This window comes from Streptomyces sp. NPDC048664, from assembly GCF_040650555.1.
Classification (GTDB): domain Bacteria; phylum Actinomycetota; class Actinomycetes; order Streptomycetales; family Streptomycetaceae; genus Streptomyces.
Genome location: NZ_JBEZHK010000021.1, coordinates 1 through 57,671 on the forward strand (window position 1 = coordinate 1; position 57,671 = coordinate 57,671).

42 protein-coding genes (1 of these 42 running past the window's edge) are annotated in these 57,671 nt (G+C 72.4%); 18 read left to right on the forward strand and 24 right to left on the reverse strand.

What is annotated here, in order from left to right; translation table 11 throughout:
* Nucleotides 1-151 precede the first annotated feature (151 nt).
* Genes AB0C59_RS22310 through AB0C59_RS22330 form a run of 5 tightly spaced genes read right to left on the reverse strand, consistent with a single transcriptional unit; the run spans nt 152 to nt 5,696 of the window.
* Nucleotides 152-1,462 (reverse strand): DUF58 domain-containing protein, encoded by a 1,311-nt coding sequence (locus AB0C59_RS22310; protein WP_363007161.1) that lies wholly within the window; start codon nt 1,460-1,462, stop codon nt 152-154.
* Entirely contained in the window at nt 1,462-2,451 is a 990-nt protein-coding gene (locus AB0C59_RS22315; protein WP_363007370.1) for a MoxR family ATPase, read from the reverse strand. Before AB0C59_RS22315 ends, AB0C59_RS22310 begins: the two co-directional genes overlap by 1 nt.
* Nucleotides 2,451-3,641: a DUF4350 domain-containing protein gene (locus tag AB0C59_RS22320; RefSeq protein WP_363007163.1), complete on the reverse strand. Its 1,191-nt coding sequence runs from the start codon at nt 3,639-3,641 to the stop codon at nt 2,451-2,453. Before AB0C59_RS22320 ends, AB0C59_RS22315 begins: the two co-directional genes overlap by 1 nt.
* Nucleotides 3,638-4,336 carry a DUF4129 domain-containing protein gene (locus AB0C59_RS22325; protein ID WP_363007372.1) on the reverse strand — a complete coding sequence of 233 codons (699 nt, stop codon included), beginning with the start codon at nt 4,334-4,336 and terminating at the stop codon, nt 3,638-3,640. The genes AB0C59_RS22320 and AB0C59_RS22325 overlap by 4 nt, the downstream gene beginning before the upstream one ends.
* A 22-nt stretch (nt 4,337-4,358) precedes the next feature.
* Complete coding sequence (locus AB0C59_RS22330) at nt 4,359-5,696, reverse strand: hypothetical protein (RefSeq protein ID WP_363007165.1); 1,338 nt, start codon at nt 5,694-5,696, stop codon at nt 4,359-4,361.
* Between the two features lie 138 nt (nt 5,697-5,834).
* On the opposite strand from AB0C59_RS22330, the gene mtnA reads away from it, so the two are divergent.
* The 7 genes from mtnA (at nt 5,835) to AB0C59_RS22365 (ending at nt 14,468) form a co-directional block, all read left to right on the forward strand.
* Nucleotides 5,835-6,980, forward strand: a complete 1,146-nt coding sequence (gene mtnA / locus AB0C59_RS22335) for an S-methyl-5-thioribose-1-phosphate isomerase (RefSeq protein WP_363007167.1) — start codon at nt 5,835-5,837, stop codon at nt 6,978-6,980.
* Between the two features lie 8 nt (nt 6,981-6,988).
* Nucleotides 6,989-7,678, forward strand: a complete 690-nt coding sequence (gene mtrA / locus AB0C59_RS22340; protein ID WP_363007169.1) for a two-component system response regulator MtrA — start codon at nt 6,989-6,991, stop codon at nt 7,676-7,678.
* A gap of 1 nt (nt 7,679) precedes the next feature.
* Nucleotides 7,680-9,728 carry an MtrAB system histidine kinase MtrB gene (mtrB, locus tag AB0C59_RS22345; RefSeq protein WP_363007171.1) on the forward strand — a complete coding sequence of 683 codons (2,049 nt, stop codon included), beginning with the start codon at nt 7,680-7,682 and terminating at the stop codon, nt 9,726-9,728.
* 79 nt (nt 9,729-9,807) lie between these two features.
* On the forward strand, nt 9,808-11,553 hold the full coding sequence (locus AB0C59_RS22350; RefSeq protein WP_363007374.1) for an LpqB family beta-propeller domain-containing protein: 1,746 nt from the start codon (nt 9,808-9,810) through the stop codon (nt 11,551-11,553).
* Between the two features lie 96 nt (nt 11,554-11,649).
* Nucleotides 11,650-12,504 (forward strand): ComF family protein, encoded by an 855-nt coding sequence (locus AB0C59_RS22355; RefSeq protein ID WP_363007173.1) that lies wholly within the window; start codon nt 11,650-11,652, stop codon nt 12,502-12,504.
* A gap of 272 nt (nt 12,505-12,776) precedes the next feature.
* On the forward strand, nt 12,777-13,514 hold the full coding sequence (raiA, locus tag AB0C59_RS22360) for a ribosome-associated translation inhibitor RaiA (protein WP_363007175.1): 738 nt from the start codon (nt 12,777-12,779) through the stop codon (nt 13,512-13,514).
* Nucleotides 13,515-13,721: 207 nt separating this feature from the next.
* Entirely contained in the window at nt 13,722-14,468 is a 747-nt protein-coding gene (locus AB0C59_RS22365) for a response regulator transcription factor (protein WP_363007177.1), read from the forward strand.
* Nucleotides 14,469-14,481: 13 nt separating this feature from the next.
* Here AB0C59_RS22365 and AB0C59_RS22370 read toward each other — a convergent pair whose 3' ends face one another.
* Nucleotides 14,482-15,684 (reverse strand): crosslink repair DNA glycosylase YcaQ family protein, encoded by a 1,203-nt coding sequence (locus tag AB0C59_RS22370; RefSeq protein WP_363007179.1) that lies wholly within the window; start codon nt 15,682-15,684, stop codon nt 14,482-14,484.
* A 56-nt stretch (nt 15,685-15,740) separates the two neighbouring features.
* Nucleotides 15,741-16,322 carry a GNAT family N-acetyltransferase gene (locus AB0C59_RS22375; protein ID WP_363007181.1) on the reverse strand — a complete coding sequence of 194 codons (582 nt, stop codon included), beginning with the start codon at nt 16,320-16,322 and terminating at the stop codon, nt 15,741-15,743.
* 390 nt (nt 16,323-16,712) lie between these two features.
* Between AB0C59_RS22375 and secA the strand changes: the two genes are divergently transcribed.
* A complete protein-coding gene (gene secA / locus AB0C59_RS22380) occupies nt 16,713-19,526 on the forward strand; it encodes a preprotein translocase subunit SecA (protein ID WP_363007183.1) in 2,814 nt (937 codons plus the stop codon).
* Between the two features lie 796 nt (nt 19,527-20,322).
* Here the strand turns inward: secA and AB0C59_RS22385 are convergent.
* The gene (locus AB0C59_RS22385; RefSeq protein WP_363007185.1) at nt 20,323-20,814 is read right to left on the reverse strand and encodes an Rv3235 family protein; all 492 of its coding nucleotides are present in this window, start codon (nt 20,812-20,814) and stop codon (nt 20,323-20,325) included.
* Between the two features lie 317 nt (nt 20,815-21,131).
* Here AB0C59_RS22385 and AB0C59_RS22390 point away from each other — a divergent pair, with 317 nt between their 5' ends.
* On the forward strand, nt 21,132-21,647 hold the full coding sequence (locus tag AB0C59_RS22390) for a hypothetical protein (protein ID WP_363007187.1): 516 nt from the start codon (nt 21,132-21,134) through the stop codon (nt 21,645-21,647).
* A 42-nt stretch (nt 21,648-21,689) separates the two neighbouring features.
* Nucleotides 21,690-22,355, forward strand: coding sequence for an HAD family hydrolase (locus tag AB0C59_RS22395; RefSeq protein WP_363007189.1), 666 nt, complete (start codon nt 21,690-21,692; stop codon nt 22,353-22,355).
* Nucleotides 22,356-22,371: 16 nt separating this feature from the next.
* On the opposite strand, the gene AB0C59_RS22400 is transcribed toward AB0C59_RS22395, so the two are convergent.
* A complete protein-coding gene (locus AB0C59_RS22400) occupies nt 22,372-22,938 on the reverse strand; it encodes a DJ-1/PfpI family protein (RefSeq protein ID WP_363007191.1) in 567 nt (188 codons plus the stop codon).
* A 755-nt stretch (nt 22,939-23,693) separates the two neighbouring features.
* Here AB0C59_RS22400 and AB0C59_RS22405 point away from each other — a divergent pair.
* The 3 genes from AB0C59_RS22405 (at nt 23,694) to AB0C59_RS22415 (ending at nt 30,889) form a co-directional block, all read left to right on the forward strand.
* On the forward strand, nt 23,694-28,634 hold the full coding sequence (locus tag AB0C59_RS22405) for an NAD-glutamate dehydrogenase (protein ID WP_363007193.1): 4,941 nt from the start codon (nt 23,694-23,696) through the stop codon (nt 28,632-28,634).
* Between the two features lie 180 nt (nt 28,635-28,814).
* Complete coding sequence (locus AB0C59_RS22410) at nt 28,815-29,327, forward strand: GtrA family protein (protein ID WP_363007195.1); 513 nt, start codon at nt 28,815-28,817, stop codon at nt 29,325-29,327.
* Nucleotides 29,328-29,476: 149 nt separating this feature from the next.
* Complete coding sequence (locus tag AB0C59_RS22415; protein ID WP_363007376.1) at nt 29,477-30,889, forward strand: hypothetical protein; 1,413 nt, start codon at nt 29,477-29,479, stop codon at nt 30,887-30,889.
* Between the two features lie 85 nt (nt 30,890-30,974).
* On the opposite strand, the gene AB0C59_RS22420 is transcribed toward AB0C59_RS22415, so the two are convergent.
* The 4 genes from AB0C59_RS22420 to AB0C59_RS22435 all read right to left on the reverse strand — a co-directional run bounded on the left by AB0C59_RS22420 (nt 30,975) and on the right by AB0C59_RS22435 (nt 36,746).
* Nucleotides 30,975-32,636, reverse strand: a complete 1,662-nt coding sequence (locus AB0C59_RS22420; protein ID WP_363007197.1) for a glycosyltransferase family 2 protein — start codon at nt 32,634-32,636, stop codon at nt 30,975-30,977.
* Nucleotides 32,633-34,870 carry a CDP-glycerol glycerophosphotransferase family protein gene (locus AB0C59_RS22425; protein WP_363007199.1) on the reverse strand — a complete coding sequence of 746 codons (2,238 nt, stop codon included), beginning with the start codon at nt 34,868-34,870 and terminating at the stop codon, nt 32,633-32,635. Before AB0C59_RS22425 ends, AB0C59_RS22420 begins: the two co-directional genes overlap by 4 nt.
* Nucleotides 34,871-34,996: 126 nt before the next feature.
* Nucleotides 34,997-35,839: an ABC transporter ATP-binding protein gene (locus AB0C59_RS22430; protein WP_363007201.1), complete on the reverse strand. Its 843-nt coding sequence runs from the start codon at nt 35,837-35,839 to the stop codon at nt 34,997-34,999.
* On the reverse strand, nt 35,832-36,746 hold the full coding sequence (locus AB0C59_RS22435) for an ABC transporter permease (RefSeq protein WP_363007203.1): 915 nt from the start codon (nt 36,744-36,746) through the stop codon (nt 35,832-35,834). The genes AB0C59_RS22430 and AB0C59_RS22435 overlap by 8 nt, the downstream gene beginning before the upstream one ends.
* A 283-nt stretch (nt 36,747-37,029) precedes the next feature.
* Between AB0C59_RS22435 and AB0C59_RS22440 the strand changes: the two genes are divergently transcribed.
* Nucleotides 37,030-37,656: a TetR/AcrR family transcriptional regulator gene (locus AB0C59_RS22440; protein ID WP_363007205.1), complete on the forward strand. Its 627-nt coding sequence runs from the start codon at nt 37,030-37,032 to the stop codon at nt 37,654-37,656.
* A gap of 359 nt (nt 37,657-38,015) precedes the next feature.
* Here AB0C59_RS22440 and AB0C59_RS22445 read toward each other — a convergent pair whose 3' ends face one another.
* Together AB0C59_RS22445 and AB0C59_RS22450 are read right to left on the reverse strand one after the other, a co-directional pair.
* Nucleotides 38,016-39,623 carry a glycosyltransferase family 2 protein gene (locus AB0C59_RS22445; RefSeq protein ID WP_363007207.1) on the reverse strand — a complete coding sequence of 536 codons (1,608 nt, stop codon included), beginning with the start codon at nt 39,621-39,623 and terminating at the stop codon, nt 38,016-38,018.
* A gap of 28 nt (nt 39,624-39,651) precedes the next feature.
* On the reverse strand, nt 39,652-40,833 hold the full coding sequence (locus AB0C59_RS22450; protein ID WP_363007378.1) for a glycosyltransferase 87 family protein: 1,182 nt from the start codon (nt 40,831-40,833) through the stop codon (nt 39,652-39,654).
* 253 nt (nt 40,834-41,086) lie between these two features.
* Here AB0C59_RS22450 and AB0C59_RS22455 point away from each other — a divergent pair, with 253 nt between their 5' ends.
* Both AB0C59_RS22455 and AB0C59_RS22460 read left to right on the forward strand, forming a co-directional pair.
* Nucleotides 41,087-42,835, forward strand: a complete 1,749-nt coding sequence (locus AB0C59_RS22455) for a glycosyltransferase family 39 protein (protein ID WP_363007209.1) — start codon at nt 41,087-41,089, stop codon at nt 42,833-42,835.
* 135 nt (nt 42,836-42,970) lie between these two features.
* Nucleotides 42,971-43,999, forward strand: a complete 1,029-nt coding sequence (locus AB0C59_RS22460; RefSeq protein ID WP_363007211.1) for a YHYH protein — start codon at nt 42,971-42,973, stop codon at nt 43,997-43,999.
* Between the two features lie 31 nt (nt 44,000-44,030).
* Here the strand turns inward: AB0C59_RS22460 and AB0C59_RS22465 are convergent, their stop codons facing one another.
* Nucleotides 44,031-44,546 (reverse strand): MarR family transcriptional regulator, encoded by a 516-nt coding sequence (locus AB0C59_RS22465; RefSeq protein WP_363007213.1) that lies wholly within the window; start codon nt 44,544-44,546, stop codon nt 44,031-44,033.
* 131 nt (nt 44,547-44,677) lie between these two features.
* Here AB0C59_RS22465 and AB0C59_RS22470 point away from each other — a divergent pair, with 131 nt between their 5' ends.
* A complete protein-coding gene (locus tag AB0C59_RS22470) occupies nt 44,678-45,091 on the forward strand; it encodes an organic hydroperoxide resistance protein (protein ID WP_363007215.1) in 414 nt (137 codons plus the stop codon).
* A 110-nt stretch (nt 45,092-45,201) separates the two neighbouring features.
* Here the strand turns inward: AB0C59_RS22470 and AB0C59_RS22475 are convergent, their stop codons facing one another.
* On the reverse strand, nt 45,202-45,915 hold the full coding sequence (locus AB0C59_RS22475) for an alpha/beta fold hydrolase (RefSeq protein WP_363007217.1): 714 nt from the start codon (nt 45,913-45,915) through the stop codon (nt 45,202-45,204).
* A complete protein-coding gene (locus AB0C59_RS22480; RefSeq protein WP_363007219.1) occupies nt 45,908-46,819 on the reverse strand; it encodes a winged helix-turn-helix transcriptional regulator in 912 nt (303 codons plus the stop codon). The genes AB0C59_RS22475 and AB0C59_RS22480 overlap by 8 nt, the downstream gene beginning before the upstream one ends.
* A 61-nt stretch (nt 46,820-46,880) precedes the next feature.
* Here AB0C59_RS22480 and AB0C59_RS22485 point away from each other — a divergent pair, with 61 nt between their 5' ends.
* Entirely contained in the window at nt 46,881-48,143 is a 1,263-nt protein-coding gene (locus AB0C59_RS22485; RefSeq protein WP_363007221.1) for an MFS transporter, read from the forward strand.
* Between the two features lie 36 nt (nt 48,144-48,179).
* Here the strand turns inward: AB0C59_RS22485 and AB0C59_RS22490 are convergent, their stop codons facing one another.
* The 6 genes from AB0C59_RS22490 to AB0C59_RS22515 all read right to left on the reverse strand — a co-directional run.
* Nucleotides 48,180-50,384 (reverse strand): CDP-glycerol glycerophosphotransferase family protein, encoded by a 2,205-nt coding sequence (locus tag AB0C59_RS22490; RefSeq protein WP_363007223.1) that lies wholly within the window; start codon nt 50,382-50,384, stop codon nt 48,180-48,182.
* A gap of 5 nt (nt 50,385-50,389) precedes the next feature.
* Nucleotides 50,390-52,585, reverse strand: coding sequence for a CDP-glycerol glycerophosphotransferase family protein (locus AB0C59_RS22495; protein ID WP_363007225.1), 2,196 nt, complete (start codon nt 52,583-52,585; stop codon nt 50,390-50,392).
* A 214-nt stretch (nt 52,586-52,799) separates the two neighbouring features.
* Nucleotides 52,800-55,061, reverse strand: coding sequence for a bifunctional glycosyltransferase family 2 protein/CDP-glycerol:glycerophosphate glycerophosphotransferase (locus AB0C59_RS22500; protein ID WP_363007227.1), 2,262 nt, complete (start codon nt 55,059-55,061; stop codon nt 52,800-52,802).
* Between the two features lie 164 nt (nt 55,062-55,225).
* The gene (locus tag AB0C59_RS22505; RefSeq protein ID WP_363007229.1) at nt 55,226-56,161 is read right to left on the reverse strand and encodes a carbohydrate ABC transporter permease; all 936 of its coding nucleotides are present in this window, start codon (nt 56,159-56,161) and stop codon (nt 55,226-55,228) included.
* Nucleotides 56,158-57,510, reverse strand: coding sequence for a sugar ABC transporter permease (locus tag AB0C59_RS22510; RefSeq protein ID WP_363007231.1), 1,353 nt, complete (start codon nt 57,508-57,510; stop codon nt 56,158-56,160). The genes AB0C59_RS22505 and AB0C59_RS22510 overlap by 4 nt, the downstream gene beginning before the upstream one ends.
* A 6-nt stretch (nt 57,511-57,516) precedes the next feature.
* Nucleotides 57,517-57,671, reverse strand: the 3' end of a protein-coding gene (locus AB0C59_RS22515; protein WP_363007233.1) for an extracellular solute-binding protein. 1,255 nt of this gene lie beyond the right edge of the window; 155 of the gene's 1,410 nt are visible here — the last part of the coding sequence; the start codon falls outside the window, past its right edge; its stop codon occupies nt 57,517-57,519.

Below are 57,671 nucleotides of genomic sequence, written 5' to 3' on the forward strand. Positions count from 1 at the left end.
TGGTACTGCAGGGGGGACCCTGTGGGAGAGTAGGACGCCGCCGAACAAATTGTGGGAAGACCCCGCACCTCATGGTGCGGGGTCTTCTGCGTTTACGGGCTCTTTTGAAGAGTTCGGGGGACCTCTGCGGCCCCCCCGAAGTCGATTCACCTCACAGTCGGCCGGCTGCCTTGAGCGCCAGATAGGCGTCCGCCAGCGCCGGCGCGAGATCGTCCGGCGTCGCGTCCACCACGGTGACACCTCGGCGGCGCAGTTGATCCGCCGTGCGCGTGCGTTCCGCCTGCGCCTGCGCGGCAGCCGCCGCCGCGTAGACCGCGTCCACATCTCCTCGGGCCGCCGCCATACCCGCGATGTGCGGATCCGCCACCGAGGCGACCAGCACGGTATGGCGCTGGGTGAGACGGGCCAGCACCGGCAGGAGGCCCTCCTCGACGGGGGCCGCGTCCAGAGTGGTCAACAGGACGATCAGAGCCCGCCGGGGCGCCGTACGCAGGATGGTTCCGGCCAGGCCCCGCGCGTCCGTCTCCGTGAGTTCCGGCTCCAGCGTCGCCATGGCGTTGACCAGCGACGGCAGCAGCTCGCGCGCGCCCCGTCCCTGGACCAGGGCACGCACCGTGCGGTCGAAGGCGAGCAGATCCACCCGGTCGCCGGCCCGGGAGGCCAGCGCCCCCAACAGCAGTGCCGCGTCCATGGAAGCGTCCAGGCGCGGTGCGTCACCGACCCGGCCCGCCGAGGTGCGGCCCGTGTCCAGGACCAGCAGGATGTTCCGGTCGCGCTCGGGGCGCCAGGTCCGCACCGCGACCGTGGTCTGACGTGCCGTCGCCCGCCAGTCGATGGAACGCGTGTCGTCGCCGGGCACGTACTCCCGCAGACTGTCGAACTCGGTCCCCTCACCCCGTGTCAGCACGCTGGTCCGGCCGTCGAGTTCACGCAGCCTGGCCAGCTTCGAGGGCAGATGCTTGCGGCTGGTGAACGGCGGCATGACCCGCACCGTCCACGGCACCTGGTGGCTGCCCTGACGGGCGAACAGACCGAGCGGCCCGTAGGAGCGGACCGTGACACGGTCGGCGGTGCGGTCACCCCGGCGGGTGGGACGCAGACGGGTGGTCACCCGGCGGCGCTCTCCGGCCGGAACGGACAGACGGTGCCGTGAGGCCTCCACCTCGGTGCCGGGCTGCCAGCTGCTGGGCGGCCAGGCGTCACGGAGGCGGGCACGCAGCGGCCGGTTCGAAGGGTTGGTGACGGTGAGCGTCACGTCCGCGGCCTCGCCCAGGCGTACCGATGTGTCCCCGGAACGGTCCAGGCGCAGCCGCCGTACGGGAGCGGCCAGCGCGTAGTCGCAGGCGCACGCCAGCGCGAGGGAGCCGTTGACGGCGAGGACGCCCGTCCAGCCGGGTTCCCAGATCCCGACCGGGAGGGTGCCGAGTGCCGCCAGCAGCGCGGCGCGTCCGGTGAGAGCCATCAGCGGGGGACAGGGACGTGGGAGAGGATCGCGGTGATGACGGAGTCGGGAGTCACGCCCTCCATCTCCGCTTCGGGGCGGAGCTGGATCCGGTGCCTGAGCGTCGGGAGGGCCAGCGCCTTCACATCGTCCGGGATGACGTAGTCACGACCCGTCAGCCATGCCCAGGCCCTGGAGGTGGCCAGGAGGGCCGTGGCACCTCGCGGTGACACGCCGAGGGTGAGCGACGGAGACTCACGGGTGGCGCGGCAGAGGTCCACGACATAGCCGGCGATCTCGGGAGAGACCGTCGTCTTGGCGACCGCCGCGCGTGCGGCTTCGAGGTGGGCGGCGGTCGCCACCGGGCGCAGTCCGGCCGCGTGCAGATCACGCGGGTTGAAGCCCGCGGCGTGGCGGGTCAGGACGTCGATCTCGTCCTGGCGCGAGGGCAGAGGGATCGTCAACTTGAGCAGGAAGCGGTCGAGCTGGGCCTCCGGCAGGGGATAGGTGCCCTCGTACTCGACCGGGTTCTGGGTCGCCGCGACCAGGAACGGGTCGGGCAGGAGACGCGGGGTTCCGTCGACGGTGACCTGGCGTTCCTCCATCGCCTCGAGGAGGGAGGACTGGGTCTTGGGCGGCGTGCGGTTGATCTCGTCCGCGAGGAGCAGGTTGGTGAAGACCGGGCCGGGCTGGAAGGAGAACTCCGCGCTCCGCGCGTCGTAGACGAGGGAGCCCGTCACATCGCTCGGCATCAGATCGGGCGTGAACTGGACCCGCTTGGTGTCGAGTTCCAGCGCGGACGCCAGAGCCCGCACGAGCAGGGTCTTGGCGACACCGGGCACACCCTCGAGAAGGACGTGGCCGCGGCACAGGAGGGCGACGACGAGGCCGGTGACGGCGGGGTCCTGGCCGACCACGGCCTTGGCGATCTCCGCGCGCAGGGCCTCCAGCGAGGCGCGGGCGTCGCCCGCTTCTCCGGTGTGCCCGGCGTTGTCAGTGGTCGGGTCCATCATGGACGTCGTACCTCTCCTTCGAGAGCGTCGAGTTGGTCGGCGAGCGCGGTCAGGGCCGCGTCGTCGTGCGGTGGCGGGCCGAAGAGCAGGGAATGCAGGGACTGTTCGCGGCCGTGCAGGTGCGCGGACAGGGCCGGGAGCAGCGCCTCGGGCGTGTGCGCCTGGGCGAGAGGGGCGCCCACGAGGGGTGCGAGGCGGGCGCGGGTGGCGGAGCGCAGGGCGCCGGCCGCGCGGTCGCGGGCGGCCGCCTTGCGGTAGAGGCGGGCGCGGCCTTCGGCGGTCTCGGAGGCGCGGATCGCGACAGGGAGTTTTTCGGGGACGAGCGGGCCGAGCCGGCGGGCCCGCCACAGGGCGGCGAGTGCCGCGGCGATGAAGAGTTGCAGAGTGCCCCAGAGCCAGCTCGAGGGGAGCAGGTCGAAGAAGCTCTTGCGGTCCGTGTCGAGAGCTGAGGTGTCGGACAGTGAGGGGAGGTACCAGACCAGATGAGGCCGGGAACCGAGCAGTTGCAGGGCGAGCGAGGCGTTGCCCTGCTCGTCGAGGCTGTCGTTGTAAAGGATGGCGGCCGAGCCGAGGACGACGGTGTCGCCGCCGTGCGAGGCGGCCGGGAGGCGCACCAGGCTGGGCAGTCCGTCGCTGGGGTAGCAGGTGTCGGCGCCGGCGGTGCTCGTCTCGTAGCGGAGACCGGCGGTGTCGGCGCTGCCCGCGCGCCGGGCGGCGGCCAGGGTGCACTGGGGGTCCAGCGTCGAGTCGATGCTGGTGGGCGGGTTGGCCTGGAGGCCGGGGACGAGGGTGGCGGCCGAGATCTCGGGGGCGATCAGAACGGTCCGGCCGCCGGAGTCCTCCGTCGCCTGGCGCATCAGCTTCTGCTGGCGTCGCGTCAGCAGGTCGGGTGCCGCGACCAGCAGCGTGGTGTCGGGTCCGGTCGCGGCGCGCGCCTCGCGAAGGGTGGTGACGACACGTGTGGACACGCCTCGGTCGCCGAGGAGCGCGGCGACGGCACGGCTGCCGTAGGGGTCGGCGGAGCGGGGGTCCAGCCGGCCGTGGTGGGTGTCCGAGCGGATGACCGCCATAGTGACGGCGCCGATCGCGAGAAGGACGACGGCGAGCAGGATCCCGCGTGTCCGCGTCCAGACATGGCGCACGGTGGGCGAGACCGAGGTGGAGGTGAGCGTGGCCTCGGTGGTCATCGGGCGCCTCCCCGGCCGGTGCTGTCGGCCGTGGCGAGGGCGGTGTCGGTGAGCTGGGGCCTGGTGCCCTTCAGATCGTCGTCCAGGGCGGTGAGTCGGCGGTACGAGGGTTCATCCGCGGACCGGCCGCCGTACGTGACGTCGTCGAAGTCCCGGGCGGCGGCGCGCAGCCGTTCCGCGTGGCCGGGCAGGGCGCGGCCGGCTTCGGAGGCGGTCTCGTCGGCGGTGCGGCCGGGGCGGACGTCGAGCAGGGCGCGTTCCTCCAGGGAGCGGACGATCGCGCGCATGCGTTCCTGGACGGCCTGGCTCCAGTGGCCCTGGGCGGCGTGCGCCTCCGCGGCCGCGCGGTGTTCGGCGGCACTTCGAGGGCGGTCGTCGAAGAGCGCCGCGGACGTGGTGGGCGTGCGCCGCGGGGTGCCCAGGCGCCACCACAGGGCCGCGGCGAGCGCGAGGACGACCAGCACGATGACGACCAGGCCCACGCCGCCGCCGGGTGTCGCGGCCGAGGCGCCCTTGAGGAGCCCGTCGATCCAGTCCCAGAAGGCGTTGATGGCGCGCTGCAGCAGGCCGGGGTCGTTCTCGTGGTACAGCCGCTTGGACAGTTCCCGCCGGGCCGCCTCCCGCGCGGGGTCGCGCGGGAGGGTCACCGGTGGTTCGTCGCCCCCGCGCCACAGCACCGGCGCGATGCTCGACATTCCCCCCGTGAAGCTCACCGCATCAGCTCCTGGGGGTGGCGCCGGAAGGGGTGGCCGCGGGGTCCGGCAGGCCGGCTGCGCGGGCCAGGTCGAGGTCGAGGGCCTCCCGCCGGATGCGCTGGTCGATGTAGAGCAGCACGGTCACGCCCGCGGTGAGCGGGAGGGTGACCATGCGGCCGATGACCGCGCCGATCCCGCTGACGAGGAGGAACGTCCAGCCGAGGCCGGCGTTGTCGCCGTTGACGAGGCCGGCGAAGCCTCCACCGTCGAGCGTCCCGGCGAGGATGATGAAGGGGAGCACGATGAGCGAGGAGACGATGGCTGCGATGACCTGCGCGAGCGCCTGGATGCTGGAGATCCGCCACCACGAGCCGCGTACGAGTTTCGCGGAGCGGCTCAGCGACTTGCGGATGCTCTGCCGCTCCAGCATGAGGGCGGGCGCGGCGAGCGCGTAGCGGTTCATGATCCACACGGTGATCGCGGTGGCGCCGAGACCGCCGAGGAAGGACAGCGCGACACCGGCGGGGACCGAGGCGGTGGTGGCGACGAGGACGCCGGGCGCGATGCCCGCCGTCATGATCGCCAGGGCGATGAGCGGCAGCAGCAGGGTGAGGCCGAGCAGCCTGACCAGTTGCGGCCGGGGAAGGCGCCCGGCCCGCGTGTTCGCGGACGCCGCCGTACCGAGCACGGCCCGGCTGGTCACGGGCGCGAGCAGGCCCGCCGTGGCGATCGCGGCGAGCAGGAGGATCAGCATCAGGGTGCCGGAGCTGAGCATCGTGTTGCCCAGGGCACGGCTGAGGTCGTGCGCGGAGGCGTCGGGGTTGTTCAGGGTGTTCGAGGTGGCGCGGTCGTCCAGGAAGAGCTTCTGCGCCACGAGGACGACGATCTCCATGACCACGGCGACGGCCAGCGAGATGCCGAGGACCGGGCGCCAGTGCGCGCGCATCGTGGAGACCGCGCCGTCGAGGATCTCGCCGAGGCCGAGCGGGCGCAGCGGGATGATGCCGGGCTTGGCGGCGGGGGGCGGACCCCAGGCGCCGGCCCAGTGCGCGCCCGGGACGCCGTGGCCGGGGGTGCCCCAGCCGCCGTGGCCGTGGCCGTAGCCGGGGCCGCCGGGGCCCATGGGCGGGCGGGGGCCCCAGCCCGGGCCGGGCTGCGGTGCGCTCTGGCCGGGTCCCTGGGGGTGGGGAGCGGTCCACTGCCCGGACGGGGGCTGCTCCTTGGACCACTGGGGCGGCTGCGCCTGGTCGGCGTCGCGCTGGTCCGAGGGCTGCTCCGGCGGCTGGGAGCCGGACGTGCCCGGCTGCTGCCCGTCGGAGGGGGCAGATCCGGGCGAGGCCCAGCCCGGAGTGTCTTCCATCGTCGCTCCTTCACGCTGCCCGTCCGCACTCGCGGGCGAGTTGGCAGCCATCGTGCCATGGGGGGTCCGCGGGTGGACCAGTGGGAGAGGTGGCTGCACACCTTCAATTGTCCGTCGGAAAGGGGGCAGACTGACGGCATGGCTGATCAGTGCGCGCAATCCGGTGAGGACAGGCAGTGGGTGGGGATACCGGTGATCCGCTGGGACGAGCCGCCCGAGGGGCCCGTGCTGGTACTTCTCGACCAGAGAAGGCTTCCCGCCGAGGAAGTCGAGTTCGTGTGCACGGACGCCCCCGCGCTGGTGGAGGCGATCCGTACCCTCGCGGTGCGCGGGGCGCCGCTGCTGGGCATCGCGGGCGCATACGGTGTCGCGCTCGCCGCCGCGCGCGGTTTCGACGTGGAGGAGGCCGCCGCCGCGCTGGCGGAGGCCCGGCCCACCGCGGTGAACCTGGCTGTCGGCGTGCGCAGGGCCCTGGCCGCGTTCCGTACGGCGCTCGCCGACGGCGGCGGCGAGGAGGGGGCCGCGGCGGCGGCGCTCGCCGCGGCGCGGGTGCTGCACCAGGAGGACGCGCGGGCCAGCGCGGACATGGCGCGGCACGGTCTGGCGCTGCTGGACGAACTGCTGCCGGCCGGTGGCCACCGGGTGCTCACCCACTGCAACAGCGGGGCGCTGGTCTCCGGTGGGGAGGGCACGGGCTTCGCGGTGGCGTTGGCGTCGCACCGGGCGGGGCGGCTGCGCAGGCTGTGGGTGGACGAGACGCGGCCTTTGCTGCAAGGTGCTCGCTTGACGGCATACGAGGCGGCACGCAACGGGATGGCGTACACCTTGCTCACGGACAACGCGGCGGGTTCGCTGTTCGCGTCCGGTGAGGTGGACGCCGTGCTGATCGGGGCGGACCGGATCGCGGCCGATGGTTCGGTGGCGAACAAGGTGGGGAGCTATCCGCTTGCTGTGCTGGCGAAGTACCACCACGTTCCGTTCATCGTGGTGGCGCCGGTGACGACGGTGGACCCGGCCACGCCGGACGGGGCCTCCATCGAGGTCGAGCAGCGGCCCGGACACGAGGTGACGGAGGTCATCGCGCCCCGGGCGCCGATGGCGGGCACGCACGCGGGAGGTGGGATACCGGTGGCACCCCTGGGGACCCAGGTGTACAACCCTGCTTTCGACGTGACGCCGCCCGAGTTGGTGACGGCGATCGTCACCGAAGCGGGGGTCGTCTCGCCCGTGACGGCCGAGGCACTCGCTGTGCTGTGTGACAGGTCACGCCAGGTAACGATTTAGTTAATGGGATGATGTGGTCCATGAAGGGACGAGTCCTTGTCGTCGACGACGACACCGCACTGGCCGAGATGCTCGGCATCGTGCTGCGTGGTGAGGGTTTTGAGCCGTCGTTCGTGGCAGACGGCGACAAGGCGCTGGCCGCCTTTCGCGAGTCCAAGCCCGATCTGGTGCTGCTCGATCTGATGCTGCCCGGGCGGGACGGCATCGAGGTGTGCCGCCTGATCAGGGCGGAGTCCGGCGTGCCGATCGTCATGCTCACGGCCAAGAGTGACACCGTGGACGTCGTGGTCGGCCTCGAGTCCGGCGCGGACGACTACATCGTCAAGCCGTTCAAGCCGAAGGAGCTCGTGGCCCGCATCCGGGCGCGGCTGCGGAGGTCGGAGGAGCCGGCGCCCGAGCAGCTCGCCATAGGCGACCTCGTCATCGACGTGGCCGGTCACTCCGTGAAGCGGGACGGTCAGTCGATCGCGCTGACGCCGCTGGAGTTCGACCTGCTGGTGGCGCTGGCGCGCAAGCCGTGGCAGGTGTTCACCCGCGAGGTCCTGCTGGAGCAGGTCTGGGGCTACCGCCACGCCGCGGACACCCGTCTTGTCAATGTTCATGTCCAGCGGCTGCGCTCCAAGGTCGAGAGGGACCCGGAGCGGCCGGAGATCGTGGTGACCGTACGTGGTGTCGGCTACAAGGCCGGACCCAGCTGACATGTCGCGGGACAGTGCCGCTGCGGCGCCCGGGGGGCCGGGAGTTCGTTCTCAGCGGACTGTCGGGCGACGAGGTTCCGGCTGGGACGGTTTCTTCGAGGGCGGGCTGCTTCAGGGCGGAGTCCAGGGCAGCCCGGTCCTTCGGCTGGTGATGCGCTGGGTGCGCCGTCCCCTGCTGCCCGTGATGCGGCTGTGGCGGCGCAACATCCAGCTCAAGATCGTCGTCACCACCCTGCTGATGTCACTCGGAGTGGTGCTGCTGCTCGGCTTCGTCGTCATCGGCCAGGTGCGCAACGGGCTGCTGGACGCCAAGGTCAAGGCCTCGCAGAGCCAGGCCGTGGGCGGTTTCGCGGTGGCCGGGCAGCGGGCCGACAGCGCGGCGAGCGCCAGCGACGGCAACGACAACCCGGGCACCGGCGGCAACCCCGTGCAGAACGTCAGCGGGTGGATGGGCGACCTGGTGGAGTCGCTCTCCAGCGGCGGCCAGGGCGCCTTCGACGTGGTGACGCTCAGCACCACCGCGGCGGACGACGACAACCGGGGACTCGGGCCGCGCGCCTCGGGCGGGGTGGACCCGAGCATGAGCGTCCCGGAGGGCCTGCGCAAGCGCCTGGACTCCGGTATGGGAGTCGCCCAGAGCTACACCCGCATCGTCTACACCGACGGCGACCGGGAACCGCAGCCCGGGCTCATCATCGGCAAGCAGATCAACGACCCCAACGGGGACGCCTACCAGCTGTACTACCTCTTCCCGCTCACGCAGGAGGAGAAGTCGCTGAGCCTGGTCAAGGGGACGCTCGCGACCGCCGGGCTCTTCGTGGTAGTCCTCCTCGGCGCCATCGCCTGGCTCGTGGTGCGCCAGGTCGTCACACCCGTGCGGATGGCCGCGGGCATCGCCGAACGGCTGTCCGCGGGGCATCTGCAGGAACGTATGAAGGTCACCGGCGAGGACGACATCGCACGCCTGGGTGAGGCCTTCAACAAGATGGCCCAGAACCTCCAGCTCAAGATCCAGCAGCTGGAGGACCTGTCGCGGATGCAGCGGCGCTTCGTGTCCGACGTGTCGCACGAGCTGCGCACCCCGCTGACCACGGTGCGGATGGCGGCCGACGTCATCCACGAGGCACGGGTCGACTTCGATCCGGTGACCGCGCGGTCGGCCGAGCTGCTGGCGGACCAGCTGGACCGGTTCGAGTCGCTGCTCGCGGACCTGCTGGAGATCAGCCGCTTCGACGCGGGCGCGGCGGCCCTGGAGGCCGAGCCGATCGACCTGCGCGAGGTGGTGCGCCGTGTCGTGACCGGCGCCGCGCCGCTCGCCGAACGCAAGGGCACCCAGATCCGGGTCGTGGGCGATCAGCAGCCCGTGGTGGCGGAGGCGGACGCCCGGCGGGTGGAACGGGTGCTGCGCAACCTCGTGGTCAACGCGGTCGAGCACGGCGAGGGCAAGGACGTCACGGTCAAGCTCGCCGCGGCCGGCGGCGCGGTGGCCGTCGCGGTGCGCGACTACGGCGTGGGGCTCAAACCCGGCGAGGCGACGCGGGTCTTCAGCCGCTTCTGGCGGGCGGACCCGGCGCGCGCGCGGACCACCGGCGGCACGGGCCTCGGCCTGTCCATCGCCCTGGAGGACGCCCGGCTGCACGGCGGCTGGCTCCAGGCGTGGGGCGAGCCGGGCGGCGGCTCCCAGTTCCGCCTGACCCTGCCGAGGACCGCCGACGAGCCGCTGCGGGGCTCCCCGATACCTCTGGAGCCGATGGACTCGCGCCGCAATCGCGGGCTCGGCGACGCCGGACTGCCGCACGCCGGCTTCGGTGACAAGCTCGCCACGGTGCCGATGCAGGCCACCGGTGAGCACATGCCCCCGCACGCGTCGATCACGCCCCGCCCGGCCGCGGTGCCCACGGCGGACCCGACGGCGCTGCCCGGCAACGGCGCCCGGGTCGTACCCCGGCCCGCCCAGGCCGTGCGGCGCGGCGACGACAGGACACAGGGGCCCGCACAGGGCCCGGGACCGGACGAGCGGGAGCAAGGGGAGGCGTTTCGTGGGCGCTGAGGGGGGCGGCCGGCGGCGCGCGCTGCGCTGGGGAATCTCCACCGGATGCGGCGCCGTGCTGCTGACGGGGTGCGCCACGATGCCGGACAGCGGGGGGCTGAGCGGAGTCGAGTCCACGCCCCACCAGGAGGCGCAGGTCCGGGTCTTCGCCGTGCCGCCGCGCGAGAACGCCTCGCCCGGGGAGATCGTGCAGGGCTTCCTTGAGGCGCTGACCAGCGACGACCCGCGGTACGAGACGGCGCGGCAGTATCTGACGGACGGCGCCCGCCGCCGGTGGGATCCGGACGCCTCCACCACCGTGCTGTCCGACGGGCCCAACGCGGACTCGCAGCGCCACGTGGGCGACCAGGGGACGGGCGACGCCTACACGTACACCCTGACCGGCAGCAAGCTCGCCGTGGTGGACGAGCAGCACGCCTACACGCCGGACTCGGGCGGCTACAGCGGGACGGTGCGCCTCACGCTGGACAGGACGACCAGACAGTGGCGCATCGACTCCCTGCCACCGGGCGTGGTGATGGGGAAGTCCGACTTCCAGCGCAACTACGTGTCCGTCGACAAGTACTACTACGCCTCAAACGTGCCCGCCGGCCCCGGCGGGCAGCTGAACACCGTCGCCGACCCGGTGTACGTGCGCAGCAAGGTGGACCCCGTGACATCGATGGTCAGCTCGCTGCTGAAGGGGCCCACGCGCTGGCTGGACCCGGTGGCGACGTCGAGCTTCCCGACGGGCACGGCGCTCGCCAAGGGCGTCGCCTCGCTGTCGCCCGACGACCAGAACAAGCTGACGGTGCCGCTCAACGCCAAGGCGGACCGGGTCGGGCAGACCCAGTGCTCCAGGATGGCCGCGCAGCTGCTGTTCACGCTCCAGGACCTGACGCCCACCGGTGTGAGCGAGATCGAGCTGCAGCGGTCGAACGGCCGGCGCCTGTGCGCGCTGAACGAGAACCGGGCCGAGCTCATCGCCGCGCACGGCACGGCCAGGCATCCCGACTACGGGTACTTCCTGGACGGCAAGCAGCGGCTCGTGCGGCTGGCCAGCGGCAGTACCTCCACGGAGCCCGACCCGGTGCCGGGCGCGCTGGGTGAGGAGACCCGGAGGCTGAGCACGGCCGCCGTGTCACGCGACGAGACGAGCGCGGCCGGTGTCTCGGCCGACGGGCGCTTCCTGTACGTCGGGTCGCTGGTCGCGGGAGCCTCGATCGGTGAGCCGGTGCTCTCCAGCCAGGGCCCCACACCGCAGGACCGGCTGATAACGCCGAGCTGGGACGGCGCGGGCGACCTGTGGGTGGCCGACCGCGACCCGCAGCACCCTCGACTGGTGGTGCTGCGCCAGGGCGCGGGTGAGCCGCTTCAGGTGCACACCCCGGGGCTCGACGGGCGTGTGAACGCGGTGCGGGTGGCGGCGGACGGCGCGCGGATCGCGTTGATCGTGGAGAAGGGCGGGAGGACCTCCCTGCAGATCGGGCGCGTCGACCGGCGCAGCGGGGCCGACGGGCGGATCGACATCTCGATCCAGGGGCTGCATTCCGTGACGCCTCAGCTGGAGGAGGTCACGGCGGTGTCGTGGGCCGGGGACAGCCGGCTCGTGATGGTCGGGCGCGAGTCCGACGGCGTGCAGCAGCTGCGGTACGTGCAGGTCGACGGATCCACACCGGCCGGAAACGCGCCGGCCTCGCTCACGGGCGTCAAGCAGATCGCGGCGTCCGAGGACGACCGGCTGCCGCTGGTGGCGTACTCGGAGGACGGGATCGTGCGTCTGTCCGCCGGGGCGCAGTGGCAGAAGGTCCTCAAGGACGGAACGGCGCCCGTCTACCCGGGGTGACCCGGCAGCGAGGCCGGCCAAAACCCGCCGCGGCTGTCCACAGGGAGTTTTCCACAGGCCTGGCGGCCTTCCGCCGGTCTGGGCACAGTGGTGGTCATGCGCGAGTGGTGGCGGGACCTCACCGACCTGGTGCTGCCGGCCGAGTGCGGCGGCTGCGGCAGGCTTCGCACCCTGCTCTGCCCCCCGTGCCGCGAGGCGCTCCACGGCCGCGCACCGCGCGATGTGGGACCGGTACCGCGGCCGCCGGGCCTGCCCCCGGTGCACGCGGCGGCGGCGTACGCGGGCGTGGTGCGCGCTGTTGTCCTGGCCCACAAGGAGCGGGGCGCCCTGGCGCTGGCGGCACCGCTGGGGACGGCCCTGGCCGGGGCCGTGCGGGCCGGCCTGGCAGCGGAGGGTGACGGGCCCGGCCGCGGGGTGCCCGTGCTGCTCGTTCCCGTGCCCTCCGCGCGCCGTGCGGTGCGGGCCAGGGGGCACGATCCGGTGCGGCGGATCGCCCTCGCGGCGGCGGGGGAGCTGCGCAGGACCGGGCTCTCGGCCCGGGTGGCGGCGGTGCTGCGGCAGCGGCGTCCGGTGGCCGATCAGGCCGGGCTCAGCTCCCGGCAGCGGCTGGTCAACCTGGCGGACGCGCTGGAGGTGGCGGGCGGGATCGCCGGGCTGCCGGCCGGGGGCCGCGTGGTGCTCGTCGACGACGTGATGACCACCGGCGCGACGCTGAGCGAGGCCGCGCGCGCCGTCAGGTCGGCGCTCGCCGGCCCCCGGACGAGGGACAGGGAGGTGTACCCGCGCGATGCAGGGGAAGCAAGGGGGGAACGAAGAGTGGTGCGGACGACGGCACGGTCGCATCGGGCGCGGGCGCCACAGGGAAAGGCCGCCGGGAACGGCCTTGGGGACCGCGTCCTTGCGGCGGTGGTCGCGGCTTCACCGGAGGCTTTCGAAACAAACCGGAACTGACCGAGAACCTGCGTCGTTGCAGGTAATGAGCAGGTCAATTCACCTGAACGGAGGTACGGGGCAGTAGAGGGTGACGACATCCGTCCGGGCGAGATATGTTCGGGTGGTGAGGGAAAGGCGCAGGCCGTCCCCGCCAATTCGAATGCCGTGCTGCGGGTATTGCGCAATCGCTCGCAGCGGCGGGGTGGAGATCGCGCCCATGGGGGAGGAGGAGGTGGAAGTCACCGAGTCCGAGGCTCCGGTGCTCGCCGGAGCCTGGTGCACCAAGGGAGATGCTCCGCCAGGAAGTGCGGAGCTATCCGGGAACGGAGTTCTGCGTGGACATCGTCGTCAAGGGCCGCAAGACCGAGGTGCCCGAGCGGTTCCGGAAGCACGTGGCCGAGAAGCTGAAGCTGGACAAGATCCAGAAGCTCGATGGCAAGGTGATCAGCCTCGACGTCGAGGTGTCCAAGGAGCCCAACCCCCGTCAGGCCGACCGGTCCGACCGGGTGGAGATCACTCTGTACTCGCGCGGTCCGGTGATCCGGGCGGAGGCGGCGGCCCGAGACCCGTACGCGGCACTCGACCTGGCGGCGGAGAAGCTCGAAGCCCGGCTGCGTAAGCAGCACGACAAGCGTCACACGCGTCGCGGCGTGCGCAGGCTCACCGCGGCCGAGGTCCCCGACCATGTCCCGGACGCCGCGACGCTCAACGGCAACGGCGAGGTCCTGGCGAGTGAGACGCCGGGTGGTGTGCCGGCGAAGCGGATCGGATCGCTCGAGGTACAGGGCGAAGGCCCCCTTGTCGTCCGCGAGAAGACCCACGTCGCGTCCCCGATGACGCTCGACCAGGCGCTCTACGAGATGGAACTGGTCGGACACGACTTCTATCTGTTCGTCGACTCCGACACCAAGCAGCCCAGCGTCGTCTACCGGCGGCACGCGTACGACTACGGCGTCATCCACCTCAGCACCGATCAGATGGTGGCGCAGGCGCAGATGGCAGGCGCCAGCGGAGCGCTCGGCGGCTGACCTTGCCGAGTGAGACGCGATGACCGGTGCCCCTGGTGAGCCTGTGCGCCCCCAGGGGCACCGGTATGCGACCACTTCACACCGCGCTCTGTCACCTGACTGCCGCCAGAGCATGGAATCATGGCGGCAACAGCCCAACCGGTGGGCAGTTGCCTTGGGTTGGCGATGGCTCAGGACCACGGGCCGCAGCCTTCAGGGGGAGGAACGATGGCGGACAGCTTCGGACCGATGCATGACGAGGACGTGGACGACGGCGTCGTCGGCATGGGCCCGGAGGAGGGCTCCGCACGCAAGGAGCCCATCCGTGTCCTCGTCGTGGACGACCATGCCCTTTTCCGTCGCGGCCTGGAGATCGTGCTCGCGGCGGAGGAGGACATCCAGGTCGTCGGGGAGGCGGGAGACGGCGCCGAGGCGGTCGACAAGGCCGCCGACCTGCTGCCCGACATCGTGCTGATGGATGTGCGCATGCCCCGACGGGGCGGGATCGAGGCCTGTACCTCCATCAAGGAGGTCGCACCCAGCGCGAAGATCATCATGCTGACGATCAGCGACGAAGAGGCCGATCTCTACGACGCGATCAAAGCCGGCGCCACCGGATATCTGCTCAAGGAGATCTCCACCGACGAGGTGGCCACCGCCATTCGCGCGGTCGCGGACGGCCAGTCGCAGATCAGCCCCTCCATGGCCTCCAAACTCCTCACCGAGTTCAAGTCGATGATCCAGCGGACCGATGACCGCCGTCTGGTGCCCGCACCCCGGCTGACCGACCGGGAACTGGAAGTCCTCAAACTCGTCGCCACCGGAATGAACAACCGGGACATCGCCAAGCAGTTGTTCATCTCGGAGAACACCGTGAAGAACCACGTGCGCAACATCCTGGAGAAGCTGCAACTGCACTCCAGGATGGAAGCCGTCGTCTACGCGATGCGGGAGAAGATCCTCGAGATCCGCTGAGGGCGCCCAGGGCTCAGCCCACGGTGTGGGCCAGCTCCCTCAGGAGGGGTTCGCGCAGCGCCGCGGACTCCACGCGCTCCACTCGGACGTTCGTGCAGTCCACCCAGGACGCCGCCTCCAGCAGGGCCTGGGCGACGGCCGGGACCGACCGGGCATCGTCCAGCGTGACCTGCCTGGCGACCAGGGTGCGGCCCTCGCGCGCCGGGTCCACCCGGCCCACCAGCCGACCGCCCGCCAGCACCGGCATCGCGAAGTAGCCGTGCACCCGCTTCGGCTTCGGGACGTACGCCTCCAGACGGTGCGTGAACCCGAAGACGCGCTCCGTGCGCGCCCTGTCCCAGATCAGGGAGTCGAACGGCGACAGCAGCGTCGTACGGTGCCTGCCGCGCGGCGGGGTCCCAAGGGCCGCCGGATCCGCCCAGGCCGGCTTGCCCCAGCCCTCCACCGCCACCGGCACCAGACCGGAGTCGGCGATCACGGCGTCGACCTGCTCGGCCTTGAGGCGGTGGTAGTCGGCGATGTCCGCGCGCGTGCCCACCCCGAGGGACTGGCCCGCCAGGCCGACCAGGCGGCGCAGGCACTCGGTGTCGTCCAGCCGGTCGTGCAGCAGGGCCTCCGGCACGGCCCGCTCGGCCAGGTCGTACACCCGCTTCCAGCCGCGGCGCTCGACACACACCACCTCGCCGTACATCAGCGCGCGCTCGACCGCGACCTTCGTCCCGGACCAGTCCCACCACTCGCTGGTCCTCTTGGCGCCGCCCAAGTCGGTCGCGGTCAGCGGCCCTTCGGCCCGCAGCTGCTTGATGACCTGCTCATAGGCGCCCTCCGGCAGCGAGTGGCCCCAGTGCGGCCGGGAGCGGTAGGCGCGGCGCCGGAACGCGAAATGCGGCCACTCCTCGATCGGCAGGATGCAGGCCGCGTGCGACCAGTACTCGAAGGCGTGGGGGTCGGCCGGGGTCCCGCCGTCGGACGAGGGCGTCCAGTACGCCGTGTCGACCGTCTTGCGTCCCACGGCGCCCAGCCGCGCGTACGGGATGAGTTCGTGGGAGCGGGCGAGCACCGAGATCGTGTCGAGCTGGACCGCGCCGAGGTGCCGCAGCACGCCGCGGACACCCGCCCTGCGGTCGGGGGCGCCGAGGAAACCCTGGGCGCGCAGGGCGATGCGGCGGGCCTCGTCGGCGGTCAGTTCGGTGGCGGGGAGGGGAAGACTCGGCATGGTCACACGGTAGGCGGTGCCACTGACATCCCGGCCCGGGCCGGGATGCCGTCCGGTCAGCGCCGCGCTCGCTCGGGTGCCGGGACATACGGTGCCGTCGACGGCAGCCCCAGGTCCGACGGCAGCAGCGAGCCCACCCAGTAGTCCCGACGCACGCCCTTGTTGCTGACCGCCGCGCGCAGCACGCCCTCCAGGGTGAAGCCGGCCCGTTCGGCCACGGTCCGCGAGCCCGCGTTGCCGACCTCGGCGCGCCACTCCACGCGGTCCACCCCCCGCTCGGTGAAGGCCCAGCGCGACGCGGCGAGCACCGCCTCCGTGACGTACCCGTTGCCCCGGTGCTCCTTCACCGCCCAGAAGCCGACCTCCGCGACCCCGGGCGAGCGCCCTGTGAGCGCGATCATGCCCGCCAGCTCGCCGGAGCGCAGGAATACGCCGAAGGTGAACATGGAGCCGTCGGCCCAGCCGTCGGGCACCAGCTGCCCGACGAACCCCTCCGCGTGCTCGCGCAGATACGGGGACGGCACGGTGGTCCAACGCCGGATGTCCGGGTCCTGCACGGCCGCGTGCACGGCGTCGGTGTCGTCCGGCCCCACGGTGCGCAGCACAAGACGGTCGGTGGTCAGCATGACGGGTTCCATCGCCTGATTCTGCTCGCTCGCCCGCCCCCGTGCCATGACATTTCGCCCTCGCCGAACAGCGGCCCGAACAGCGGCCCGAACAGCGGCCCGAACATCGGGTCGACCCCTGGACCGAACACCCGGCCCGCGCCCCCGCCCGCCGCCGCTGCGGGCGCCGCCCCGGCGCTCCCGGCGCCACGCCGTCGCTCCCCGCGCGCTCGTCACGGGCTGAAAGGACCGTTACTTTTCGTGGCACGGACGCGGCACCTTCGGCCTCGCCCGTCCGTTGTCCATACGGCTGTCACAGGCAGACCTCCCGGTGCGGCGGGGTCCTCGCTTACGATGGCCGTTGCTCAAGCTGTCATACGTAACCGACCGTCCCAGGCCCGACCGGCAAGGAGACAAACCCCCGTGTCCGTCCTCTCGAAGATCATGCGTGCAGGCGAAGGCAAGATCCTGCGCAAGCTGCACCGCATCGCGGACCAGGTCAACTCCATCGAAGAGGACTTCATCGACCTCTCCGACGCCGAGCTGCGGGCCCTCACCGACGAGTACAAGCAGCGGTACGCCGACGGCGAGAGCCTCGACGACCTGCTGCCCGAGGCTTTCGCCACGGTGCGCGAGGCCGCCAAGCGTGTCCTCGGCCAGCGGCACTACGACGTGCAGATGATGGGTGGCGCCGCGCTGCACCTCGGCTACGTCGCCGAGATGAAGACCGGTGAGGGCAAGACGCTCGTCGGCACCCTGCCCGCGTATCTCAACGCCCTCTCCGGAGACGGCGTCCACATCGTCACGGTCAACGACTACCTGGCCGAGCGGGACTCCGAGATGATGGGCCGGGTCCACAAGTTCCTGGGCCTCGAAGTCGGCTGCATCCTGGCCAACATGTCGCCGGCCGAGCGCCGCGAGCAGTACGGCTGCGACATCACCTACGGCACGAACAACGAGTTCGGCTTCGACTACCTGCGCGACAACATGGCGTGGTCGCAGGACGAGCTCGTCCAGCGCGGCCACAACTTCGCGATCGTGGACGAGGTCGACTCCATCCTCGTGGACGAGGCCCGTACGCCGCTGATCATCTCCGGCCCGGCCGACCAGGCCACCAAGTGGTACGGCGACTTCGCCAAGCTGGTCACCCGCCTGAAGAAGGGCGAGGCGGGCAACCCCCTCAAGGGCCTGGAGGAGACCGGCGACTACGACGTCGACGAGAAGAAGCGCACGGTCGCCATCCACGAGTCCGGCGTCTCCAAGGTCGAGGACTGGCTGGGCATCGACAACCTCTACGAGTCGGTGAACACCCCGCTGGTGGGCTACCTGAACAACGCCATCAAGGCCAAGGAGCTCTTCAAGAAGGACAAGGACTACGTCGTCATCGACGGCGAAGTCATGATCGTCGACGAGCACACGGGCCGTATCCTCGCCGGCCGCCGCTACAACGAGGGCATGCACCAGGCGATCGAGGCGAAGGAAGGGGTGGACATCAAGGACGAGAACCAGACGCTCGCCACGATCACCCTCCAGAACTTCTTCCGCCTCTACAACAAGCTCTCCGGCATGACCGGTACGGCGATGACCGAGGCCGCCGAGTTCCACCAGATCTACAAGCTCGGCGTGGTCCCGATCCCGACGAACAGGCCGATGGTCCGCAAGGACCAGTCCGACCTGATCTACCGGACCGAGGTCGCCAAGTTCGAGGCGGTCGTGGACGACATCGCCGAGAAGCACGAGAAGGGCCAGCCGATCCTGGTCGGCACCACCTCGGTCGAGAAGTCCGAGTACCTCTCGCAGCAGCTGGCCAAGCGCGGCATCCAGCACGAGGTGCTGAACGCCAAGCAGCACGAGCGTGAGGCGACGATCGTCGCCCAGGCCGGCCGCAAGGGCGCCGTGACCGTGGCCACCAACATGGCCGGCCGTGGCACGGACATCAAGCTCGGCGGCAACCCCGAGGACCTCGCCGAGGCCGAGCTGCGCCAGCGCGGCCTCGACCCCGAGGAGCACATCGAGGAGTGGGCGGCCGCGCTGCCGGCCGCCCTGGAGCGGGCCGAGCTCGCCGTCAAGGCCGAGAAGGACGAGGTCGAGGACCTCGGCGGCCTGTACGTGCTGGGCACCGAGCGGCACGAGTCGCGCCGTATCGACAACCAGCTGCGCGGTCGTTCCGGCCGTCAGGGCGACCCGGGCGAGTCCCGCTTCTACCTCTCGCTGGGCGACGACCTCATGCGCCTGTTCAAGGCGCAGATGGTCGAGCGGGTCATGTCGATGGCGAACGTGCCGGACGACGTGCCCATCGAGAACAAGATGGTCACCCGCGCCATCGCCTCGGCTCAGTCCCAGGTCGAGACGCAGAACTTCGAGACCCGTAAGAACGTCCTGAAGTACGACGAGGTCCTCAACCGGCAGCGCGAGGTCATCTACGGCGAGCGGCGCCGCGTCCTGGAGGGCGAGGACCTGCAGGAGCAGATCCAGCACTTCATGGACGACACCATCGACGCGTACGTCGGCGCCGAGACCGCCGAGGGCTTCGCGGAGGAGTGGGACCTGGACCGGCTGTGGGGTGCCTTCAAGCAGCTCTACCCGGTGAAGGTGACCATCGAGGAACTGGAGGACGAGGCCGGCGACCGGGCCGGGCTGACCGCCGAGTTCCTCAGCGAGTCCATCAAGGACGACATCCGCGCGCAGTACGAGCAGCGGGAGACGCAGCTCGGCTCCGAGATCATGCGGGAGCTGGAGCGGCGGGTCGTGCTGTCGGTTCTGGACCGCAAGTGGCGTGAGCACCTCTACGAGATGGACTACCTCCAGGAGGGCATCGGCCTGCGCGCGATGGCGCAGAAGGACCCGCTGGTGGAGTACCAGCGTGAGGGCTTCGACATGTTCACCGCGATGATGGAGGGCATCAAGGAGGAGTCCGTCGGCTACCTGTTCAACCTGGAGGTTCAGGTCGAGCAGCAGGTCGAGGAGGTTCCCGTCGAGGACGCGGCGCCCTCCTTGGAGAAGGAGGAGGCGGTGGCGGCGCAGGCCGCCCGTCCCGAGATCCGTGCCAAAGGCCTGGAGGCCCCGCAGCGCCGCGAGCGGCTGCACTTCTCCGCGCCGACGGTGGACGGCGAGGGCGGCATCGTCGAGGGCGACTTCGCCGACGACGAGGAGCCAGTGCGCTCGGAGGCGGACGGCCTCACGCGCGCCGAGCGCCGCAAGCAGGCGAAGAGTGCCGGTCGCCGCCGCAAGAAGTAAGTAGCGCCATGCCGGACGGCGTCGCCGCCTGGGCAGCGTGAGAGGCCGGGCACCCAGCAGGGTGCCCGGCCTCTCACGTCCCCGGACACGCAGTCGCCCTCCTTGACGCCACCCCCACAACGCCGCCGAGCCCTCTCGGGCCGGGCAGGCCATGCCGGCGCTCCCGGCCGGCCCGCCCGATCCCTGGCCCTCCAGCGGCCTTCCCGGACGGACCTCCAGCTCCGCCGGACCCTCGGGCCTCCCCGGGCCCCTCAGGCTTCCCGGGCTGGGGGCTTCCTGGGCTCCGCGGCTCTCGGCCCCTCAGGCTTCCCGGTCCTTCAGCCTCCCGGGCTCGGGTTCCCTGGGCTCCGGGTCTCTTGGCCCTCGGCTCTCGGCCCCGGCCCCCGGTTCGCGGGGTCTCCGGGCTTGCCGGGGCTTGCGGGGCCGTTGGGCCCCCGGTGCTGCGGGTCTCCTGACTCCTGGTCCCCGGGCCCCGTCCTCCCCGCTGGCCCGGCCCCCCTGCTTTGCCGGGTTCCTCGGGCTTCCCCGGGCTCGCGGGGCCGTTGGGCTCCTGGGCTTGTGGGTCTCCTGACCCCTGGTCTCCGGCTCCCGTCCTCCCCGCTCGCCTTGCCCCTCCCGGTTCGCCGGGGTCTCCGGGCTTGCCGGGGCTTGCGGGGTCGTTGGGCTCGCGGGGCTGCGGGTTTCCTGAGGCCTGGTCCCGGGCTCCCGTCCTCCCCGCTCGCCTCCTCCGGGTGTTGGGCTCCCGGGCTCTGTTGGACCTTCTGCACACATGGCCTCCTGGCCCCTGCCCCTCCGGTCAGTCGTCGGTGGGGTGGGGCATGCGGGGGCCGTCCAGTTCGACCGCCGTGCAGCGCCAGCGCTGGTCCGGGTCCTGTTCCAGGCGGAACGCCATCGCCCGGAGCCGGTCGCCCGCGGCGATCCGGGCGAACACCTCGATGGCGCCGGCACGGGGGACGAAGTAGCCGATGTCCCGGACGACCGGGCGCTGGCCCCCGGCGCGCAGCGGGCCGCGTTCGGCGAGCCAGGCGAGTTCGTCGTAGGCCCGGCCCCGGGTGTGGCGGAGCATGCTGTGCACGGGACGGGTCCCGCTCAGTACGCACAGCAGCCGCTCGGCGAAGAGATCGGTCGGCCGGGGCCGGGGGGCGGGAGGCTTCGCGCGGGGTGCCTCCCGGCGCGTGCCGGGGGCCGTGGTGGCCGGGCGGCGGGTGTCGTGGCGTACGGGAGGGCGGCCGCCCGGGTGGCGTCCGGTGCCGGCCGAGAGCGTGTTCCTTGTCATCACCTTGTTCATCGAGATCCCCGTCTCGCGGGACCGGCGGGTACCGGTCGGTAACTCTCGTGGGGATCCTGGCGGCGACGGGGCCGGTCCACGACGCTGCGCAAGGGCCCGGCGGGAGGCGGAGAGGTTCACCTATCAGGGTGAGGGGCCGGGCGGAATTCCTGGCGGCGGCTGAGGGGCACCGGGTGACCCGCCGGGACGCGGGCTGACGGTGGCGCAGGGGTCTGCCGGGGCCCGAAGGGGGACGCCCGCACGTATCCTGGGATGACTCGCCGGTGCCCTCACCTGGGCCGTCCGGCGGCCCTGACCGACTACGAAAGCGGCTCACCATGCGCGTCTACGTCCCCCTGACCCTCTCCGGTCTCGCCGAGGCGTACAGGACGGGTGAGCTGGGCGCGGGGCCGTTCGTCGCGTACGCCGTGACACCCGCGCTGCGCGAGTGGTACCTCTCCGACGACATCGAGGAGCTGGAGTACGCGGCGCTGAGCCGGGCCGCGCTCGCCTCGCTGCGCCTGCTGGCGGCGGACCCGAAGGCACCGCGCCGCAGGGCGGTCGTCGCGGTCGACGTACCGGACGGCACGGCGGTGGCCGATCCGGACCGCGGTCTCGACCCCGTCGCGCTCGGCGAGGTGACGGTGAGCGGGACCGTGCCGTTGTCCAAGGCCGCCGCGGTGCACGCCGACGCGGACGACGCCGACGCGGATGTGACGGCGGCCGCCGAGGCGCTGGGGAAGGCGGACCGCGGCGACGACGACGCGCAGTTCGTCGTGGACGGCGCCGAGGACCACGAGCTGCTCTGGTACGCGACCCAGGAGATCCCGAACCTGCTGGGCCGTACCGGCTGACCGGCCGACCGCGCGACCCGCCGACCGGGTAGTTTCTGTGGCATGGGGACGCACGACAACGCGCACATCGTCTGGGACTGGAACGGCACGCTGTTCCACGACAACGAGGCGATCATCGGGGCGACGAACGCCGCCTTCGTCGAGCTGGGGCTTGAGCCGATCACGCTGGAGAAGTACCGGGCGCTGTACTGCGTGCCGGTGCCGAAGTTCTACGAGCGGCTGATCGGACGGCTGCCGACGGACACGGAGTGGGAGGTCATGGACGAGATCTTCCACCGCTACTACGCGGAGCACCGGCACGGCTGCGGGCTCACCGAGGGAGTGGCCGAACTGCTCGCGGGATGGCGTTCGGCGGGCCGCAGCCAGTCGATCCTGAGCATGTACGTGCACGAGGAACTGGTCCCGCTGGTCCGGGGGTTCGGGATCGAGGCGCACTTCGTGCGGGTCGACGGGCGCACCGGCCCGTCCGGCGGGAGCAAGGCCGAGCACATGGTGCGGCATCTCCAGGCGCTCGACGGCGTCGACCCGTCGCGCACCGTGGTGATCGGTGACGCGGCGGACGACGCGGTGGCGGCACGGTACGTGGGCGCGCGGGCGGTGCTGTACACGGGCGGTTCCCATGGGCGGGCCAGCCTGGAGCAGGTCGGCGTCCCGGTGGTGGACTCGCTCCAGGAGGCGGTCGAGGAGGCCGAGCGGCTGGTGAGGTGAGCGCCGCTCCCGGCCGTCAGGTCACCGGTGCCTTCGCGCGCAGGATCGCCAGGAACTCGCGCATCCAGCCCGGGTGGTCCGGCCAGCCGCGGGAGGAGACGAGGGTGCCGTCCACCACCGTCTCGGCGTCCCGGAAGGTGGCCCCGGCCGCCTGCATGTCCAGTTCCAGGGCCGGATAGGCGGTCACGCGGCGTCCGTGCAGCGCGTCGACCGCCGCGGTGAGCAGCGGACCGTGGCAGATCTGGGCGACCGGCTTGTCGGTGTCGAAGAACGACTTGAGGATCTTGCGGAGCTCGGGATCGTTGCGGAGGTACTCCGGGGCGCGCCCGCCGGGGACGACGACCGCGACGTAGTCCCCGGGGTCGACCTCGGAGAAGGCGAGGTCGGCGGGCCAGCTGTAGCCGGGCTTCTCGGTGTAGGTGTCGAAGCCGGGCTCGACGTCATGGACGACGAAGCGGAGGGTCTTGCGGGTCGGGGCCGCGATATGGACCTCGTAGCCCTCCTCGCGCAGACGCTGGTAGGGGTAAAGGACCTCCATCGACTCGGCGGCGTCGCCGGTGACGATCAGGATCTTCTGCGTCATCGTGGCTGTGCTCCCTCGCTCGTGCGGACGGCCCCCGCACCCGCCCGTACCGCTCGTACAGCGGTGTTCACCGCTCGTACGGCCGTGCTAGAGCCCCTCGGGCCGGCCGTGGGAACGGTGCTCGTACGAGGGGTGCGTACGGTCATGCCCGTAGGGCCCCGTACCACCGTGCGCGTACGGCACCCCGCGCCGCGGCCCGTACAGCCATGCTCGCACCGTCGCACCCGCCCGGCATCGGGGCAGCACGCGGCGGTGCGACCCCGTGTCGCCGCCCAGGCTGTCCGGCCTGCACGGCATCGCCCGTCACGTCCCTGTGCAGATCGTCAAAGTTCGACCCCTGGTTTTGTACACATACGGCTCATGACGTGCCCCCCGTCGGGAGCGATAGCCTGGTGGCGTGATCAGCGCGATACGTCGCGGGGGCGTCAGCGCCCCTGCCCTGCGCCCGGTGAGCACGGAGGACATCCGTGACCGGGCGGCGGTCGCTGGTCTTCGCAGGCGGGGCCGGTCGAACAGGGCGCCGCAGGCGCCCGGCACGGCGACCGGGGCGCCATCGACGCCGAGGGCGCGCATCGCGCCGACAGCGGCGTCACCGTCGCCGAGGCCGGAGAAACCGGCCGACACCCCACCTCGCACCTCTCCAGGCGGCACGGCGTCGTATCCGACCGGACACCCCGCGTCACGACGTCACGTCGGAGAAGAGACCGAACTTCCTTCAACGTCTCGCAACGGCGCGCGACAGGAGCCAGAGGACAATGCAGACCAAGCTGGACGAAGCCAAGGCCGAGCTGCTCGAAAGGGCCGCACGGGTAGCTGAGAACAGCCCGGTCGGGGGGTATCTACCGACTGGGACGACGGGCGAGGGCACCCCGGACCGGGACACCGTGCTCGCGTTCCTCCAGCGCTACTACCTGCACACCGCCCCGGAGGACCTGGCCGACCGCGACCCGGTCGACGTCTTCGGAGCCGCCTTCTCGCACTACAGACTGGCCGAGACCCGCCCTCAGGGCACGGCCAACGTACGGGTCCACACCCCGACCGTCGAGGAGAACGGCTGGACGGGCAGCCACTCCGTCATCGAGGTCGTCACCGACGACATGCCCTTCCTGGTCGACTCCGTCACCAACGAGCTGTCGCGGCAGGGGCGCGGTATCCACGTCGTCATCCACCCCCAGTTCGTCGTCCGGCGCGACCTGACCGGCAACCTCCTGGAAGTGCTGCATGACGTGCCCGCCGGCGAGCTGCCGCACGACGCGCACATCGAGTCGTGGATCCACGTCGAGGCCGACCGCGAGACCGACCGGGCCGACCTGAAGCAGATCACCGCCGACCTGCGGCGTGTCCTGTCCGACGTCCGCGAGGCGGTCGAGGACTGGGAGAAGATGCGCGAGGCCGCGCTGCGGGTGGCCGAGGGCCTCCCGAAGGAGCCCGTGCCCCAGGAGGTGCCCGAGGCGGATCTGGTGGAGGCCGGGGAGCTGCTGCGCTGGCTGTCCGCCGACCACTTCACCTTCCTCGGCTACCGCGAGTACGAGCTGCGCGAGGACGACTGCCTGGCCGCCGTGCCCGGCACCGGGCTCGGCATACTGCGATCCGACCCGCACCACGCGGGTGACGACCAGCACCCCGTCAGCCCCTCCTTCGAGCGGCTGCCCGCCGACGCCCGGGCCAAGGCCCGCGAGCACAAGCTGCTGATCCTCACCAAGGCCAACAGCCGCGCCACCGTGCACCGCCCCTCGTACCTCGACTACGTGGGCGTGAAGAAGTTCGACGAGAACGGCAACGTCGTCGGCGAGCGCCGCTTCCTCGGCCTGTTCTCCTCCGCCGCCTACACCGAGTCCGTGCGCCGCGTGCCCGTCATCCGGCACAAGGTCGCCCAGGTCCTCGAGGGCGCCGGGTTCTCGCCGCACAGCCACGACGGCCGCGACCTGCTCCAGATCCTGGAGACCTACCCGCGCGACGAGCTGTTCCAGACCCCGGTGGACGAACTGCGCTCCATCGCCACCTCCGTCCTCTACCTCCAGGAACGCCGCCGGCTGCGGCTCTACCTGCGTCAGGACGAGTACGGGCGCTACTACTCGGCCCTGGTCTACCTCCCGCGCGACCGCTACACCACGGGCGTGCGCCTTCGGATCATCGACATCCTGAAGGAGGAACTCGGCGGCATCAGCGTCGACTTCACGGCCTGGAACACCGAGTCGATCCTCTCCCGGCTGCACTTCGTGGTCCGCGTCCCGCAGGGCACCGAGCTTCCCCAGCTGTCCGACGCGGACAAGGACCGCATCGAGGCCCGGCTGGTCGAGGCCGCCCGCTCCTGGGCGGACGCCTTCGGCGAGGCGCTGACCGCCGAACTCGGCGAGGAGCGCGCCGCCGAGCTCCTGCGCCGCTACGGCCACGCCTTCCCCGAGGGCTACAAGGCCGACCACACCCCGCGCGCCGCGGTCTCCGACCTGGTCCACCTCGAACAGCTCACCACAGAGGCGGGCGGCCGGAACTTCGCCCTGAGCCTGTACGAGCCCGTGGGCGGCGCGGCCGGCGAGCGCCGCTTCAAGATCTACCGCAAGGGCGAGGCCGTCTCGCTGTCCGCCGTGCTGCCCGTGCTCAGCCGCCTCGGCGTCGAGGTGGTGGACGAGCGGCCCTACGAGCTGCGCTGCACCGACCGCACGACCGCCTGGATCTACGACTTCGGTCTGCGGCTGCCCAAGGCGCTGACCGGGAACGGCGACTACCTCGGCGACGACGCCCGTGAGCGCTTCCAGGACGCCTTCGCGGCCACCTGGACCGGGCAGGCCGAGAACGACGGCTTCAACGCCCTCGTGCTGAGCGCCGGGCTCACCTGGCGGCAGGCGATGGTGCTGCGCGCGTACGCCAAGTACCTGCGGCAGGCTGGTTCGACCTTCAGCCAGGACTACATGGAGGACACCCTCCGCGACAACGTCCACACCACCCGGCTGCTGGTCTCCCTCTTCGAGGCGCGGATGTCCCCGGACCGCCAGCGCGCCGGTCTCGAACTGACCGACGCCCTGCTGGAGGAGCTGGACGCCGCCCTGGACCAGGTCGCCTCCCTGGACGAGGACCGGATCCTGCGGTCCTTCCTCACCCTGATCAAGGCGACGCTGCGCACCAACTTCTTCCAGCAGTCGGAAGGCGGCAAGCCGCACGACTACATCTCGATGAAGTTCGACCCGCAGGCCATCCCGGACCTTCCCGCGCCGCGCCCGGCGTTCGAGATCTGGGTGTACTCGCCGCGCGTCGAGGGCGTGCACCTGCGCTTCGGCAAGGTCGCGCGAGGCGGTCTGCGCTGGTCCGACCGGCGCGAGGACTTCCGTACCGAGATCCTCGGCCTGGTCAAGGCGCAGATGGTGAAGAACACCGTCATCGTGCCGGTCGGTGCGAAGGGCGGCTTCGTCGCCAAGCAGCTTCCCGACCCGGGCGCGGACCGGGACGCGTGGCTCGCCGAGGGCATCGCCAGCTACCGGACGTTCATCTCGGCGCTGCTCGACATCACCGACAACATGGTGGCCGGCGAGATCATGCCGCCCGCCGACGTGGTCCGGCACGACTCGGACGACACCTACCTGGTGGTCGCGGCGGACAAGGGCACGGCGACGTTCTCGGACATCGCCAACGAGGTCGCCGGGAAGTACAACTTCTGGCTCGGTGACGCCTTCGCCTCCGGCGGCTCGGCCGGCTACGACCACAAGAAGATGGGCATCACCGCCCGCGGCGCCTGGGAGTCCGTGAAGCGGCACTTCCGGGAGCTCGGCGTGGACACGCAGGCCGAGGACTTCACGGTCGTGGGCGTCGGCGACATGTCCGGCGACGTCTTCGGCAACGGCATGCTGCTCTCCGAGCACATCCGCCTGGTGGCGGCCTTCGACCACCGGCACATCTTCATCGACCCCGATCCCGACGCGGCGACCTCGTACGCGGAGCGCCGCCGCCTGTTCGAGCTGCCGCGCTCCTCGTGGGCCGACTACGACAGCGAGCTGCTGTCCGCCGGCGGCGGGGTGTTCCCCCGCTCGGCCAAGGCGATCCCGGTCAACGCGCACATCCGCGAGGCTCTCGGCATCGAGGGCACCGTCACCAAGATGACCCCGGCCGACCTGATGCGGGCCATCCTGAGGGCGCCCGTCGACCTGCTGTGGAACGGCGGCATCGGCACCTACGTCAAGTCGTCGGCGGAGTCGAACGCGGACGTCGGCGACAAGGCGAACGACGCCATCCGCGTGGACGGCGCCGACCTGCGGGTCAACGTCGTCGGCGAGGGCGGCAACCTCGGCCTGACCCAGCTCGGCCGGATCGAGTTCGCCCAGCACGGCGGCAAGATCAACACGGATGCCATCGACAACAGCGCGGGCGTGGACACCTCCGACCACGAGGTGAACATCAAGATCCTGCTCAACGCGGTCGTGGCCAACGGCGACCTGACGGTCAAGCAGCGCAACCAGCTGCTCGCGGAGATGACCGACGAGGTCGGCGCGCTGGTGCTGCGCAACAACTACGCGCAGAACACGGCCATCGCCAACGCCCTGTTCCAGTCGAAGGACATGCTCCACGCGCAGGCGCGCTTCCTGCGCCACCTGGTGCGCGAGGGCCACCTCGACCGGGCCCTGGAGTTCCTGCCCACCGACCGGCAGATCCGCGAGCGCCTGAGCGGCGGACAGGGCCTGACCGGGCCCGAGACCGCCGTCCTGCTGGCGTACACGAAGATCACGGTGTCCAAGGAGCTGCTGGAGACGCCGCTGCCCGACGACCCGTATCTGCGCAGCCTGCTGCACGAGTACTTCCCGACGGCGCTGCGCGAGAGGTTCTCCGAGCAGATCGACGCCCACGCGCTGAGCCGTGAGATCGTGACGACCCTGCTCGTCAACGACACGGTCAACACGGGCGGCACGAGCTTCCTGCACCGCATGCGCGAGGAGACCGGCGCCTCGCTGGAGGAGATCGTCCGGGCGCAGACCGCGTCCCGCGTGATCTTCAACGCGGGCGCCGTGTGGGACGCGGTGGAGGAGCTGGACAACCGGGTGGACGCCGACGTCCAGACCCGTATCCGGCTGCACTCGCGCCGGCTGGTCGAGCGCGGTACGCGCTGGCTGCTCAACAACCGGCCGCAGCCGCTGGAGCTGACCGACACGATCGCGTTCTTCAGGGACCGGGTCGAGCAGGTCTGGAGCGAACTGCCCAAGCTGATGCGCGGCGCCGACCTGGAGTGGTGGGAGAAGATCCACGACGAGCTGATGGAGGCGGGTGTCCCGGACGAGCTCGCCACGCGCGTGGCCGGGTTCTCCTCCGCCTTCCCCGCGCTCGACGTGGTCTCGGTCGCCGACCGCACGGGCCAGGACCCGCTGGCCGTCGCCGAGGTCTACTACGACCTCGCCGACCGGCTGCGGATCACCCAGCTCATGGACCGCATCATCGAGCTGCCGCGCGCGGACCGGTGGCAGTCCATGGCCCGTGCCGCCATCCGCGAGGACCTGTACGCGGCGCACGCGGGTCTGACGGCCGACGTCCTGTCGGTGGGCAACGGCAGCGACACGCCCGAGCAGCGGTTCACCGCCTGGGAGGACAAGAACGCGGCGATCCTGGCGCGGGCGCGGACCACGCTCGACGAGATCGCCGGCTCGGACGCGTTCGACCTGGCGAACCTCTCGGTGGCCATGCGGACGATGCGGACTCTGCTGCGCACGCGCAGCTAGGTTTCTGCGAGGATGCGGGACACCGCACGGCCAGGCCGTGCGGTGTCCCGCATCCCGTTCTCCTGGGCTCCTTGCCGATCCTTGGGGGAATTCTGAATCCGGGCTTACCTCTTCCTGCTAAACGGGGCATTCGGGCCAAGGTCTGGCCCCTCGTCCGACAAGCGTGAAGGACCCGCACCCGTGTCAGTGAACCTCTCCGAGCGGCGGCCCGCGGTCGCCCGCCCGGTAGCCGAGCCCGTCGCCCCCGTACCCGTGCGGGCGGCCAGACGGGCGCGGCGGATCGCGGTCGAGGTGGCCAAGTTCGGCGTCGTCGGCGGCAGCGGTGTCGCGGTCAACTTCCTCGTCTTCAACGTCCTGCTGCACGGACTGCGATGGGCGCCGATGACGGCGACCGTGCTCGCCAGCGTCGTCGCGATGGGCACCAACTACCTGGGCTTCCGCTTCTTCGCCTACCGGGACCGCGCCTCGCGCTCCCGCGGGCAGATCCTGCTGTTCTTCGCCTTCAGCGGCATCGGCGTGGTGATGGAGAGCCTGCTGTTCTACGCCGGCTACCACGGGCTGGCCATGAGCGACCCGCTGTGGTCCAACGTGGCCAAGGCGTTCTCCATCGTCCTGGCGTCCGCGTTCCGCTTCCTGGTGTACCGGACCTGGGTGTTCCAGCACGGCGCGAAGAGGGGTCCGGGCGCGCGATGAGTATCGCCTCGACCACGGGAACGAACGGCCCCGGCCCGTCCGGCGGGCCGGGACGGCGGCGTCCCTGGACGGCCCTCGCCGCCGCCGGCACGCCCCGCGGAGCCGCGGGAGCCGTGCTGTGGGCGGCGGCGGCACTGCTCACGGTGCTGATGCTGCTGGTGATCGTACGGCTGCCCTGGGCCGGTGACCTGGGCATGCACGCCGCGACCGTGGAACGGCTGCGGCGCCATCTGACGGACCCGGGCAACCCCCTGGTCGACGAGAACACGCCGAGCCCCTACTACTCGCCGTGGACCGTCTTCCTCGGCGTCCTCGCCCGCCTCACCGGAGCCTCCGTCTGGGTGGTGCTGCGCGCCGGTGCGCTGATCAGCCTGACGCTGCTGCTCACCGGGGTGTGGCGTTACGTCCGCGCGCTCGGCTCCGGCCGTCTCGCGCCGCCGCTCGCGCTGCTGTGCCTGGTGCTCCTGTGGGGCACGCAGGTGTTCAACTGGAGCGGTTTCCTCGGGCTGAACTCGCTGGCGCTGACGGTGGCCTATCCGAGCGTGTTCGCCCTGGGGCTCGCCTTCCACTTCTGGGCGACGCTGAGCCGGGCGCTGAAGGACCCGCCCGCCGGATGGACCCTCTTCCTCGGCCTCGGCGCGATGTGGGCGGCGATCCTGCTCAGCCACCAGTTCACCGGGGTGGTGGCGACGCTGGGCGCGCTGGCGACGGTCGGGGGAGCACGGACGGCACGCCTCGTGTGGCCGAGGCTCGCGGCGGCGGTCGCGCTCGGCGTCGCGATCCTCGCCCTGTGGCCCTACTACGACTTCTTCGGCCTGTTCGGCGTCGGTGGGCTCGAAGCCATCCACCGCCCGCTCTACCAGCACCTGTTCGCGCGGTTCTGCCTCGTGCTGCTCGGTGTGGCGGCGCTGGCCGTCCGGGCGCGCAGGGACCGGCGGGACCCGCTGGTGCTGTTCTTCCTGCTCGGCGTGCTGGTGTTCGCGGCGGGCGGCCTGAGCGGCCACTACTCTTGGGGGCGGGCGCTTCCGGCGGTGGTGATCCCGGCGCAGCTGGCGGCGGCCGTGGAGGTGGCCGGGGCGGCACGGGGCAGGGCGCGGGCCGTGGCGGCCGGGGTGCTGGCCCTCGCGCTGGCCGCGGGCGCGTGGACGCAGGCGCAGACCGTGGGGTACGTGGTGGGCGGCAAGGCCCTGCCCGGGCCCCTCGCCGCGAAGTACCACAAGCCGTGGGTGGGCTACCACTGGATCACGCCCTGGGTGGGCTACGGCGACGTGGTGATGGCGAAGACCTTCCCGGCCCGGCAGATCGCCGCGTACGGGCCCTACACCGTGCAGCCCGGGTATCCGGACTTCTTCCTGCCGGACCAGGCGAAGCGGGACGCGGCCGTGGAGACCTACTTCGGTGCCGGCCACTCGCGTGCCGCGCGGCTCGCCGTACTGCACGAGTACGGGGTGCGCTGGGTGGTGCAGTGGCCCTCGGACGGCGGACTGCCGCCCAGGGACCCGGCGTTGCGCAAGGTGGCCACGGGACCCGGCGGCCGGCTGCTGTACGAGGTCGTGCGCTGATCGGTCCCGTTCCACCGAGGACGGCCGCCGACGCGACGGGGCGGTGAGGGCCACCTGCCCTCACCGCCCCGCGCGGCGTTCCGTACTAGCGCAGCGCGCTCTTGACCAGCCGGGCCGCTCGCCGCACCCGTGGGCCGGCCACCTTGCGGACCACCGGGCCGATCCGGGCCGTGACGCCCACCGGGCGCCAGCGGATCTGCAGGCGGCCGGGGCCGCGGCCCTCGGGCTCCACCGTCATCTCGTGCGGCAGCGTGCCGACATGGGTCGCCGTCCGGGATCGGAAGTCCAACGGGGCGAGGAGAATGCCCCAGTTGGTCAAGCCCTGCTGCTCCAGGCGCAGTTGCGGGTGGCGGATGCCCTCGAAGCCCTGCACGGGCAGTTGTGCCGCCCCCAGGTCGAGGCGCACGTTCCCCTCGAACACACCGGGGCGCACCGGGTCGAGACGGAAGGCCGTCACCAGGCGGCGCCTCGCGGGCGAGACCACCACACTCGCCCGCTGCGGTCCCACCGGAAGCCGCAGCCCCGGGTCGTAGGTGCGCACGGTCAGATCGACCGAGGCGCCGGGACCCGGTGTCACGGAGGTGATCTCGTGGCGGAACAGGGCGCTCGGGAAGGGCCGGAACTCCAGCTCCAGGTCACGGACGTCGAGTTCACGCCGAGCCCCGTCGGACGAGGGCACGTGCGCGCCCCAGTACACGGCCCCCGACCCGTCCGTCACCGTCCGCGCCGGGGCGACCCCGTGGCCCAGCCCGCGCGCGGCCGACTGCGCCTCGGCCAGCCGGCCGTCGCGCACCAGCTGGATCACCACCCGCTCCGTGCGCGGCAGCCGGGCGAACGCGCCGGGCGCCAGCGTCTCGAGGTAGGGCGTCACCAGGTCCGCGAACCCGGCGAGCCACTCCTCGTCCCGGTAGGGCAGGTCACCGGCGTACATGCGGAAGTCGTGCTTGAGGAACTTGTAGTCCTTCTCCTCGCGCAGCCCCTCGTGCCCGCTCCCGGTCAGGAAGTCGTCGATCAGCGTCTGCACGTGGATGCGGTCGCGGACGTTCGACAGCTTGTGCCGCTGGTTGGAGATGGAGGCCGACTCCGCGGCCACGAACGGGGCGATGTACCAGCGGTACACCGGCTCCGGGACGACCGTGAAGGAGCGCGCCAGGCAGTACGCCTGCGCCGAGAACAGCTGGTCCTCGTAGTGGATGCCCTCGGGGAAGCGCAGCCCGTGCCGGTCGAGGAACTCGCGGCGGTACATCTTGCTGGTCGACAGGTGCTCGAACAGCAGGCCAGGTTCGGAGTCGATGCCCTCGACCGTGCGCCGTTCGGCGACCAGGTGCGGCATCCAGGTGGTGACGCGGCCGGTGTCCACGCGGACCCGCTCCACCGCGCCCATGGCGAAGTCGATCTCGCGCTCGCGGTGCGCGGCCAGCAGCAGTTCCACGGCGTTCGCGGGCAGTTCGTCGTCACTGTCCAGGAACATCAGATACGGCGCCCGGGCGATCTCGACGGCCCGGTTGCGCGGTGCGCTGCACCCGCCGCTGTTCTCGGGCAGCCGCAGATAGCGCACCCGCTCGTCCTGGGCCTCCAGCCGGCGCGCCACCGCGGGGGTGTCGTCCGTCGAGTGGTCGTCGCTGATGATCACTTCGATGTTGGAGTGGGTCTGCCGCAGCAGCGACTGGACCGCGCGCGGCAGGCGCTCCGCGTCGTTGAAGACGATGACGGTGATCGTCGCGTCGGGGGTCCGGGTCGTCGTCATCGCTCCATCGCCTCCTCGGGGGTCGGGGCCGGGGTCCGTTCGTCCACCGGGACGATCGGCGGCAGGGATTCCTCGCTCTCGCCGAGGAACACGCGGCGGACGACGCGTTCGGCGGCGTGCCCGTCGTCGAACTCGCAGAAGCGGCGCCGGAAGGCGGCCAGCGCCTTCATCGCCGCCTCGTCGCGCCAGGCGTCCGTCTCGAAGAGCGTCGCCAGCTCGTCCTGGCTGCGGGCCACCTGGCCCGGAGCGTGCTCCGTCAGGTCGAAGTAGACACCGCGGGTCTTCGCGTACGTCTCCCAGTCGTCGGCGAAGATCACGATCGGCCGGTTCAGGTTGGCGTAGTCGAACATGATCGACGAGTAGTCCGTGACCAGGGCGTCGGCCGCCAGGGAGAGTTCCTCCACGGGGTCGTACGACGACACGTCGATCACCCGGCCCGAGCGGCGCAGCCCGGTGAGGGGGGAGGCGGCCCCGCCGTAGAAGTAGTGGCCGCGCACCAGCAGGACCGTGTCCTCGCCGAGCCGGTCGGCGAGCGAGGCGAGGTCCAGGCGCGGGGTCCAGCCCGCCTCGTAGTCGCGGTGGGTGGGGGCGTAGAGGATGGCGCGGCGGTCCGGTGCGATGCCGAGCCGCTCCCGGATGGCGCGGACGTCCTGCGCCGTCGCCGAGTAGAAGACGTCGTTGCGCGGGTAGCCGTAGTCCAGCTCGGTGTAGCGCGAGGGGTAGGCGCGCTGCCACATGCGGGTGGAGTGGCTGTTGGCCGAGACGCTGTAGTCCCACTTGTCGATGCGGGCCAGCAGGGCGTCGAAGTCCAGGCCCTTGGAGGCGGCCGGGAAGTCGACCTGGTCCAGGCCCATGCGCTTGAGCGGGGTGCCGTGATGGGTCTGGATGTGGACCGCGTCGGGCCGCTTCACCACGGAGTTGGGGAAGTTGACGTTGTTGACCAGGTACTTGGCCTTCGCCATCACGTCCCAGTAGCGGCGGGTGCCGGCGATGATGTGGTCGGTGCCGGGCGGCAGCAGCGCGGCCTTCTGCCGGGCGACCACCCACACGGGGTGGATGTGCGGGGCGAGTTCGGCGAGCTTCGCGGCGATGGCGGCCGGGTTGCAGGCCACCCCGCGGTCCCAGTAGGCGGAGAAGACGGCCAGGTCGGGGTCGACGGGCTCGCTCAGGGCCCGCCGGTAGCGGTAGTCGGTGAGCTTGGCGCCCACCGCGCGCTTGCCGGTCACGACCGCCGCCTTCACCCCGCGCCGCTTCTGGTTGGCGGCCTGGAAGGCGCGGTACTTGGTGTACGCGTTCTCCTCCAGGAGCGAGTGGCGGATGCCCTCGAAGCCGCCGGGGCGCTGGTGGTGCTCCGGGCGCCAGGCCACGGCGGCCCGGGACGCCCGGGCGAAGAACTCCCGGCCGACGTGGTCCGGCAGCGTGCTGCGGGCGAACGTGCGCAGCAGATCGCGCACCATCACGTCGTACAGGACCGCCCGGGGCCCCTCGGGGGCGCCCTGGTCCGCGAGGAGCCGGTGCAGGCGCTCGTACCGTTCGACGGCCGCGTACCGCTCGGTGGCGGTCACCGGCGGCAGGCTCTCCTCGCGCAGTTCCCGGGTCTCGTACGCCACCTGGTTGAGCGCGGCGATCTCGCGGGCGTGCAGGAGCAGGGCGAGGCAGACGTAGGTCTCGTCGTCCCGGAACTCGCCGTCCGCGACGTCCGCGGAGACGTCCTGGGAGCGCCAGAAGTCGGCGCGTATCACGCGATTGCCCAGGATCGACGTCAGCCGTACCAGCTGGGGGAAGTCGGCGAGCGGGACCGCGCGCCGGCCGGTCCGGGCCAGGAAGCGGCCGTCCTCGCTGGGTTCCGCCGAGGACTGCCAGGTGGAGCGGACGTGGTTGACGACCAGGACGTCCACCGAGTCGTCGAGTTCCGCCACGCGGTCGGCGATCATGCGCGCGGCGCCCGCGGGCACGCCGTCCCTGGCGTGCACGAAGTGCAGCCAGCGGCCGCTCGCCCGCTCGGCGCCCGCCGCGCGGGCCGCGCCGTCGCTGGTGCCGCCCGGCAGGGGCAGCACCACGATGCGCGAGTCCGTTGCCGCGCGCTGTTCGGCCTGCCGCCGGGCCCAGTCGCCGACGGCGGCGACGATCACCTCGGCCTCGGTGAACGGCTGGGCGGACAGGGCATCGAGGAGCTCGCCCAGATGACCTTGGGGATCGGGTCCGTGGACGATGATGCTCAGCCCTGGTTGCACGTGGCCTCCCTGTTCTTCGGACGTCCACGGCGGCACAGCTCGCGGCGGTTCCCCCTCGAACCGCGGGGAACCGCCGGTGGAACGTGTGGATGTCGGTGGGGGTGGATGGTGGAACGCCTCAAGAGGTCAGGGGCGCTTGGCCGGGGTGGCCGGGTTCTTGGGTTGGGGTGCGGCCTTGTCGCTGCCGCCCGTGAAGTCCTCGTACGCCTGGAGGACCTCCTCGGTGGGGCCGTCCATGCGCAGCTCGCCGCGCTCCAGCCACAGCACCCGGTCGCAGGTGTCCCGGATCGACTTGTTGTTGTGGCTCACCAGGAACACCGTGCCCGCCTCCTTGCGCAGCTCGCGGATGCGCTCCTCGGAGCGCTTCTGGAAGGAGCGGTCGCCGGTGGCCAGGGCCTCGTCGATCAGCAGGACGTCGTGGTCCTTGGCGGCGGCGATGGAGAAGCGCAGCCGGGCGGCCATGCCGGAGGAGTAGGTCCGCATGGGCAGCGTGATGAAGTCGCCCTTCTCGTTGATGCCGGAGAAGTCGACGATGTCCTGGTAGCGGGCCTTGACCTGCTCCCGGGACATGCCCATGGCCAGTCCGCCGAGGTAGACGTTGCGCTCGCCGGTCAGGTCGTTCATCAGGGCCGCGTTCACCCCGAGGAGGGAGGGCTGGCCGTGGGTGTAGATCCTGCCGTTCTCCACGGGCAGCAGGCCCGCGACGGCCTTGAGCAGCGTCGACTTGCCGGAGCCGTTGGTGCCGATGAGGCCGATGGCCTCGCCCTTGTAGGCGGTGAAGGTCACCTTCTTGACGGCGTGCACCCGGCGCACGCCCGCCGCCTTCTCCGCCTTCTCGCGGCGCATGATGCGGTTGAGCGCGGCGGTGGCGGAGCCGCGGCCGGCGCCGGTGCCGTTGACGCGGTAGACGATGTCGACGCCGTCGCAGATGACAGTGGGGACCGGCTTGTCGTTCAGGAGCTCAGCCACGGCCGTACCTCTCCTCTGCCTTCCAGAAGTAGATGAATCCGCCGACGCCCGCGAGCAGGGCCCAGCCCGTCGCGGCCAGCCACACGTGCGGGGGCAGCTGGTGGGCGTGGAAGCTGTCGATCAGCGCGAACCGCATGAGGTCGATGTAGACGGCGGCCGGGTTGGTCTGCAGCGCGATCGTCACCGCGTGCGGGAGATCGTCCGCCTTGGTCAGCTTGTCGATGCTCCACATGACGCCGGAGACGTACATCCAGGTGCGCAGGATGAACGGCATCAGCTGCGCGATGTCCGGGGTCTTCGCCCCCATCCGGGCCATGATCAGCGAGATGCCCGCGTTGAACACGAACTGGAGCACGAGCGCCGGGATCGCCAGCAGCCAGGAGGCCGAGACGGGCACGCCGAAGCAGAGCAGGATGACGATCAGGGCCGCCATCGAGAACAGCAGCTGCTGGAGCTGCTGGAGGCAGAAGGAGATGGGCAGGGCGGCGCGCGGGAAGTGCAGGGCGCGCACCAGGCCCAGGTTGCCGGAGACCGCGCGGGTGCCGGCCATGATCGAGCTCTGGGTGAACGTCCAGATGAACACGCCCGTCACCAGGAACGGGATGTAGTCCGGCACGTGCTTGCTGGTGCCCAGCAGGATGCCGAAGATGAAGTAGTAGACCGCCGCGTTCAGCAGCGGGGTCATGACCTGCCAGACCTGGCCGAGCTTCGCCTCGCTGTACTGCGCGGTGAGCTTCGCGGTGGCGAACGCCGTGATGAAGTGGCGGCGCGCCCACAGTTGCTGGACGTACTCGGGAAGGCTGGGGCGGGCACCGCTGACCGTCAGGCCGTACCGGGCGGCGAGCGCTGCCGGGGAACCGTCCGGATCGGTCGCTGTGGGGGGCGGTGTGTCGAGGACCTGGCTCACATCCGCTGCTTTCACTCGGGGGTCGGTCGCACGAACCGGTCCACAGACTTCCGCCGTACAAACCCCCAGTCTCGCGCCGCCATAAACCCGCTGGGTACCACTGCCCGGTTTTTCTCACTTTTCTTGCCGGGATCTTGTGTTCCTCTTGCGGGCTTGGCCTGCTCTTGGGGATTCGGGTTGCTTCTCTTTACGTCGGAACGGGACCGTATCGTCGTAACGTGAGCGTATGCCGATCCGACGTCGGAACGCAACCGTTTCGTCGTCACCGCCTATGCTGGACCGCATGACCACGAACGCCGACACTTCACAGGTGAAACGGCCCCGCCGGGCGCCCGCGGGTGCGGCCGTGCTCCGCGAGGACGTGACCGAGGCCATTCGCCTGGCCGTCTTCGGGGAACTCGCGGCCGTCGGCTACGCCCGTATGTCCATCGAGGGCATCGCGCGCCGGGCCGGTGTCGGCAAGACGGCGGTGTACCGGCGCTGGCGCTCCAAGCTGCACCTGGTGCTCGACCTGGTCTCGGCGGTGGCCGTCCAGGGCCTCCCGGCGCCGGACACCGGCTCCCTGGAGGGCGACCTCAGGCTGCTCTACGAGGTGACGTCCCGGGCCCTGCGCCACCCGGTGGCCGGCCAGATCATCCCGGACCTCCAGGCGGAGGCGGCGCGCAACCCGGAGATCGCCGAGGCCATGCAGAAGGCGCTGCGGGAGGGCCAGCAGAGCGTGGCGAGCGGCATCGTCGCCGCCGCCGTCGCCCGCGGCGAGATCGACGCGACCGCGGACGTCGACCTCGCCCTCGACCTGATCTCCGGGCCGCTGTACTGGCGCGCGGTGGTGGTCCGGGGCCCGAAGCTGCCGAAGGACTACCTGGCGGGCCTGGCCCGGGCCACGGCGGGAGCGCTCCGGGCGCTGTAGCGGGGCGGGCCCGGCGCGGGGATCCTCGTCCCCGTCCCGGGTGGGGGCATCGTCCGGTGGCCGCGTCCCGGAAGGCCGATCGCGACCACCGCCGCGCCCGCCGACCGCGGACGGCGCCCGGGCTCCAGGCCACCCTGCCCGGCGGTGGGGCCGGGATCGGCGGGAACGTGTCGTGTCCGCTCGGGCCGCGGGGCCCTGTCCCGTTCCCGGGCGGGCGGCCTCGGTGGGTGGCCATGCCCGGGAAGGGCTGCCGTGCCGCTGCCGCGTGGGCGGTGACGCCTCGGGCCCGGGCCGCGGACCGTGACACCCCCTTCGCGCGACGCCGTCCGTCCAGAAGGGCCGGGGGCGACCGGGCGGGCTCAGGTTCGGTGGAGGAGGCGGCGCAGTCTGCGGACCAGGACGGACGCCGCGCCCCGTACGCCCGGGGCCAGTCGCAGCGCCAGGGCGCCGGAGTGGGTGGCGTAGGGCTGGACCAGGAGCACGCCGTGCCGCAGGCTCGGCAGGGCGCGGCGGGACAGCAGGCCGGTGCCGGGGACGGCGTGGGCCGTGGTCTCGCAGCGCGCGCCGTCGGCGCAGTGCAGCGTCAGCCGCAGGTCCCAGGTGCCGGCGCCGAGCGCCGCGAGGTCGACCGCGCTCTCGCCGCTCCAGCCGCCGGAGCCGGCGTCGCGGCGCAGGGGGGCCGTGTACGTGCGGCTGGTGGAGGCGCCGTCCCGGGGGGTGAAGGTCACCTCGACGGCGGTCGGGCGCGCGTTCTCCATCCGCCCGTACAGCTCGTGCAGGTGCAGCCGCAGCCGGGTGCCGCCCACCCGTGGGCGCAGATGCGCGGCGATGGTCACGGGCAGATGCCGTACGGGCCGGTGGAGCAGGTGTTCCAGCCGGACCTCGGGCAGGTCCGCGGCCCAGACCGGGGTGCCGTCCGCCGCCGTGGCGTAGGGCGGGGTCAGCCGCGCGGGGCGGGCCGCGAGGGCTTTGAGCCGGTCGAGGTCGCGGGGCTCCTCGGCGGCGAGGACCACCTGGGCGACGACCCGGCCGGGCACGGAGGCCTGCGCGAGGTCGGCCTCGTCGAAGTCCGCGAGGAAGGCGCGCGTGAGCGTCCACCACTCCCTCCGGTACCCGGCGTCGCGCAGCGGCAACTCCCGGGTGTACATGCGCAGCCCGCGGTCCAGGAAGGTGGTGCGCGCGGCGCGGGCGAGCCGCTTCTCGCCGGCCTGCGACAGGATCTCGTACGCCTGCCGGGTCGCCTCCATGCGCGCCTTCCAGTTGTCGACGCCGGCGCGGTCGAGGGAGATGGACAGGCGGGCCGCCGAGCGCCGCACATGCCAGACGTAGACGGTCTCGGGCACCAGCGCGATGCCGGGCCCCGCGGCCAGCACCCGCGCGCTGAAGACGAAGTCCTCGTAGGGGAAGCGGCCGTCCGGGAAGCGGATGCCGTGCTCGCGCAGGAAGTCGGTGCGGTACAGCTTGTTGACGCACAGGGTGTCGTGCGCCAGCCGGGGGCGCTCGCTGGGGTGGGGGACCAGCGCCGGGCGCGCGTACAGCTCGGGCTGCCAGGGGACCTCGTGGCCCGAGGGCAGTTCGCGGCGCACGCACAGGCCCGCCGCCACCGGGACGCCGTGCGCGACGGCCGCCGTGAGCAGCGCCTCGACGGCTCCGGGCGGCAGGACGTCGTCGCTGTCCAGGAACATCACGTACGGGGCGGCGGCCGCGTCGATGCCGTCGTTGCGCGGGGTGCCGCAGCCGCCGCTGTTGACGGTCCTGGGGATGACCCGCACGCGCGGCTCGTCGGCCGCGAGGGCGGCCAGCAGCGCGGGGCTGCCGTCCGTCGAGCGGTCGTCGACAGCGATCACCTCGCGGACGACACCGCCCTGGGCCAGGGCGGAGCGCACCGCGTCCGTCACATGGGCGGCGTCGTCGTAGCCGATGACGACGACGCTGACCTGGGCGTCGTGAGGGTGCGTCGATTCCACGAGCGAGCACACTAGGGATCCTGGGTAATCATCCGTTAAGAAGTCGCCAACCCCCCGTCCAAGAGCCGGCCAATCCTTGCCCCGGGACGGGCCGTCCCGAGCGCCACAGGCGGGTGAAGGACAGGACCGCCGCGCAGACCAGCAGTCCGTTGCGCAGCGACATGAGCGCGCAGCCCGCCCAGGTCCCGGCCACGACCTCGGCGTAGTAGGCGGGGAACTCCACGGTGCTCACGGCGGTCGCCGCCAGGATCAGCGGTGCCACGGGGCGCTGGGTGGTGTGCCGTGACGTCAGGCACACGGCCGCCAGTCCGACCAGCCACACCATGTACTGGGGGCTGATCACCCGGCTCGTCACCGTGAACAGCAGCACGGCGGCCAGCGCCGCGTCGTACGGGGTCGCCGGTGTCCAGCGGCGGGCCCGCAGCCGCCACAGCAGCAGGAGCGCGAAGGCGAGCGCGGTCAGCGCGAGGGAGCTCAGGGCGACGGTGCGCACATGCGGGCCGACGAACTCCACGGCGCCGTACTGGTACCGGGTGCGCATCGGCCGGCCCGCCGCCCGGCGCGCCAGTATGAGCACGGTGCCGCCCAGCGACTCGATCTGCACACCCCGGCCGCCCTGCTGGCGCAGGAAGTCGAACGGGGCGCGGAACAGGGCCGTGACCAGGGCGAGCAGCGTGGCCGTGGTCAGCGCCGCGGCGGTCCAGGCCGCGCGGGTCGTCCGGCCGCGCGGTGTGCCGAGGAGCGCGAGCGCGGGCCACACCTTCACCAGGGCCCCCAGTGCCGCGAACACGCCGCTCGCCCGCCCTGAGCGGCCCAGGAGCAGCAGGGAGAGCATTGCGAACGCGGTCACCTGGACGTCGTAGCGGGCCAGCGGGATGTGCAGCAGCAGCGGGAGGCCCGCGACCCACAGGGCCGCGCCCCCGAGCGAGCGGTCCGGGCGGGTGCCCGCGCGGGCGAGGGCGAGGGCGATCAGCGCGTCGGTGAGCAGGGTGAGGGTGACGAACGCCTGGAAGTACGTCAGCCCGGGGAGCAGGGCGGGGGAGAGCAGCACCCCGCCCGCGCCCGGCGGGTACTGCCACAGGCGGTCACCCGAGGGGAAGGCGCCGTGCCTCAGGACGCCGTACCAGCCGTGGTACAGCCGTGACACCTCCCGGGAGACCCCGCCGCTGCCGAGCAGTGCGTACCGGTCGTGGGTGAGCAGCCACAGCATCAGGGCGCGGGTCAGGGCCCAGGCGGCGGCCAGGGCGAGCAACCGGCGCCGCCGGTGGTTCGTCCTGTCGAAGGGCGGCGGAATGCGAGCGGAAGGGAATGTCCTGGGCGTAGCGGGGTGGTTCGGGGCATTCTTCGAGGCACTCATCAAGCCCGGATGGTAGGCGGATTTCGTCCGTTCACGGGGAGTTGCACCATCGATGTCGAGTAAGAAATATCTAATCGCACTAAAGTCGGGCATGTTGAATGGCGTCATGAGTCGGTCGCCCGAGAGGCGCAGAGAGCGCGTGGCCGTCCTCCTGCCCGCGAGCGTCATGTTCGCGATCGGGCTGTGGGGACTGGACCGCGGCGGCATGTGGCGCGACGAGGCGGCCACGTTCGACGTCGCGCGGCGCCCGGTGCCGCAGATCTGGCATCTGCTGCACACCGTGGACGCGGTGCACGGCTTCTACTACCTGATGATGCGTCCGATCCTGGCCGTCCACCCCGGTGAGGTGATGCTGCGGCTGCCCTCGGTCTGCGGGGCGGCGCTCGCCGCGGGCCTGGTGGCCGCGCTGGGCACCCGGCTGGCCCGGCCGCGGGTGGGGCTGTGGGCGGGCCTGCTCTACGCGGTCACGCCGATGGTCGGGCACTACGCCCAGGAGGGCCGCTCGTACGCGCTGGTCGCGGCCGGGGTCGCGGGCGCGACACTGCTGCTGGTGCGGGCGGTGCGGGGCGGGAGGTGGTGGCCGTACGGGACGGTCGTCGCCGTCACCTGCGTCCTGCACGAGTTCGCCGTGCTGGCGCTGCTCGCGCACGCCTGCACGCTGGCACTCGCCCGGGTGCCGGGCCGGGTGTGGCGGGGCTGGCTGGCCGCGGCCGGGGCCGCGGTCCTCGTGCTGCTGCCCCTGGCGCTGGTGTCGCACGGCCAGGCGGCGCAGGTGGCGTGGTTGAGGAAACCGGACGTGCGGAGCGCGGAGTCGCTCCTGAGGGAGTTCACCGGCCCCTCGTGGACGGTCCTGGTGCCGTGCCTGCTGCTGGCGGCCCTGGCGCTGGCCCCGCGCCGGCCGGCCCCGGCGTGGGGCCGGGGCGTCACCCTGGCCGGGGTGGCGCTGCCCCTGGTCGTGGTGCCGCCCGCGGTGCTGATGGCGGTGTCGCGCGTCTCGCCCCTCTACTACGACCGTTATGTGCTGTACGCGCTGGCCGGGGCGCCGCTGCTCGCGGCGGCCGGCGCGGACCGGATGGCCGGCGCGGCCCGGCGCCTGCGCACCGGTGCCCCCCGGCGGCCGTGGACGGGCGGGTCCCGGGCGTCCACCGCGCTCCCCGGCAGGCATCACCCGGACGAGGGAGTCCCTCTCGGCCACCACTCCGACCCGCCCCGCGGTGGTGCCCCCGGCCCGGCCGGCAGTCACCGTCCCCTCCTCGCCCATGTGCCCCGGCCCGCGCGGCCGGCCGACGCCGGCGGCCACATCGCCCTGCGGGACGCGCCGCCCGCCCCTGCCCCCGGCGCCGCGGCGGCCGTCCGGCGCCTCTCGCCGGTGCGGCGCGACGGGACGGCGCTGCTCGGAGTGCTCGCCGTCTGCGCCGTGTTCGCCGTGCACCTCCCGGTGCTGCGGGCCGACCGCCTCGCCTCCCACCGCCCCGACGACCTCGCGGCCGTCTCGGCGTTCGCCGGCGGCCGGCTCCGGCCGGGGGACCCCGTCCTCTTCCTCCCCTCGATGGAGCGCCGCACGGCCCTGACCTATCCGGCGGGCTTCGCCGGGACCCGCGACGTGGCACTGGACGTGCCCGCCGCCGAGGACGGCTCGCTCTACGGACGCGAGACCGGTCCCCGGGAACTGCGGCGGCGGCTCGACGGGCTGACGTACGTCTGGGTGGTCGCCCGGCGGTTCGCCCTGCGCGGCTCGTGGACGCCCACCAGCCCCACCGAGAGCGCCAAACTCGCGGTGCTGCGCCGCGACTTCCGTCTCCGGCAGCGGTACACGCACGACGGCGCGGTCCTCCGGCTGTACGTGCGCCGCTGACCCGCCGCTCCCGCCGCCGGGCGGCTCACGGTCGTGCGGGGCGGTGCTCACTCGGTTGCCCGATCGTGTCCCCGGGGCGACGTGGCGAGTGCGTGGTGAGGTGAGGCGGTGTCCTTGTCGAGCCGGGGAGTGTCCATGATCGGCGCAACCAGATCCACCGCCGTCGCGGCGGGTGCCCTCTGCGCGCTCCTCGGCCCGGCGACGGCCCCGGCCGGGTCCGCGGCCGTGCCCGGTCCGTGGCGGGCGGCGGCCGCGGCGGTGCACGGCGGGTGGGGCGCCGACGACGCGCCGATCACCCGTCTGCGCACACCTCCCACCGGCACGTCGATCGCCTCGCCCGCGCGCGACACCCTCTACGCCTGCCGGGGAGGGACGCTCACCCGGCCCGACCGCCCGTGGATCGACGCGCACGGCGTGATCGACGTGCGCAGACGCCCCTTCGTCTCGGGGACCATGCACTGGCACAAGGTTCTGCGGGTGACGACGACCCCGACGACCAGGCACTTCAAGGGCAACGGCCTCCCGGGCCACGCCACCGGACGCTTCCCTGTGCGCAAGGGCACGCCCGCCTACAAGTACTACGCGGAGATCCCCGCGCACGGTTACCCCAACGCCGCGGCGATCCCCATCGAGCCATGGAACCTCGACGTCACCGTGCCCCGCCGTCCGGTCGCACGGGCGACGCCCACGTGCATCGCGCAGCTCACGACCGGGATGGCTCTGGCGGGCGGCACCTTCCACCTGGAGGTGGCCACCGACGCCGAGGACCGCCCGGTCGACCCCAACGCGGCGCTGCCCCTGGACCGCTGCTGGGGCCACCCGTACGACACGCAGTACCACTACCACGGCCCCTCCCAGACCTGCTTCGGCGCGGCGGGTTCCAGGCGGCGGGCCGGCAGGGGGCGTTCCGGGCACTCGCCGCTCGTGGGATACGCCATCGACGGCTTCGGGATCTACGGGCCGCGCGGCGAGGACGGAAGGATCGTCAGGAACAAGGACCTCGACGTCTGCCACGGCCACACGCACGCGATCATGTGGGACGGCAAGAAGGTCGTCATGTACCACTACCACCTGAACGGCGAGTACCCGTACTCGATCGGATGCTTCCGGGGTACGCCGGTGACGGTCCCCGGCGACCCGCACGGCCACGACTGGAGCCACTGACCCCGGCCGCGGGAGGGCCCGGCGGCCGGTCTCAGCCGAGGCACCCCGGGATCTCGTCCCCTGCCGCCGAGTCCAGGGCCGCCGAGTCCAGGGCGGCGGTCAGGCGGTCCAGGCGGGCCTGGAGGTCCAGGATCTCCGCCACGTCGAAGCCCGTCGCCGCGGCGATCCGGCGCGGCACCCGGGCGGCGAGCCGCTTCAGGTCCGCGCCCTCCCGCGTGAGGTGGACGCGCACGGACCGTTCGTCCTCGGCGCTGCGCTCCCGCCGCACCAGGCCCGCCGCCTCCAGGCGCTTCAGAAGCGGCGAGAGCGTTCCGGAGTCCAGCCGCAGATGCTCGCCGAGCCGCTTCACCGGCAGGTCCCCGTGCTCCCACAGCACCAGCATCACCAGGTACTGGGGATAGGTGAGCCCCAGGTCCTTGAGCACGACGCGGTAGACGCCGTTGAAGGCGCGGGAGGCGGCGTGGAGGGAGAAGCAGATCTGCCGGTCCAGCCGCAGGAACTCCTCGCCCGCGGACTCGGCGGACCCGGGGGGCGGCGCGCTTGTCATGCACCCAGGATACCTCCCGGCGGACCATTCAGTTGTGCACAACTTAATTGTGTGCTTCAATCTTCTGTGTGAGGCGGTCCGGAGCAGGAACGGAAGCCGGCCGCCGACGACTTCGAGAGGGTTGGTTTCCCATGGACGCGCTGTACACCGCTGTCGCCACCGCCACGCACGGCCGCGACGGCCGCGCGGTCAGCTCCGACGGCAAGCTGGACCTGGAGCTGGCCATCCCCGTGGAGATGGGCGGCAGCGGCCAGGGCACGAACCCCGAGCAGCTGTTCGCCGCCGGGTACGCGGCCTGCTTCGCCAGCGCGCTGGGCCTGGTCGGGCGGCAGGCGAAGGTCGACGTCAGCGACGCCGCCGTGACCGGTGAGGTCGGCATCGGCAAGCAGGGCGAGGGCTTCGGCCTCGCGGTCACCCTCCGCGTGGAGCTCCCGGACTCCGTGGACCAGGAGACCGGCCGCAAGCTGGTCGAGCAGGCCCACCAGGTCTGCCCGTACTCCAACGCGACCCGCGGCAACATCCCGGTCGAGCTCGTCGTCGAGTAACCGACCCCCCAGCCCGCGCCCGACGCCGGAGGCCTTCTCCCGGCGCCGGGCGCGTCCTTGTGTCCGACCACCGCGCGGCCGCCTTCGCCTTCGGGCAGGTGACCGGGCGCTCATGGCCGGTGGGTGGGAGGGGGTGGCTCGGGCGGGGTCAGGAACGCCGAGACCGTCGCCGTGAACGCCTGGGGCGATGCGGTGTGGATCAGGTGTCCTACCGGGATGGTGACCAGGCGCCCGCCGGGGATGCGGTGAGCCAGTTCGGCGATGCCGTCCTGCGGCACGTGGCTGCGGGGACCGCCGGCCAGGACGAGCGTCTCGGCGGTGATGCCGCCGAGACGCTCCAGCCATCGGGGGTCGGGCGCGTCGAGCTGCCTCCTGATGGCCCGCACCATCTCCCAGTCGAAGGACAGTTCGCCCTCGGGCCTGGTCGGGACGACCGGCTTGCGGGGGTGCGGAGCCGGAACGTCCTCCAGGACGAGCCGGCTCACTCGCCGCGGGTGCTCCGCCGCGAGCAGGTGGGCCACGACCCCGCCCATGGAATGCCCGATCAGGTCCACCGTGCCCAGCCCCAGCGCGTCCAGGAAGTGGAGCACGTCGTCCCGCATGAGTTCGAGCGAGTAGTCCCCCGGCCAGTCGCTCCGGCCGTGGCCGCGCAGATCGAGGGCGTACACCCGCCTGCTGAGCGCGAGGACCGGCGCCACCGCCTCCCAGTCGGTCGCGTCCTCGCCCAGCGCGTGCAGCAGGACGAGCGGTGCGGCGTCCGGCGGACCCGACACCCGGCAGGCCAGCCGGAGCCCTCCCGCGTGCACCGAGTGGTGATCAGCCATGCGCGGCCTCCCGGTCGTCCTGTCCCGTGGCCAGCGAGTCCACCAGGGCCAAGGCGTCGTCCACCGAACCCGCCGGGTCGTTCAGGGGGTACAGGACTCCGCGGACCGTGCGCGTGGAGTCCAGGACGAGGGTGAGGCGCTTGAGGCGGTCCATGCCCGCCGCGCGGAAGGTGGGCAGCCGCAGGGTGGCGGTCAGGCGCAGGTCGGCGTCGGACAGGAGCGGGAACGCGATGCGCTGGTGGCGCGCGAACGCGGCGAGCTGGTCGGGGCGCTGGGTGCTGACCCCGTGCACCCGGGCGTCGCGCTCGGCGAACTCCGCCATCCGGTCGCGGTAGGTGCACGACTCCAGCGTGCAGCCGGGGGCGCCCGGGATCCGGTCCCATCCGGGCGGGTGGCCGTGGTGGTCGGGCGCGTAGGCGCCGGGGAAGCAGTACAGGACCGTCCAGGCCCGGTCCGTCGCCACCGGGTCGACCAACGTGCCGGAGGGGCCGGCCAGTTCGAGTGCGGGCAGCCGGCGGCCCACCAGGGCGTGGACGCGCCGGGTCTCGGCGGAGTCGTCGGTGCTGGTGGCCGTGAGGGCGCCGTCCCCCATGACATGGCGGGCGCCCCAGTCCTGGAGGGCGACCAGGACGGGCAGCAGCCCGCGGCCGGCCGGGGTCAGGTGGTACTCGTACCGGGGAGGGTGCGGGTGGTACAGGCGCTTCTCCAGCACCTCGTCCGCGACCAGCGTCCTCAGGCGCTCCGTCAGCACCTTGCGGCTGATGCCGAGTCCGTCCCGCAGCGCGTCGAACTGATGCGTCCCGCCCGCGACATCGCGGATGAGCAGCAGTGTCCACGGGTCGCCGACGACCGTCAGCGCCTGCGCGATCGCGCAGTCGGGGTCGCCGAGTTCTGTGTACCGCACAGTCCATGAGTATAGTCAGTTCCCTAAGGGAACTCACTCGGTGGCCGCGGGGGGCAGCGACATGACGACGGTGGTTCGGGGACGGCGGGACGAGGAGGGGCGGCGGGGGGCCGGCTCCTCGCGCGCCGCGGTGTTCTGGCGGTACTGGGGCGCGTCCACGGTGAGCGGGCTCGGGGACGCCGTGACGGCGGTGGCCCTGCCCCTGCTCGCCGTGCTGGTGCTGCACGCCTCGGCGTTCGAGGTCAGCCTGATCACGGCCGCCTCCTACGTCGCGTGGCTGCTGATAGGCCTGCCGGCCGGAGTCCTCGTGCACCGCCTGCCCCTGCGCGGCACGCCGGTGGTGATGGACCTGCTCCGGGCCGTCGCGGTGGGCTCGGTGCCGGTGGCCGCGGCGCTCGGTGTGCTGAGCCTGGTCCACCTCGTCCTGGTGGCCCTGGTGGTCGGGCTCGCGTCCGTGGTCTTCGACGTCGGCACCTCGACGTTGCTGCCCTCCCTCGTCGGCAAGGAGGAGCTGACCGCCCGCAACAGCCTCGCCTCCGGGACCCACGCGGCGACCCAGCTCGGCGGCCCCTCCCTCGGCGGTGTGCTCGTCCAGGTGCTGGGCGCGGCGACGTCGATGGTGGTCGACACGGTCAGCTACCTCGCCTCGGCCGCTTTGATGGGCAGCCTGCCCCGGGTCGCGCACCCCGCGCAGGAGGGCCCGCGCCGCGGGATGACCGAGATGATCCGCGAGGGCTGGCGCCATGTCGTCCGCCACCCGGTCATCGGCCCGTGCGCGGCGGACGCGACGGCCCTGAACTTCGTGAACGGCGGCCTGATGGCGCTCACCCCGGTCTTCCTGGTGCGCACCCTGGACGCGCCGCCCGCCCTGGTCGGCGTGCTCATCGCGGCCGACGGTCTCGGCACCCTGATCGGCGCGGCGCTCACTCCCCGGATCGTCGCCCGCGTGGGCAGCGGACGGGCCGTCGTCTGGGCCTCGCTGGCCACGCCGTGCTTCGCGGTGCTGATGCCGCTGGCCGGGCACTCGGCCGCGCTCCTCGTGTTCGCCCTGGGATACGGCGGCTTCGGCGCGGCCGTGGTGGTGACGAGCATCGTCACCCGCACCTACCGGCAGACCGCCACACCCCCGGAGCTGCTGCCGCGCGTGATGGCGACGGTCCGCTTCGTCTCCTGGGGTGTGATCCCCTTCGGCGCGCTGGCGGCCGGGGGCGCCGCCGCCCTGTGGGGGACCCGGGCCGCCTTCGCACTGATGGCCGTCGGATCGGCGATCAGCCCGGCGATCCTGCTGGCCAGCCCGGTCCGGCGGATGCGCGAACTCGTCTGACGCGTCCCGGGCCCGGCGCTCCTGGCGGGGCGCGGTTCAGCGCCAGGTCAGTACGTCGCTCTCGCTCGCGGCCGGGGCCGGGATCGAGATCTCGACGTCGGGGTCGCCCAGCATCAGGGTGCGCACCACCCGCTCCGCCGCGCGGCCGTCGTCGTACGCGCAGAAGCGGCCGCGGAATCCGGCGCGCAGTTCCGCCGACTCCGCGTCGCGCCAGCAGCCGGACGCGAAGAGCCACGCCAGTTCGCGGTACGAGCGCGAGACATGGCCCGGCGCGTCCGCCGTGACGTCGATGTACGCGCCCCGGCTCGCCGTGAAGGCGCGCCAGTCGTCGGCGTGCACCACGATCGGGCGGTCGAGGTTGGCGTAGTCGAACATGAGGGCCGAGTAGTCGGTGACCAGGGCGTCGGAGGCGAGCATCACCTCCTCCACGTGGAGTTCGTCGGTGGCGTCGACCAGGACGCCCCGCCGGTGCAGCTCGCTCAGACCCGCCCCGCGGGCCGGGCCGTCCGCCAGCGACGGGTGCAGACGGACCACCAGGGTGTGCCCCGGGCCCAGTTCCTCGGCGAACCGGACCAGGTCGAACCGCTCCGTGTGGCCGCCCCGGACATGGTCGCGGCGGGTGGGCGCGTACAGCACGACCGTGTGGTCCTCGGGGATGCCGTGCCGCAGGCGGAAGGCCGCCCCGTCGCCGGGCTTCGCGTTGACCAGGACGTCGTTGCGGGGGCTGCCGGTGCGGGCCGAGGTGAAGTCGCAGGGGTAGGCGCGGTCCCAGACCAGCTCGGAGTGGAGGTTGGCGACCAGGCTGTAGTCCCAGCGGTCGGCCCGGCGCAGCATCTGCGGCACGTCGAACCCGTGCCGGGCGCCCGGCTTGCCCAGCAGGTCGACGCCCATGTACTTCAGCGGGGTGCCCTGATGGGTGTGGATGTGGACGCTGCCGGGACGCCCCGGCACGGTGTGGGGCCAGTTGACGTTGTTGACGAAGAAGGTCGCCCGTGCCGTGATCCGGCGGCAGGCCAGGCTGTCGGGCAGGACGTACTCGACGTCCGGCGGGAGACGGTCCGCCTGGTCCTCGCGCACCACCCACACGGCGCGGATGTGCGGGGCCAGGTCGCGGGCGGCGCGGTGGATCGCCGCCGGGTCGCCGCTCGGGCCGCGGTGCGAGAACGCGGAGTACACCGCCAGGTGCGGGTCCAGGGGCCGCTTGCCGTACGCCCAGGACCAGCCGCGCTTGACCCGCCCGGTCGCCGCGTTGCGCAGCCGCCGGCCGCGCCGGCCCAGCGCGTCACCGGCGGCGGCCCCGTGCCGCCCGGCCAGGTAGCGGGCGTATCCCCCCTCCAGGACGCGCAGTTCGGCGGGCACCGGCTCCTCGGTGCGGTGCTCGTGGAAGAGCCGGGCGGTGCGGTGGAAGAACTCCCGCTTGTCGCCGGGGGGAAGGCGGTCCGGTTTGGACAGGATGTCCAGGCAGTGCTCGCCCATCTTGTGGCGCAGGTACGCGCGCCAGCGCTCCAGCTCCGGGTGGGCGTCGACGTGGGCGAAGACCCGCGTGTACTGGTCGTGGATGTCGAAGTGCTTGCGGCTGGTGGTGGACAGGATGTTGCCCTGGCGGCGCTGGCGGTAGGTGAGGCAGATCCGGTCCAGGGCCACGACGTGCCCGGCGCCGAGCAGGACGGGGAACGTCCAGGGCGTGTCCTCGTAGTAGCCGGGCGGGAAGGTGAAGCCGCCGCGCTCGACGAACTCCCGGCGGTGGACCTTGTTCCACACCACCATCAGCAGATCGAGGATCCGCGGGTACTCGGCCGCGGTGAAGCCGGCCTCGGGCGCCTCGGCGAGCACCCGGGCCAGGACGTTGCGCCGGGTGCCGCCCCACCAGTAGGCGCGGGCGTAGTCGAAGACCAGGACGTCCGGGTCGCCGGTCTCCTCCAGCCGGTCCGCGATCGCGCGCAGCGCGCCCGGGGTGAGCGTGTCGTCGCTGTCCAGGAAGAGCAGGAAGTCCCCGGTGGCCAGGGGCATCCCGGCGTTGCGGGCCCGCCCCAGGCCCACGTTCTCGGGCAGGTGCAGCACCCGCACCCGCGGATCGCGCTCGGCGTACTCGTCGAGGATCTCCCCGCAGCCGTCGGGTGAGCAGTCGTCCACCGCGACGATCTCGAAGTCGCCGTACGACTGCCCGAGCACCGAGTCGAGGCACTCGCGCAGGAAGCCCTGGACCTTGAACACGGGGACGATGACGCTGAAGCGGGGCACGGTGATCAGCTCCTCACAAGGGCGTGGGCCGGGGCCGGAACACGGTCGGCGAGCGGGACCACGGCCGGGATCGACGCCGCGGGCTCGCCCAGCAGCACCCGGCGCACCACGCGTTCGGCCGCCCGCCCGTCGTCGAACTGGCAGAAGCGCCGGCGGAAGGCGGCGCGCAGCGCGGCGGCCGTGCCGTCCGCGTACGAGCCGCCGCGGACGACGGCGGCCAGTTCCTCGGGCGTGTGCGCCACCCGGCCCGGCGGGGCGTCCAGCAGGTCGAAGTAGACGCCCCGGGTCTCCCGGTAGACGTCCCAGTCGTCCGCGTACACGACGATCGGGCGGTCGAGGTTGGCGTAGTCGAACATGATGGACGAGTAGTCGGTGATCAGCGCGTCGGCGGCCAGGCACACGTCCTCGGAGGAGCGGTGCGCGGTCACGTCGATGATCCGGCCGCCGCCCGCCGGTCCGCCGCCCTGGTCGTAGAAGTAGTGGGCGCGCAGCAGGACCACGAACTCCTCGCCCAGCGCGTCGCAGAACGCGTCCAGGTCCAGGCGCGTGTCGTAGCCGGCACTGGTGTCGCGGTGCGTGGGCGCGTACAGCAGGGCGGTCCGGTTCTCGGGGACGCCCAGCTCGCGGCGGACACGGGCGACGTCCTCGGCGGTCGCCGTGTAGTACACGTCGTTGCGCGGATACCCGTACTCGAGCATCTCGTACGCGCCGGGGTAGGCCCGCTCCCACATCTGGCTGGAGTGCCGGTTGGAGGAGAGGTTGTAGTCCCAGCGGTCCACCCGCGCCAGCAGCTTGGTGAAGCTTCCGCTCGCCGCCGCGACGACGGGATACGTGGACTGGTCGACGCCCATCTTCTTCAGCGGGGTGCCGTGCTGGGTCTGCAGGTGCACGCTGCCGGGCCGCTTGACCACGCCGTCCGCGAAGTTGGCGTTGTTGATCAGATAGGTGGCGCGGGCCAGCACGTCCCAGTAGGTGCGGCTGCCGATCACCGCGTACTCCACGTCCCCGGGCAGACTGTCCACCGCGTCCGCCTCGACCAGGAACACCGACCTGATGTGCGGAGCCAGTTCGCGGGCCTTGGCGTGGATCGCGGCCGGGTTGCAGGCGTAACCGCGGCCCCAGTAGGCGCAGTACACCGCGAGGCCGGGATCGCGCGGGCGGCGCAGCGCCAGCGCGTAGCGGGCACGGGTGCGCAGCCCGCGCGGCACCGGCGCGCCCCGGACCGCCTTCGTCAGGCCCTGGTTGACACCGCGCAGCGCCCGGAAGGCGCTGTACGCGCCGGACGCCAGCAGCCGGTGCTGCACCCCGATGCTGCCCGCGGGCGGCCGGTACCCCTCGGGGCGGTGGCGGCGGTAGAGGCGGCCCGCACGCCGGAAGAAGTCACGCCGCAGACGCGCGGGCAGCCGTTCCGGGTGCGCGGCGGTCCGCAGGACCACGGCGAAGAGCTGCTCGAACAGGGGCCGCGCCCGCTCCACGGACAGGCCGACCTCGGCGGCCCGGCCCATCACCAGCTCGACCTGGTCCAGCAGGTCGACCTGGTGGACGCCGGGCCGGTGCAGCCGGCTGCCCTGCCGGCGCACCAGATGCCGCACGCACACCGAACGCAGCACGGCCACCCGGGCCGCGGCCAGGGTGACCAGGCCGCCCCAGCCGATGTCGGTGAAGTGGCTCGCCGGGAAGGCCAGCCGGTGCTCGGTCACGAACGCCCGCCGGTACGCGGCGCTCCACGCGGGCACCGACACTCCGGTGAGTTCCGGTGCCAGGCAGGGGGCGAAGGCGCCCTTCGGGGTCTTCACCAGGGGCGGCGTGGTCGTCCCTGAGTCCCACCAGTGGACCCGCTCGTGGGCGAAGTACAGGACGTCCACGTCGCCGGTGCGCGCGAGGCGCGCGTCGAGCGCCGCGAGCGCGCCCGGCGCCAGCAGGTCGTCCCCGTCCAGGAACAGCAGGTAGCCGCCCCTCGCCGTCTCGGCCCCGGCGGTGCGCGCCACGCCCAGGCCGCCGGAGGACGGCGAGGTCAGCGGGACCACCCGGGCGTCGCGCTCGGCGTACGCGCTGACGACCGCGCCCTCGGGGGCGTCGGGCGCGTCGCAGACCGCGATCAGCTCGATGTCGCGGAAGGACTGGGCGAGGACGGAGTCCAGTGCCTGGGACAGGCGGCCCGCCACGCCGAAGGCGGGGACGATGATGCTGAAGCGGGGCAATTCTGTTCTTTCTCTCGGGCCCCGGTTCCTGCCCCGGGGCCGGCGCGGCAAGGGCGTGCGGGTGTCAGCGCCCCGGCCGCCCCGAAGGGCGGCAGGTGAACGGCCGGGAGGGGGTGGGCCTGCGAGGCACGGGGCGGCTCCGGAGCGAAGAGGGGACGGGGCGGAGAAGGGACGGGGACGGCGACGAAGGGGCGAAGGGACGAAGGCGGGGGCGTCAGAGGTACTCGTCGACCGGCACCCGGCGGCCTGGCACCGGGACGGTGGCCGGAGGCGCGGGCGGCAGGACCGCGGACGCGGCGGAGGGGACCGGATGGCGGCCGGACAGCGGGATGACCGGCGGCAGCCAGGTGTCCTCGCCGAACACGACCCGGCGCGCGATCCGCTCGGCGGCCAGCCCGTCGTCGTACGGGCAGAACCGCTCGCGGAACGCCCTGCGCCGCTGCGCCGAGCGCGAGCCGCGCCAGTGGCCGGTCGTGAAGATGTCGACCAGCTCGTCCTCGTCGCGCGCCACGGCGCCCGGCGGGAAGCCGCGCACGTCGAAGCAGGTGCCGCGCGCCGCGTCGTACGCCTCCCAGTCGTTCGCGTAGAGGACGATCGGCCGGTCGAGGTTGGCGTAGTCGAACATCAGCGAGGAGAAGTCGGTGATCAGCGCGTCCGAGGCCAGGCACACCGACTCGACGCCGGGCAGTGCGCTCACGTCGATCACGCGGCCCTTCCTGCTCCGCGCCAGCGGCTCCCCGCAGGAGGGGTGCGCGCGGGTCAGCAGCACGAAGCGCGGGCCGAGCCGGTCGAGGACCCGCTCCAGATCGAGGCCGACACGCCGCCCGCGGTGGTAGTCGCGGTACGTCGGCGCGTACAGCACGGCCACCGCGCCCTCGGGGACGCCCAGCGCCTGCCGGGCCCGGTTCACGTCCGCGGACGTCGCGCGGACGAAGACGTCGTTGCGGGGCAGCCCGTACTCCAGGGTGGTGAACCCGGAGGGGAACGCCCGCTCCCAGACCAGCGTGGAGTGGCGGTTGCCGGAGACGACGTAGTCCCAGCTGTCGGCGGAGCGCAGCATCCGGGCGATGTCGGCGCCCCGGGCGGCGGCCGGGCGGTCCAGCAGGTCCAGGCCCATGCGCTTGACCGGCGTGCCCTGCCGGGTCTGGACCAGCACCTGGCCGCGGCGCTTGACCACCGAGGGCTCGAAGTCGGCGTTGTGCACCAGGTACGTGGACCGGGCCAGCGCCGTCCAGTACGCCGCCGAGCCGGGACGCAGCGCCCGGGTGCCGGCCGGCACGGTGTGGTGGTGCTCGGGCCGCGCGATCCACGCGGTGCGGATCCGGGGGGACAGGCCCCGGAAGGCGGCCTCCAGGGCGCCCGGACTGCAGCCGTACGGGCCCCCCGCGTCCCGGGTGAAGACCGCGTGGTCGGCGCGCAGCGGAAGACGCAGCTGCACCCGGTAGTGCGCCCGCAGGGCGGCGCCGGACAGCCTGCCGGCGGCTGCGGCGGCCAGCGCCCTGGTGCGGCGGGCGCGGCGGTACGCCCAGGTCAGCACGCGATGGACGCGGGGGTCACCCAGGCGGATCAGCAGATCGCGGGCCCGGGTGGGCGCGCCCGGCACCCGGTGGCGGCGGTAGTGGGCGCGGGCCAGGCGCAGGAACGCGGCCCGGTCCTCGCGGGGCAGCCGGTCGCGCGCGGCGTGCACCGCGGCCAGGTGGTCGACCATGCGGCGGAACAGCACCGGGCGCCAGCGGTCGAGCCCGGGGCGGGCGTCGAGGAACGCGAAGACGCGGTCGTACTGGTCGAGGACGTCGAAGTGCGCCCGGCTGGTGGAGGCCAGGATGTTGCCGCCCTGGCGGCGCTGGCGGTAGTGCACGCACGTGCGGTCCAGGGTGGCGATGGTGCGGGCGGACAGCAGCACCGGGAACGTCCAGGGCGTGTCCTCGTAGTAGCCGGGCGGGAAGGTGAAGCCCTCGCGCTCGATGAACTCCCGGCGGTACGCCTTGTTCCAGACCACCATCAGCAGCGAGAGCAGCCCGGGCCGGTCCTCCAGGGCGAAGGGTGCCGGGCCCTGCTCGGTGAGCAGGCTCGCGAGCTGGTTGCGCACCGTGCGCCCGGTCCAGTACGCGCGGGCGTAGTCGAACACCAGGACGTCGGGCGCCGAGGTCTCGTCCAGCCGGTCGGCGATGTCCCGCAGCGCCCCCGGGACCAGGGTGTCGTCCCCGTCCAGGAAGAGCACGTAGTCGCCGGTCGCCTCCTTCAGGCCGGCGTTGCGGGCCGGCCCGAGCCCCTGGTTGCGCGGCAGGTGCAGCGGGCGTACGCGGGCGTCACGGGCGGCGAACTCGTCGATGATCGCGCCCGAGGCGTCCGGCGAGCAGTCCTCGACCGCGATCACCTCGACATCCGTGTACGACTGCTCCAGCACGGATGCGAGGCACTCCTGCAGGTACGCCTGAACCTTGTACGCGGGGACGATGACACTGAACCTGGGCAAGGGGCATCCATAGGATCGGCACGGGCATACTGCGCAAAAACGTCCTATGGAGTGGTTTGGTTACGGGGGTTACGGCATACGGGGGAACGTCCGCGGGAACCCCGGGTGAACGCCCGGGGGTGGGCCGGTGCACCGGCCCACCCCCGAACCCCGCCGTGGGACGACTACTTGACGGCGCCCGCCATGACGCCGGACACGAACTGCCGTTGGAAGGCGAAGAAGACGGCCAGCGGGATCACCATCGAGAGGAACGCGCCCGGTGCCAGGACGTCGATGTTGCTGCCGAACTGGCGCACCTGGGTCTGGAGCGCCACCGTGATCGGCTGCGTCCCGGACTTGGTGAACACCAGGGCCACCAGCATGTCGTTCCACACCCACAGGAACTGGAAGATGCCGAGGCTGGCGAGGGCGGGGCCGCCGAGCGGCAGCACCACCCGGGCGAACAACCGCAGTTCACCCGCACCGTCGAGCCGGGCCGCCTCCAGGAGCTCCCGGGGGATCTCCGCGAAGAAGTTCCGCAGCAGGAACACCGCGAACGGCAGACCGAACCCCGTGTGGAACAGGATCACGCCGAGGACCGTGCCGAACAGGCCGATCCTCCCGAACAGTTCCGCGATCGGGATCAGCGCCACCTGCACGGGCACCACCAGCAGGCCCACCACGGCCAGGAACCACCAGTCGCGGCCCGGGAACTCCATCCAGGCGAAGGCGTAGCCCGCGAGGGAGCCCAGCACCACGACCAGCAGGGTCGCCGGGACGGTGATCAGGACCGTGTTCCACAGGGAGTGGGTGATGTCGCCGTTCTGAAGGAGCCTGTGGTAGCTCTCGAAGGTCAGCTGCGAGGGCTTGGCGAAGACGTTCCACCAGCCCGAGGAGCTCATGTCGGCCGGCTTGCGCAGCGAGGCCAGCAGCAGCCCGACGGTGGGCACCAGCCAGAACAGTGCGACCAGGACGAGGAAGACCCGCACCAGGCCGCCGCCGACGCCCTCCACGAGCCGCGCCCCGAGAGAACGCCGCGCTCCTGCCACCGCTCCGGCCGCCCCGGGCGCCGTCCCCGCCTCCGCACGCGCCGCCGGCGCACTTCCGGCCTCGGCCGTCATCGCCGCACCTCCCGCCTGAGCCGCCGGATGTTGAAGAGCATCACCGGGACGACGAGCACCAGCAGGAACACCGCGATGGCGCTCGCGATGCCGGGCCGGTCCTCCGAGAAGCCCTTGCGGTACAGCTCCAGGGCCAGGACGTTCGCGTCGTCCTGGGACGAGCCCGGCGGGATGATGAAGACCAGGTCGAAGACCTTCAGCACGTTGATCATCAAGGTGACCGCGACCACCGCGAGCACCGGCGCGAGCAGCGGCACGGTGACCCGCCGGAACACCTGCCACTCGTTCGCGCCGTCCACCCGCGCCGCCTCCAGCAGCTCCCGGGGCACGGCTGCGAGGCCGGCCGCGATCAGCACCATCGCGAAACCGGCCCACATCCAGACGTACGCGCCGATCACCGCCGGGGTGACGAGCGTCGGACCCAGCCAGTCGACGCCGTTGTACGGCTCCCTGAAGTTGCTCGCCGGGAGTCTGAGCACCGCGCCGTCCGCGGCGGCCGGCAGCGTGAACGTGCCGTCGGCGGCGGCCCGCGCGGTGGCGACGACCCTGCCGCCCTTGACCGCCTCGATCCGCATGCCCGCGTAGCCCAGCTCGGAGGGGTCGACGACGCCGAGCCGGCCGACGCCCCTGCCGCGCGTGAAGTCCTGCCAGGCCGTGCCGGTGACCTGCCCCGGCTCCGGCTTCGCCGCGGCCGCCCGCCGCGCGCTCCTCGGCATCTGGTCCGGGGCGACCCCGACCAGCGGGAGGACGACCGGCACTCCCGCGCGCACGGGCGCGCTGGTGACGAAGCCGCTCTGCGCGGCCTCCAGGGGCGACTCACGACCCGGGTGCGCCCTGGGGAACGCGGACGACTCGGCGAACGTGTCGTGGACGCCCACCCAGACCGCGTTGGCCACGCCCCTGCCGGGGTCCTGGTCGTAGACGAGGCGGAAGATGATGCCCGCCGCCAGCATGGAGATCGCCATCGGCATGAAGACGACCAGCTTGAACGCGGTGCCCCAGCGCACCTTCTCGGTCAGCACCGCGAAGACCAGGCCCAGCGCCGTCGCGACGGCGGGCGCGAACACCACCCAGACGACGGTGTTCTTCAGCGCGGAGCGGACGCCGTCATCGGTGAACAGGGCCTTGTAGTTGGCGAACCCGCCGGACCCGGCGAGGCCGTCGCCCGAGGCGTTCTGGAAACTGCGGACCACCGAGTACCCGATCGGGTAGACCACGAGCGCGCCGAGCAGCACCAGGGCGGGCAGCAGGAACAGCGCCGCCACCGTCCCGCGGGTGCCGGTCACGCTCTTGCGTGAGCGGGGGGCGGGTGCCGTGTCGGGGGCACCCGCCGCCGTGGCCGACGTCATCGCCGGTCAGCTCCCGTTGCCGTACGCCGCCGCCGCGTCCTTCTCCAGCCTCGCCTGCGCGCCCGCGACGTCCTTCGGGTTCTTCAGGAAGTCCTGGAGGTCCTTCCACTCGCCCTTGCCGGGCGTACCGCCGAACGCCTGCGGGGCCTGGTCGGACATGT

Coding starts and splice junctions, on each gene's coding strand:
- AB0C59_RS22420 (WP_363007197.1), bottom strand. CDS start 32,636: ATGACGACGACCCGGACCCCCGACGCGACGATCACCGTCATCGTCTTC.
- AB0C59_RS22370 (WP_363007179.1), bottom strand. CDS start 15,684: ATGCCGAGTCTTCCCCTCCCCGCCACCGAACTGACCGCCGACGAGGCC.
- AB0C59_RS22310 (WP_363007161.1), bottom strand. CDS start 1,462: ATGGCTCTCACCGGACGCGCCGCGCTGCTGGCGGCACTCGGCACCCTC.
- raiA (WP_363007175.1), top strand. CDS start 12,777: ATGCTCCGCCAGGAAGTGCGGAGCTATCCGGGAACGGAGTTCTGCGTG.
- mtrA (WP_363007169.1), top strand. CDS start 6,989: ATGATGTGGTCCATGAAGGGACGAGTCCTTGTCGTCGACGACGACACC.
- AB0C59_RS22365 (WP_363007177.1), top strand. CDS start 13,722: ATGGCGGACAGCTTCGGACCGATGCATGACGAGGACGTGGACGACGGC.
- mtnA (WP_363007167.1), top strand. CDS start 5,835: ATGGCTGATCAGTGCGCGCAATCCGGTGAGGACAGGCAGTGGGTGGGG.
- AB0C59_RS22375 (WP_363007181.1), bottom strand. CDS start 16,322: ATGGAACCCGTCATGCTGACCACCGACCGTCTTGTGCTGCGCACCGTG.
- AB0C59_RS22405 (WP_363007193.1), top strand. CDS start 23,694: ATGCAGACCAAGCTGGACGAAGCCAAGGCCGAGCTGCTCGAAAGGGCC.
- AB0C59_RS22510 (WP_363007231.1), bottom strand. CDS start 57,510: ATGACGTCGGCCACGGCGGCGGGTGCCCCCGACACGGCACCCGCCCCC.
- AB0C59_RS22320 (WP_363007163.1), bottom strand. CDS start 3,641: ATGACCACCGAGGCCACGCTCACCTCCACCTCGGTCTCGCCCACCGTG.
- AB0C59_RS22355 (WP_363007173.1), top strand. CDS start 11,650: ATGCGCGAGTGGTGGCGGGACCTCACCGACCTGGTGCTGCCGGCCGAG.
- mtrB (WP_363007171.1), top strand. CDS start 7,680: ATGTCGCGGGACAGTGCCGCTGCGGCGCCCGGGGGGCCGGGAGTTCGT.
- AB0C59_RS22415 (WP_363007376.1), top strand. CDS start 29,477: ATGCTGCTGGTGATCGTACGGCTGCCCTGGGCCGGTGACCTGGGCATG.
- AB0C59_RS22325 (WP_363007372.1), bottom strand. CDS start 4,336: ATGTCGAGCATCGCGCCGGTGCTGTGGCGCGGGGGCGACGAACCACCG.
- AB0C59_RS22470 (WP_363007215.1), top strand. CDS start 44,678: ATGGACGCGCTGTACACCGCTGTCGCCACCGCCACGCACGGCCGCGAC.
- AB0C59_RS22395 (WP_363007189.1), top strand. CDS start 21,690: ATGGGGACGCACGACAACGCGCACATCGTCTGGGACTGGAACGGCACG.
- AB0C59_RS22330 (WP_363007165.1), bottom strand. CDS start 5,696: ATGGAAGACACTCCGGGCTGGGCCTCGCCCGGATCTGCCCCCTCCGAC.
- AB0C59_RS22400 (WP_363007191.1), bottom strand. CDS start 22,938: ATGACGCAGAAGATCCTGATCGTCACCGGCGACGCCGCCGAGTCGATG.
- AB0C59_RS22315 (WP_363007370.1), bottom strand. CDS start 2,451: ATGGACCCGACCACTGACAACGCCGGGCACACCGGAGAAGCGGGCGAC.
- AB0C59_RS22485 (WP_363007221.1), top strand. CDS start 46,881: ATGACGACGGTGGTTCGGGGACGGCGGGACGAGGAGGGGCGGCGGGGG.
- AB0C59_RS22460 (WP_363007211.1), top strand. CDS start 42,971: ATGATCGGCGCAACCAGATCCACCGCCGTCGCGGCGGGTGCCCTCTGC.
- AB0C59_RS22455 (WP_363007209.1), top strand. CDS start 41,087: ATGAGTCGGTCGCCCGAGAGGCGCAGAGAGCGCGTGGCCGTCCTCCTG.
- AB0C59_RS22390 (WP_363007187.1), top strand. CDS start 21,132: ATGCGCGTCTACGTCCCCCTGACCCTCTCCGGTCTCGCCGAGGCGTAC.
- AB0C59_RS22475 (WP_363007217.1), bottom strand. CDS start 45,915: ATGGCTGATCACCACTCGGTGCACGCGGGAGGGCTCCGGCTGGCCTGC.
- AB0C59_RS22440 (WP_363007205.1), top strand. CDS start 37,030: ATGACCACGAACGCCGACACTTCACAGGTGAAACGGCCCCGCCGGGCG.
- AB0C59_RS22385 (WP_363007185.1), bottom strand. CDS start 20,814: ATGAACAAGGTGATGACAAGGAACACGCTCTCGGCCGGCACCGGACGC.
- AB0C59_RS22350 (WP_363007374.1), top strand. CDS start 9,808: ATGCCGGACAGCGGGGGGCTGAGCGGAGTCGAGTCCACGCCCCACCAG.
- AB0C59_RS22505 (WP_363007229.1), bottom strand. CDS start 56,161: ATGACGGCCGAGGCCGGAAGTGCGCCGGCGGCGCGTGCGGAGGCGGGG.
- AB0C59_RS22465 (WP_363007213.1), bottom strand. CDS start 44,546: ATGACAAGCGCGCCGCCCCCCGGGTCCGCCGAGTCCGCGGGCGAGGAG.
- AB0C59_RS22450 (WP_363007378.1), bottom strand. CDS start 40,833: ATGCTGTGGCTGCTCACCCACGACCGGTACGCACTGCTCGGCAGCGGC.